Below are 57,671 nucleotides of genomic sequence, written 5' to 3' on the forward strand. Positions count from 1 at the left end.
GTCCGGCCCGGTGCTGCGCCCGTTGAGGAGGATGTCCCGGTACGTGCCGTCCGCGCGGTAGAACATGGTGGCGATGTCGCCCACCACGCGGTCCCGCTCGAGCTGCTCGAGGTCACGGGCGTCGAGGTAGCCGCCGCTGTACACGTGGCTGGGGACGCCGGCGCCCATTGAGCCGACGCCGAAGATGGCCATGGTCATGCGGTGCTGCAGGTCGAGGATGCGCCGGACGCTGCGCTCGTTCCACATGGCCGTCTTGGTCTCAGCGTGGTCGAAGAAAGCGGGAACAGGGAACTGCTCGACGCGCGCACCGTACGCCTGACCGAACCGGCGCAGGATCTCACTGGCGTAGCTGATACCGGTGGTCTGCGTGTTTCCCGCGCCGTTCAGCTGCACGATTGCACTGTCGTGCGTGAGTTTCCGGGTCAGGTGGTGGCTCACGGCGCTCAGTGTGGAGCCCCAGGCCACACCGATGATGGCGTTGGAGTCGACGAGGGGCCCGATGGTGCGTGCCGCCTGGATGGCCACGCGCTCGAGGGCCTCGGAATCGCTCACGGTGTCCGCGACCGGCACAACGTGCGCCTCGACACCGAAGCGGCGCCGGATGTGCTGCTCAAGGGCTGGTGCCCGTTCGGACGGGTTATTGACCTGAATCTGCACCAGGCCCGTCTCCCTCGCCATCGACAGCAGCCTGGACACGGTGGAGCGCGAAGTCCCCAGCTCCCGCGCGATGGCGTTCATCGTCAGGTCCTGCAGGTAGTACATCTGCGCGGCACGGAGGGCATCCCGGGAGCGGTATCCGGAAGCACCGGGTACCGGGGGTCTGGCGTCGTCGTCGATGACCGTCATCCTGCCAGTCTCCGCGCCTCTGCACGTTTGTGCAATTCGGTTGACTATTATTCCCACCGGTCAGAAGAATGGGCAACAGCCACCTGAACCGATCAGTTACGGAGAAGTACCTTGAGGAATACCGCCGACCGCACCAACGGGTATGGCACTCGAACTCAGCCCCGCGCCGGGGTCCAGCGGCTGAAGAACAACCCCCGTGCCTCGGTGCTCATCATCGGAGGCGGGATCAACGGAGTCGGCACCTTCCGGGACCTCGCGCTGCAGGGCATCGACGTCGCTCTCGTGGAGCGCGGCGACTACTGCCAGGGCGCATCCGGGGCATCGTCCCATATGATCCACGGCGGTATCCGCTACCTCGAGAACGGCGAATTCCGCCTCGTCCGTGAGTCCGTCGTCGAGCGCAACGCCCTGATGAAGATCGCACCGCATTACGTGAAGCCGCTCCAGACCACCATCCCCATCTACACCACGTTCTCGGGAATCCTCTCCGCCCCTCTGCGCTTCCTGACGCATCGGCAAGGCAAGCAGGTGGAGCGCGGTGCGGTCCTCATCAAGGCCGGCCTCACAATGTATGACTTCTTCTCGCGCGATGGCGGCAACGTGCCCCGGCACTCGTTCGTCGGGAGGAAAAAGGCCCTTGCAGCGATGCCCCGACTGCGCAAGGACGTCAAGTACGCGGCCACCTACTACGACGCATCGGTCCATAATCCCGAGCGGCTCACCCTGGACGTGCTGAGGGACGGCCAGCTCGCGAACCCCGCTGCCCGCGCCGCCAACTACGTGAGCGCCATCGGCAGCGGCGAGGAGGGGGTCCTCCTCCGCGACGAACTGAGCGGCGAGACCTTCCCGTTCTCGGCCGACGTCGTCGTCAACGCCACGGGTGCCTGGACCGACGGCACGAATGCCGCGCTGGGCGCCAACACCCTCTTCATGGGCGGCACGAAGGGCTCGCACATCGTGCTGGACCATCCCGAACTGCTCGAGGCATGCAACGGAACCGAGATCTTCTTCGAGCACCTCGACGGGCGCATCGTGCTCATCTATCCGATGGGTGACCGCGTCCTCGTGGGGACCACGGACATCGACGTCGACGTCGACGAGCAGGCCGTCTGTACCGACGAGGAGATCGCGTACTTCTTCGAACTGATCGGGCATGTTTTCCCGGACATCAAGGTCGCCCAGGAGAACATCGTCTACAGCTTCTCCGGTGTCCGTCCGCTTCCCCGTCACGACGACACCCAGCCCGGCTTCGTCTCGCGGGACTACCGCATCGAGAAGCGCGAGGAGACGCGGGGGAGCCGGAAGGTCACCACACTCAGCCTCGTCGGTGGCAAATGGACCACGTTCCGTGCACTGTCGGAGCATCTCGCCGATGATGCACTCGCCGCACTCGGGGAACAGCGGTCCACCTCGACAGCAGGGGTGGCGATCGGCGGAGGAAAGGACTTCCCGAGGAGCGGGGCCGAGGAGCGCGACTGGATCCGGAAGGCCGTCCGTCCCGGAATCGACGAGGCAAGGGTCCAAGTCCTCCTGACCCGTTACGGTACCCGGGCGGAGGAAGTTCTCGACTTCCTCGCCGAAGAGCCCGAAACGCTGTTTAATTCCACCAGGGAACTCAGCGGGCGTGAAGTGGCCTACATGGTGGAGCGCGAGCAGATCGGCCACCTCGTCGACATTCTGATCCGGCGCACCTCGCTCGCTTTCCGTGGGCTGGTAACGGCTGAGCTACTCACCGAACTCGCGCAGGCCCTCGCGCCGTTACTCGGGTGGAACGAAGCGGAGACGGCCGAGGAGATCCACCGGGCCGCAAGGGTCCTCGCCCAGTCGCACCGGGTGAAGGTGGAAAGTTTGATCGCGTAGGGCCTTCCCTTCGTGATCGGGCCGTTGATGCAAACAGCGGTCGCAGGGCCATCGGCAGTGGTTGCCGGGGGGAACCAACGGTGCCGTCGAGGCGGCGGTGCCGTCAATAAATGAATAGACAGAGGAGTCAAAGATGTCTCTTGAAGTATTTATCGCTGAAACGTTCGGTACGTTCCTGCTGTTGTTGCTGGGTACCGGCGTCGTCGCCAACGTTGCCCTGGCTCGAACCAAAGGCAACAACGGGGGCTTTCTGATGGTCAACTTCGGCTGGGGCCTCGCGGTCTTCGCCGGTGTCTATGTAGCAGCCCTGTCCGGTGCCCACCTGAACTTCGCGGTGACGGTAGGCCTCTGGGTGAACGGCGACACCGCCGAGTTCGCGGGCGGTGTCGACAAGTCGTTCATGAACGCCATGGGCTACCTCGCAGCGCAGATGCTGGGCTCCATCCTCGGAGCCGTTGCGTGCTGGCTTGCCTACAAACAGCACTTCGATGAGGAGCCGGATCCCGCGAACAAGCTGGGTGTCTTCGCCACGGGCCCGGCTATCCGCTCCGCAGGCTGGAACGTCGTCACGGAAGTCATCGGAACGTTCGTGCTGGTGTTCGTCATCCTGTCCTTCGGCAACACCCCCTCGGGCCTCGGTCCGCTCGCGGTTGCGCTGCTCGTCGTCGGAATCGGCGCATCGCTCGGCGGGCCCACCGGGTACGCGATCAACCCCAACCGCGACCTCGGCCCGCGTATCGCCCACGCCTTCCTGCCCATCAAAGGCAAGGGCGGCAGCGATTGGGGCTATGCCTGGGTGCCAATCGTGGGACCGATCATCGGCGGCATCCTGGCCGGACTGGCCATCCAGTTCGTCGACTTCCCGCTTCCCGCCTAGCACCAGCCAGCCACCGAAACGGCGCCGCAGGGCGCCGGCAGGACCACCGACATTCAACAAAGGAGTAAGACATGTCGCAGTACGTTATCGCCATCGACCAGGGGACCACGTCGAGCCGCGCCATCATCTTCGACCACCACGGGGACATCGTTTCCTCGGGCCAGAAGGAGCACGAGCAGATCTTCCCGAAGGCCGGCTGGGTGGAGCACGATCCCGCCGAGATCTGGAACAACACCCGCGAGGTGATCGGCAACGCGCTGTCGAAGGCCAACCTGACGCGCCACGACATCGCCGCCGTGGGCATCACCAACCAGCGCGAGACCGCCGTCGTCTGGGACAGGACCACCGGCAAGGCCGTCTACAACGCCATCGTCTGGCAGGACACGCGGACGCAGAACATCGTCGACGACCTCGCGAAGGACGGCGGCGTCGAGCGCTACAAGGAGAAGGTCGGCCTGCCGCTGGCCACCTACTTCTCGGGAACGAAGATCAAGTGGATCCTCGACAACGTCGACGGCGCCCGGCAGAAAGCCGAAGCCGGTGACCTGCTCTTCGGCAATACCGATTCCTGGGTCACCTGGAACCTGACGGGAGGCACCGACGGCGGCGTGCACATCACGGACGTCACCAACGCGTCCCGCACGCTGTTCATGGACCTCGAGACGCTGTCGTGGGACGAGTCCATCCTCGCCGACTTCGGCGTCCCGCTGTCCATGATGCCGGAGATCAGGTCATCCTCCGAGGTCTACGGCACCGTCCATACCTCGCAGCTCCTGCGCGAGGTGCCGGTTGCCGGCATCCTCGGTGACCAGCAGGCGGCGACCTTCGGCCAGGCGGCGTTCGATCAGGGCGGTGCCAAGAACACGTACGGCACCGGCAATTTCATGATCGTGAACACCGGCGAGGAGATCGTCCACTCGAAGAACGGCCTGCTCACGACGGTCTGCTACAAGCTCGGGGACGCGAAGCCGGTCTATGCACTGGAGGGTTCGATCGCCGTCACCGGTTCACTCGTGCAGTGGCTCCGGGACAACCTGGGCATCATCAAGAGCGCGCCCGAGGTCGAGCAGCTCGCGACGACGGTGGACGACAACGGCGGCGTCTACATCGTTCCTGCGTTCTCGGGACTCTTCGCACCGTACTGGCGCGCGGATGCTCGCGGGGCGATCGTCGGCCTGACCCGATTCGTGAACAAGGGGCACATCGCCCGCGCGGCACTGGAAGCGACGGCTTTCCAGACCCGCGAGGTGCTGGACGCGGCCAACGCCGATTCCGGCGTCAACATGGAGGACCTCAGGGTCGACGGCGGCATGGTCGCCAACGACGCCCTGATGCAGTTCCAGGCGGACATCCTGGGTATCCCGGTCATCCGGCCGAAGGTCACCGAGACCACCGCGCTCGGTGCCGCGTATGCGGCGGGACTCGCCGTCGGTTTCTGGAAGGATACCGCCGAGCTCGCGACCAACTGGGCGGAGGACAAGCGCTGGAACCCGTCCATGGAGGAAGCCGAGCGCGAGCGCCAGCTGCGCAACTGGAAGAAGGCCGTCACGAAGACCTTCGACTGGGTCGACGAGGACGTCCAGTAGCGCATACTGCCGCCGCGTTCCCTCACCTGCCGGCTGCCCGGTCCGTCCCCTTCGGGGAACGGGCCGGGCAGCCGGGCGTAAGGTGCCCGGCGTAGGTGGCCTGCTCAGCGGCTGTTGTCAGCGGCTCAGCGACTCAGGGGGTCCGGTCCGGGACACTGCTAAGGTGTTTCCATGCTTGTTTCTCTGCCGCACGAGCTCCTTCTTACCTAGCCGCCCGGTTCCAACCGTGCGGCGGCCCCTCCATGTGTGAGGGGCTTTTGTGTGTCCGGCCGGACCGTAATCCCGGGCGCGCACGCCGCCGCAGCAGCGGCGGCAAGCCGCACCACGCACGCACGATGAACGTTTCTTCGAACAGGACAGGGCGATACCCAGTGAGTACCCACCCCGAGGCCGCGCAGCCGAACGAGAACACCTATGACGCCGCTGCCATCGAAGCGCGATGGCCCGCAGTGTGGGAGGAACTCCAGCCCTTCCGGCCGGCCGATGACGGTGTCCGGAAACGCCGCTACGTGCTCGACATGTTTCCCTACCCCTCGGGGGATCTCCACATGGGCCACGCCGAGGCTTTCGCGATGGGGGACGTCGCCGCGCGTTACTACCGCCAGCAGGGCTTCGATGTCCTGCACCCCATCGGGTGGGACTCCTTCGGCCTGCCGGCCGAGAACGCGGCCATCAAGCGGAACACCCATCCCGCCGAGTGGACCTACGCGAACATCGAGACACAGGCCAACTCGTTCAAGCGCTATGCCATCAGCGTCGACTGGTCCCGGAGGATCCACACTTCCGACCCCGAGTACTACCGGTGGACGCAGTGGCTCTTCGTCCGGTTCTTCCAGAAGGGCCTCGCGTACCGCCGCAATTCACCGGTGAACTGGTGCCCGAAGGACCAGACCGTCCTGGCGAACGAGCAGGTCATCAACGGAGCCTGCGACCGCTGCGGGACCCTCGTGACCAAGAAGGACCTGAACCAGTGGTACTTCAAGATCACGGATTACGCGGACCGCCTGCTGGATGACATGGAGCAGCTCAAGGGCCACTGGCCCGAGCGCGTCCTGGCGATGCAGCGCAACTGGATCGGACGTTCCGAGGGTGCGCACGTCAGCTTCGCCATCGAGCCCGTCGACGGTCAGGCCGGCCATCAGGTGGAAGTCTTCACGACCCGCCCGGATACCCTGTACGGCGCAACTTTCTTCGTGGTGGCAGCCGATGCGCCGCTGGCACTTGACCTGGTCATCCCGGACAAGCGCGGTGAGCTGGAGGCCTACCGCGAGGAGGTCAAGGCGCTGTCCGAGATCGAGCGCCAGGCCACCGAGCGGGAAAAGACCGGCGTCTTCACCGGACGGTACGCCGTCAATCCATTGAATGGTGAGAAACTGCCCGTCTGGGCCGCGGACTACGTCCTGGCCGACTACGGCACGGGCGCGATCATGGCTGTTCCGGCGCATGACCAGCGCGACCTCGACTTCGCCCGTCGCTTCGACCTTCCTGTCCGCACCGTCGTCGACACCGGCGCAGAGGACGCGGCCGTGACCGGCATTGCGACCACCGGCGAGGGAACTCTCGTGAACTCCGGCGAGCTGAGCGGCCTGGTCAAGGACGCAGCGATCGCCAGGGCCATCGAGCTGGTGACTGCGCAGGGTACGGGTGAGCGCACCATCAACTACCGCCTGCGCGACTGGCTGTTATCCCGGCAGCGGTTCTGGGGCACGCCCATCCCGATCATCCACTGCCCATCCTGCGGCGAGGTCCCGGTCCCTGATGACCAGCTGCCCGTCCGGTTGCCTGAGAACCTGCGCGGTGAGGACCTCTCCCCGAAGGGCACGTCCCCCCTGGCGGCAGTGGAGGATTGGGTCAACGTTCCGTGCCCCTCCTGCGGCGGGGCGGCCAAGCGGGACACCGACACGATGGACACCTTCGTCGACTCGTCCTGGTACTACCTGCGCTTCCTGTCACCCGACCTCGAGACGGCACCCTTCGACACCGACGCCGTCAACAAGTGGCTGCCCGTCGGCCAGTACGTCGGCGGCGTGGAACACGCGATCCTGCACCTGCTGTACAGCAGGTTCTTCACCAAGGTCCTGTACGACCTGGGAATGGTCGGCTTCACCGAGCCCTTCGCCGCGCTCCTGAACCAGGGCCAGGTGCTCAACGGTGGAAAGGCGATGAGCAAATCGCTGGGCAACGGTGTCGACCTGAGCGAGCAGCTCGACCGGTACGGAGTCGACGCCATCCGGCTCACCATGGTGTTCGCTTCCCCTCCCGAGGACGACGTCGACTGGGCGGATGTTTCGCCGTCGGGCTCGGCGAAGTTCCTCGCCCGCGCCTGGCGCCTCGGAGCCGACGTGACGAGTGAGCTGGGAGCCGATCCCGCGTCCGGCGACCAGGAGCTCCGCTCCATCACCCACCGAACGGTGGCCGACGCCGCCGAACTCATGAACGCCAACAAGTTCAACGTGGTGGTCGCGAAGCTGATGGAACTGGTCAACGCCACGCGCAAGGCCATCGACTCCGGTCCCGGCGGCGCGGACCCTGCGGTCCGGGAAGCCGCTGAAGCCGTGGCGATCCTGCTCAGCCTCTTCGCGCCGTACACGGCCGAGGACCTGTGGAGCCGGCTGGGCCGCAGCGCGACGGTCGCCACCGCCGGTTGGCCCGCCGTCGACGGGAACCTGCTGACCCAGAACACCGTGGTGGCAGTGGTCCAGGTGCAGGGCAAGGTCCGGGACAGGCTGGAGGTGTCCCCGGACATCTCCGAGGACGAGCTGCGGACACTGGCTCTCGGGAGCGAACAGGTCACCAGGATCCTCGACGGACGGAGCATCCGCACGGTGATCGTGCGGGCACCCAAACTGGTCAACATCGTTCCGAACTGACCGTGTCTGCGATTCCGCCCCGCATCGCCGTGGTGACAGATTCCGCCGCGGGCTTTCCGCCCGGCTGGCTCGAGGGACCCGGATCCGCCCGGGGAATCACCGTGGTGCCGGTTCCCGTGTCGATCGGCGGGGAGACCCTCGACCAGGACGATGCCGCGCTGTTCCGGCCGCTCAGCGTTGCGCTCGCCCAGGGGACGGACGTCAGGACGTCCCGACCGTCCCCGGGCCGGTTCGAGCAGGTCTACCGGGCACTGGAGACAGCAGGATTCGACGGCATCATCTCGGTGCACCTGTCGGGCCTGCTGTCGGGGACCGTTGACGCGGCACGCCTTGCAGCGGCAGCGGTGGACATCCCCGTCGAGGTCATCGACACCGGCACCACAGGGATGGCGCAGGGCTATGCCGCGCTGGAAGCGGCCGCCGCCCTCCGTGCCGGCCTCAACCTCGAGCGCAGCGCGGCGGCCGCCGCAATGGCCGGACGGGGGTCGGCCCTCTACGTCTACGTGCCGAGCCTGGACCGGCTGCGTCGCGGGGGCAGGATCAGTGCCGCGGCGGGATGGCTCGGCTCGGTGCTGTCCGTCAAGGTCCTGCTCAGGGTGCAGGAGGGGCGCCTGGTGCCGCTCGAGAAGGTCCGGACACCCAGGCGCGCCCTGGAACGCGTCGAGGAACTGGTGCGCGCGGACCTCGCAACCCGCGACCCTGCGGTTGAACTGACCGTCCACCACTACGGCAACGAGGACCAGGCTGCAGGTGTCGCCGGGCGTCTCGGTGCCGCGGCACCGGTGGCACGGATCTCGGTGGCACCCTGTCCCGCCGTGCTCGCAGCGCATGTCGGCCTCGGGGTCGTCGCCGTGGCAATCAGCGGAAGGGCGGCCCCCGGGTAGGTCGATGCAGGTAGGGCGTTGTCCACATAGCCTCCGCAGCGAGCCTCCGGAAGCGGGTGTGCTGCCTACCGTGGAACATGCCAAGACACCGGTGGGCTACCACAGACCCTCGCGGGCGAGTTCAACAAATTCCAGGCTATCGGGCCGACGCCGTCGAGGGTTGTCCGGAACCCGACGTGCCGCCGGGGCAGGGCCCGGCCCGACGGCGCTGGGCAGCGACCAGGGCAGCCGCCCTGGTCTTCCTGGGGGTTGCGCTGACTGTGGGTACTGCCCTGTTCTTCGTGCGCAGCAGCGATCCGTCGTCGGCCGCCACCTCGGTTGAACTCGGCCAGGATCCCGCGGTCGAAGCGGAGGATACCCGTTCTTCCGGCTCCGGCCCGGTCGGGATTGACCGGGGTAGCGGGCAGGGGGAGGGTGCTTCTCCGGGAGACCTCCCGGAAAAGGTACCGGAGGGCGTACCGTCGGCCGCCGGCGCGGAGACGCTCTACGTGCACGTCACGGGAGCGGTTGTGCAGCCCGGCGTCGTCGAAGTGGCGCCCGGGTCGAGGATCTTCACCGTGCTGGAGAAGGCAGGAGGCGCGCTGGGGGAGGCCGACCTCGCCGGGGTGAACCTCGCTGCGGTGGCGCAGGACGGTGCGCAACTGCATGTTCCAGTCCGTGGCGAGCCGCTGCGGCCGGCAGAACCAGGCCATCCGGCACCTGCCGGCCCGGTGGAGGGCCCACCGGCACCGGTCATCGATCTCAACACCGCAACGCTTGCCGAGCTCGACAGCCTGCCCCGTGTAGGGCCCGTCCTCGCGCAACGAATCCTCGAGTGGCGCACGCTGAATGGCAGCTTCGCCCAGCCGGGCGACCTCGACGCCGTGCCCGGCATCGGGCCGGCCCTGCTCGAGGCGATCCTGCCTCTCGTCGCGGCAACGTGACCTCGGCCGAGGCAAGAGCAAGCGCTGCCCGTCGCCGGCGATTCCGGGATGCCGGTTTGCGCCCCGGGCCGGCAGTTCCTCCGCGGAGCAGGTCGGACGCGGAAAAAGCGCCGACTCGGCTCGGCGGGCTGCGGCCCGGCGGGTGGTCCGGTGAACCGCGTAGGACGCGGGGGCCGACGCCGCGCCCGGCGCAGGGCGGACCGCGCCGCGCCGGGACCGGGATCATCGCGTGGGTCGGGATCCGTGCGGCCCTGGATGCATTGGTTCCCGACGCCGAGCGGGCCCCAAGGCAGTCAGTCCGGCTGGAACCATCAGCTCCCCTCGACCTTCGGCTCGGACTGCCGGCCGTTGCGGCGTGGGCCGCGGCAGCGATATCAACGGATTTGGAACCAGGCACGGCCCTGTTCGCCGGGCTGCTCCTCGCAGCTGTGGCGCTGATCACCGCCTGCGCCCACGCGATGTTCAGCAACGCCCGGACGAACAGCGAACGGCCGGTTCGGCTGATCCTGGCGTCGGTCCTCAGGGCATCGGTGGTACCCGCCGCGGCCGCGTGCCTCATCTGCCTGGCCACTGCAGGCAGCCTGGTCCGCTTCACGGCAGGACCGGTAGCGGAAGCAGCCGTGCAGGGTGGCAGCCTTGCAGTGATCCTGAGCATCGACGGAGAACCCGCCACTGTCACGCCGGACAGATTCAGCGGCCAGGAGCGTGTGATGATCGACGCCACCGTGACCGGCGGTCAGTATCGGGGTGAGCCTTTCAGCTCAGCCACTCCCGTGACCGTGCTCGCGGGTCGCGAGTGGCTCGATATGACTCCCGGTGACACCGTGCGGGTTCTGGGAACGCTGGCACCACCCCTCGGGCCGGGCAAGCAGATAGCCCTGTTCATTCCCACCGCCGGGCCCCGTATCGCACCGGCGCGAGGGTGGCAGGCGTATACCGCGGGCCTACGGGACGGTTTCACCGACGCTGCGCTGGCCCGCGGAGCAAATGACGGCGGACTTCTGCCGGGGATGGCAATCGGCGACCGCTCGGGGCTCGACGACGCCCTCGCCGGGGCGATGAGAACCACCGGCCTGACCCACCTGACGGCGGTCAGCGGAGCCAACTGTTCCTACGTGCTGGCCTTCGTTTTCCTGGGAGCCCGATGTGCCAGGCTGCCACGGCTCTGGGCCGCTGGAGCGGCACTCGCCGCTCTGGTGTGTTTCGTCCTCCTTGTCCGGCCTGAACCGAGCGTTCTCCGCGCGGCTGTCATGGGATCGATCGGCGTTCTTGCTGTCCTGACGGGCCGCGGACGCCTCTCGCTGTCGCTGCTGTTCCTTTCCATCATCGCCCTGCTCGCCGCGGATCCGTGGCTCCATTCGTCCTATGCGTTCATCCTGTCGGTGTGCGCTACGGGAGGGCTGGTGGTGGCCGGTCCCTATTTGGCAGCACGGCTCGGCTGCATCATGCCCACCTTCGCGGCGCAGCTGCTCGCCGTGCCGGTCACGGCACAGCTCTTCTGCACGCCCGTTCTGGTAATGCTGCAGCCCTCCCTGCCGCTCTATTCGGTGCCCGCGAACGTCGCGGCGGCGCCGCTGGTACCGTTCATCACCATTGCGGGGATGCTGTCGATCGGCGCCCTGGCCCTGTTCCCTCCCGCGGTGGTCCCTTTCCTTGTTTCCGGTCAGTTCGGTACGTCCTGGGTAGCAGCGGTGGCCCGAACCCTCGAGAATGCCCCCTACGCCTCGGTGCCCTGGCTGGGCGGTCCGGCGGGTGCCGCGTTGACAGGCGGTCTGTGCCTCGCCGTGGTCCTCTGTTTCGTCTTCGCGCCGGCGCTCAGCCGCACCGGAAGGAGGGTGCGGCAGTCCATCCGGCCGCCTCCCTGGCTGGTCCTGGTCAGCGCCGGGTGCGGGCTCGGCGTCCTGCTCGTGGTGGTCCTGCCGCTGGACGAGGAGAACGAGGCGGGCGGATGGGTACTGGCCGCATGCGACGTAGGGCAGGGTGATTCGTTCGTCCTACGGACAGGGGCCGGACGGGCGGTGGTGATCGACGCGGGTCCAGACGCCGCGGCGGTCGACCGTTGCCTGTCCGACCTCTCCATCGACGTAGTGGAGGTCCTGCTCCTCACACACCTCCACCTCGACCACTACGGAGGAATTGCGGGCGTCGTCGAGGGCCGCCGGCTCGATGCCGTCTTCTATTCCTCGGCGGAGTCCGAATTGCCGCGTGAGGTGGTTGATGCCGCCAGGGAGGCTGGAACTGAACCCGTCCGGATCGGTACGGGGGACTCCTTTCGCGCCGGCGAGGCAGAATTCGCCGTGCTCTGGCCGCCACCGGGCGCATTACCGGGCGAGGAGAACGATGCCAGCGCAGTGGTGCAGGCCGAGGTGGGCACAGCAGGGCGTGCGCTCAGCATCCTTTTCACCGGCGACATCGAGGAGGCTGCTGCTGCGCGGATGGTCGCCGCGAATCCCGCACTCACCCGACAGGGCATCGACGTCCTGAAAGTGGCTCATCATGGTGCACGTAACGGAGGTTCCGCCATCATCGAGGAACTTCGGCCGAAAGTAGCACTGATCTCCGTCGGGGAGGGCAACGACTACGGCCACCCCCATCCCGCCATCGTCGCTACCCTGGACGCGGAGGGCATCGTCACTGCCCGGACAGACCAGCTCGGCTCGTTCACCCTGACCCTCAACGGTTCGGTCCTCGATATCCGCAGCGCGCAGTGACCCTTACTTGGCGGAAGATCCACCGCATGGCAGAGTGAAGTGTCGCATCAATCAGCCGGAATGAAGGACTCGTGGCCACCAAGGGGAACACCAACCGCAACACGGTGAACAGCGCACCGGCATCCTGGCGGGACGTCCAGCCGGCACCGGTGGTCCTGCTCAGCGGACCCGAGGACTTCCTTGCGGCGAAGGCCTCCGAGTCCATCCGGCACCAGGTGCGCCGCGCCCAGCCATCAGCGGAACTGGTAACCCTGGATGCCGCCACCTATGAACCGGGAAGCCTGACCAACCACGCCAGTCCATCCCTCTTCGGCGACTGGAAAGTCATCGAGGCCGGGGGACTCGCCCAAATGAATGACAGCTTCCTCGAGGATGCCCTGGCGTATCTCCGCGACCCTGCCCCGGATGTCGTTCTGGTGTTACGGCACAGCGGAGGGAACAGGGGCAAGAAGCTTCTCGATGCCCTTCGAGCCGGAGGGGTGGTGCTGGTGGATTGCCAACCTCTCAAGAAGGATTCGGAAAAGGTCGATTTCGTGACCGCTGAATTCCGGCTGGCGCACCGCAGGATCGACGGAGACGCCGTACGGGCGCTGGTTGCCGCCGTCGGAACCCAGCTGGCGGAGCTCGCCGCAGCATGCCAGCAGTTGATCTCCGACTCGGTGGGCGATGTCACCGCCGAAACAGTCGAGAAATACCATGGCGGGCGGGTCGAGGCCACTGGATTCAAGGTTGCCGATGCGGCGCTCGCCGGCAGGACGGCCCAGGCGTTGTCCATGCTGCGGCACGCGCTGGCGACCGGCGCCGATCCGGTTCCGCTCGTCGCGGCCCTCGCCATGAAGGTGAGGGCAGTGGCCCGGGTGCACGGAGCCCGCGGCTCCTCGGCGCAGCTTGCCCGCGAACTCGGTATGGCACCCTGGCAGGTCGACCAGGCGCGCCGTGAAGCGCAGCGGTTCTCCTCATCGTCCCTGGCACGGTGCGTCCAGGTACTTGCAGAGGCCGACGCACAGGTCAAAGGAGGCTCCCGTGACCCTGTCTACGCGGTGGAGCGGGCGGTTACGGTCATCGCCGTCGGCGAGGGGTAGCCTCGCGCATCCGAAGATCGCCCTACCGGCCCGGCCAGCGGCGGCCGGGAGCGGCTGCCGATCGGCCGGTGGGATGACTGGCCGGTGAAAAGTGTGATCAATTGGAATGACTGGCCGACTGGAACGACTGGCCAACTGAAACGACTGGTCGATTGAAGGGCCGGCCGGTTGAGTGGCTTGTCCATTGAAGAACGAGCCGGCCGGTTGAAGGATCGGCGGGTTGAACAACTGGCCGGTTTAACGACAGTTCGGTTAAAGGACTGTGGCCGGCCCATCGGGCCGGCCACGCAAAACAGAAAGCGGTAGTCGCTTAGAGGGCGTTGACCCTCTTGGAGATTGCGGACTTGCGGTTAGCTGCGTTGTTCCTATGAAGAACACCCTTGCTGACTGCCTTGTCCAGCTTGCGGCCGGCGTTCTGCAGGGCTGCCGTTGCAGCATCCTTGTCCGACGAATCAACAGCAGTGGTTACTGCCCGAATTGCGGTCTTGAGCTCGGATTTGACCGAGTTGTTGCGCTGCCTCGCCTTTTCGTTGGTGAGGATGCGCTTTTTCTGGGACTTGATATTTGCCACGTATGAGAACTTTCTTTGTATTGCGGACTGGTCGTGAGGGTATTTCGGCCAACCATCGACTGAGCGGCGTGGGGATACCGTGGCGATTGGTCCAAAGTGCCCGTCGACCTGCTCGGACACACAGCTATACAGATTAGCAGAATTCAGGCCGGTGTGCGGTCACCCGTTCCGCAGGGCCGGTGGCCGTCCGGCTCCCCGGGGGGAAAGCGCACCGCAGTCACGCGTGCGTCGCCCGCAGTGCCGCCACCACCCGGTCGAACCGGGCCCGCGGGAGCAGCGCACCGATCCGCCGCACACCTGCCGGATCGACGGGAACGATGCGGTCGATCTTCACCTCGCTGGGACGCCCCTGCGGATCCCACGGACCGGTGCCGATATCGACGTACCGGTCATCGGAGGCGGAGGTGTTGTTGCGGTCGCGCGTCGTCAGCATCAGGCCGAGCAGGTTGCCGCCGTTCCGGCCGATCAGGAGGACAGGACGGTCCTTGCCCCGGGAGGCGTCCTCCTCATAGGGCACCCAGGTCCAGACGATCTCGCCCGGGTCGGGTTTGCCGTCGAGGTTGGGCGAATACGAGATGCGGGGGATCGGCGTCGTCCGGGATTTCGGCGCCGAGCGCCGGAGCAGCTTTCCAGCGGAGGTTGCCAGGCGGAACAGGGTACGGGCGTCAAGGCGCATGGCCCCACGGTACGCGCCTTCGCCTGGGCCTGCGCGACACCGGATTCAACCGGCATTCACCGTCCATGGGACACTGTTAATCGAGCAGCCAGGGAACAGGTTCACCGTCCTGGTGCCCATCCGTCCCGTAGTAGTGAGGAACCAACGTGTCACCCATGGCCCGCACCGCACCGGTGCCAGCCTCCACTGATCCGGCGATCATCAGGAATTTCTGCATCATCGCCCATATCGATCATGGAAAGTCGACCCTCGCGGACCGGATGCTCCAGCTGACCGGTGCGGTGGAGCAGCGCGACATGAAGGCCCAGTACCTGGACCGGATGGACATCGAACGTGAGCGCGGCATCACCATCAAGTCGCAGGCCGTCCGCCTTCCCTGGGAGGTCGACGGTACTGCCTACGCCCTGAACATGATCGACACGCCCGGGCACGTCGACTTCACCTACGAGGTTTCGCGGTCGCTCGCCGCCTGCGAAGGGGCAATCCTCCTGGTGGACGCAGCGCAGGGCATCGAAGCCCAGACGCTCGCGAACCTGTACCTCGCGATGGAGAACAACCTCACGATCATTCCTGTCCTCAACAAGATCGATCTGCCCGCCGCGCAGCCGGAGAAGTATGCAGCCGAACTGGCGAGCCTCATCGGCGGTGAGCCCGAGGACGTGATGATGGTCTCCGGTAAGACCGGCGTCGGCGTCGAGGCCCTGATGGACAAGATCGTACGTGACCTGCCGGCCCCGACCGGTGACCCCAATGCTCCTGCACGCGCCATGATTTTCGACTCCGTGTATGACACCTACCGAGGCGTGGTCACCTACGTCCGGGTGGTGGACGGCAAATTGAGCCCGCGGGAGCGGATCCAGATGATGTCCACGCGGGCGAGCCATGAACTGCTCGAGATCGGCGTCAGCTCACCTGAACCCAAACCGTCGAAGGGCCTGGGCGTCGGTGAGGTCGGCTACCTGATCACCGGTGTGAAGGACGTGCGGCAGTCGAAGGTCGGCGACACCGTCACCAACCTCGCCAAGCCCGCCGCGACGTCGCTGGGCGGATACCAGGACCCGAAACCCATGGTGTTCTCCGGGCTGTACCCGCTGGACGGCACCGACTACCCGGTGCTCCGCGACGCCCTGGCCAAGTTCACCCTGAACGACGCCGCCCTCCTGTACGAGCCCGAAACCTCGGCGGCCCTCGGCTTCGGCTTCCGCGTCGGATTCCTAGGGCTGCTGCACCTGGAGATCACGCGGGAGCGCCTTGAGCGTGAGTACAACCTCGACCTGATTTCGACTGCCCCGAACGTCGAATACGAGGTCACTCTCGAGGACAAGAGCGTCCTGAAGGTGACCAACCCCAGCGAGTACCCCACCGGCAAGATCGCCGAGGTCCGCGAACCGATGGTGTCGGCGACGATCCTTGCGCCCTCGGAGTTCGTTGGAGCCATCATGGAGCTCTGCCAGCAGCGTCGCGGCGTACTGGGCGGGATGGACTACCTGTCCGAGGAGCGGGTCGAGATCCGCTACCGGCTGCCCCTGGCCGAGATCGTCTTCGACTTCTTCGACCTGCTGAAGTCGAAAACCCGCGGATATGGCTCGCTCGACTGGAAGGCGGACGGCGAGCAGGTCGCCGACCTTGTGAAGGTGGACATCCTGCTTCAGGGTGAGCAGGTCGATGCCTTCAGTGCGATCACCCACCGCGACAAGGCTTACGCGTACGGGGTGATGATGACCGGCAAGCTGCGCGAGCTCATCCCGCGGCAGCAGTTCGAGGTGCCGATCCAGGCCGCGATCGGCGCGCGCATCATCGCCCGTGAGAGCATCCGCGCCATCCGCAAGGACGTTCTGGCCAAGTGTTACGGCGGTGACATCACCCGAAAGCGCAAGCTGCTGGAGAAGCAGAAAGAGGGAAAGAAACGCATGAAGATGGTGGGCCGCGTCGAAGTGCCGCAGGAAGCCTTCATCGCAGCGCTTTCCTCGGATGAGTCGAAGGACAAAGCCAAGAAGTGACGCTCCAACCCGCCTGTCCCGTCCGTGCCTAGCGCCCTCCCGCTCGGGCTCCCTGCTCCGGCCGACGGCGTGCTGCCGGAGCACGCCGCCATAGGCGCCAATGCCCGGAACTTCGGACTGTACGTCCATATCCCCTTCTGCGCCGTGCGCTGCGGCTACTGCGACTTCAACACCTACACGGCAACGGAACTGGGTGGGGGAGCCTCCCAGGACGAGTACGCAGGTACTGCCCGGCAGGAGCTGACGTTTGCGGCAGGGGCCCTTTCGACGTCCGGCGTGCCCCGCAGGCCGATGTCGACGGTCTTCTTCGGCGGTGGTACGCCGACGCTCCTTCCCGCCCGGGACCTTGGGGGCATCCTCACATCTGCCGTCGAGCTCTGGGGGCTTGTTCCCGGGGCGGAGGTCACCACTGAGGCGAACCCGGACTCCGTGACCGAGGAATCGTTGCAGGTACTTGCAGAAGCCGGCTTCACCCGGGTCTCCTTCGGTATGCAGTCGGCTGTGCCGCACGTCCTGCAGGTCCTCGACCGGACCCACTCTCCGGAGCGGGTCCCGCAAGCCGTGGAGTGGGCCAGGCATGCCGGCTTGAAAGTCAGCATCGACCTGATCTACGGAACGCCGGGCGAGTCCATGGCCGACTGGCGGACGTCTCTTGAAACCGCACTATCGTACGGCCCCGACCATGTGTCGGCGTACGCTCTCATCATCGAGGAGGGTACCAAGCTCGCCGGCCGGATCCGTCGCGGCGAAGTCCCAGCCATCGACGACGACGACCACGCGGACAAATACGCCGTCGCAGACGAGATGCTCGGCGTAGGCGGCCTGCACTGGTACGAGGTGAGCAACTGGGCGCGGACTGCCGATGACCAGTGCCGTCACAACCTCGCGTACTGGAAGGGCGACGACTGGTGGGGGATAGGCCCCGGCGCCCATTCCCATGTGGGCGGCGTGCGCTGGTGGAACGCCAAGCACCCCCGCGCGTACGCTGCGGCACTTGACGCCGGGAGCTCCCCGGCTGCCGGCCGGGAGGTGCTCTCGGCCCGGGACCGGTACGTCGAGGATGTGATGCTACGGGTCAGGTTGCTGGAAGGACTGCCCACCGTCGCGCTGGAACCCGAGGGCAGGCGGGCAGTGGCCGGGCTCATTGCCGACCGCCTGGTCGAACCCGCGGACGCGTTCCGGGGTCTGGTCCGCCTGACGGACGGCGGACGACTCCTTGCCGACGCCGTCGTACGTCGGCTGCTGCCGGACTGAGGACGGGCCTTCTGCGGCCGACCCGCGCTCGGCATTTCGCCGACGGCCGGGCGTTTCGCGATCCTACGAAAGAAGGCGCAGGTTGAGGGCGTAGCGGTACGGCCTGCCCCGGTTGACCTGGATTCCCGCCGTGACCGAGCAGATGGCGATGGCCACCCAGATCAGGGCGTTGAGAACCGCGAAGACTCCGCCGACAGCCGGGAGGAGGGACAGGAGCCACGTGGCAAGCGCGAGTATCGTGGGCGGAAGAGTGAAGTTCAACGCCTCTTTGGACTCCTGCGCCGTGAACGGGCCACGATCCTTGAAGATGAGGTAGATCAGCAGCGATGGCAGGAACCCGAGGATGCCGCCGAAGTGGGCGAGTGTGGCGAACTGCCGGTCCTCGGAAGCCGTGAGGGGAAGCGCGTTTGCCGGAGAGCCCTCGAACGCGGACCGGCCCTCGTCAGGGCCGGTGTGCTGATGCCTGTCGGCGGTGTTGGACAACGTTCTTCCTTTGCTGCGCGGCGGGACTTCCCGTTCAAACCGTTTCCCCTAGGATACTTTGGATCCGGTCGGGAGTATGTCAGGTTCCGGCCTGAGGCGCCGTCAGGAAGTCGATGACTTCCTCCACCCGCCCCAGGAGTGACGGCTCCACGTCGGCATAGGTCGTGACACTCCCAAGGATTCTCTTCCACCCTCTGGCAACGTCAGCGGGGTCGGCGTGCGGCCAGCCGAGCCCGGCGAGGATGCCGGTCTTCCAGTCCTGGTGGCGTGGCACCACAGGCCAGGCGGCGAGGCCCAGCGCGCCGGGCTTCACTGCCTGCCACACATCCACGTAGGGGTGTCCCACGATGAGCACGGAGCCGGCGGCGCCGCGCTGTGCCATCGCCTGCTCGGCGATCCGGAACTCCTTGGTACCCGGGAGGAGGTGGTCCACCAGGATTCCGAGGCGTCGGCCGGGGCCCGGCGAGAAAGCACGGATCGCTCCCTCGAGGTCGTCGATGCCGTGGAGGGGTTCCACGACGATCCCCTCGTGCCGGAGATCGTCTCCCCAGACCTTCTCCACCAGTTCGGCGTCATGCTTGCCCTCCACCCAGATGCGGCTCGCTTTGGCCGTTTTTGCACGACCGGCCTCGACCCGCACGGACCCCGACGCCGTGCGCTGAGGTCCGGCAGGCGCTGCCTTCGTAGGTGCAGTAACACGGACAGGGCTGCCGTCGAGGAGGAATCCGTGCCCCAGCCGGAAGGTCCGGTGCCGCAGCTTCCGGTCCTCGAGGACCATCACATGGAGGCCCCCGGACTTCTCCACGCGCACCACCGCGCCGACGAATCCGGTCTGCACATCCTCGAGCACCAGGCCCGCAGCAGCCGCCACTTCCGGCAACTCGGTGCGCGCGGGCGCGGAAATGTCCTGTGCCCCCCAGGCGTAGTCGGCCACTGCTGTATCTCGCTTTCATTTTCCGGCGCTGTTCGTCCGGCGCCATTTCCCCGGGTCCGGGGCCGGGCCGGATTTTCCAATGCTAACAATCCGCGCAGACGTACTAGACTTGGCACTTGGGTGTGTTGAGTGCCAATCGTTTCCGGTGCCGGCGGGAATGCCGGATAAGTGTCCTGGAGGTGATGAAGGATGAGTGAGCCACGGCGTCTGGAAGTGCTGCGGGCCATCGTTGAGGACTATGTCCATTCGCGGGAGCCGGTAGGATCCAAAGCCCTCGTCGACCGCCATGGCCTCGGAGTCTCCTCCGCCACCATCCGCAACGACATGGCCGTCCTCGAGGAGGAGGGGCTGATCACTGCGCCCCACACGAGCTCGGGAAGAATCCCCACCGACAAGGGCTATCGGCTCTTCGTCGACCGCATCTCGGAGGTGAAGCCGCTCTCGGCTCCCGAGAAACGCGCCATCCAGGCACTGCTCGAGGGGGCGGAGGATCTCGACGACGTCGTCGATCGCACCGTCCGCATCCTCGCCCAACTCACCAATCAGGTGGCGGTGGTGCAGTTTCCCCGGCTCGGCGGTGCCGCGGTGAGGCACATCGAGTTCGTGCTGCTCGCGCCGCAGCAGGTCCTGGTGGTGCTGATCGCTACCAATGGAACCGTCCAGCAGCGGGTGGTGCCCGTCCCCGGAACGCTTCAGGAAGCGGAACTCGCGGACCTGAAACAGCGCATCCTCGGCGCGGTGTCCGGGGTCCGGTTGACGGCCCTGCCCGCCGAGCTGGCGCACGCGGCGCAGGTCTTGCCGCAGCACCTGCGCCATGCCGGAGGTGCACTGCTGAAATCACTCGAGCACCTGGCCGGACTCGGGCGGGAGGACCGCATCGTGCTGGCCGGAACAGCGAACCTGGCGCGGTCGACCGTCGACTTTCCCCTCAGTATCGGCCCCGTACTCGAAGCGCTCGAGGAACAGGTGGTCATGCTGCGCCTCCTGTCGGAGATGGAGCAGGACTACCGGGGAGTTTCGGTGCGGATCGGAAGCGAGAACCCCTACGGTGGTCTTTCGGAGGCCTCGGTCATCGCGACGGGGTACGGGCCCGATGCCGGGGCGAAGCTGGGCATCCTCGGCCCGACGCGGATGGATTACCCCACCACCATGGCGGCGGTGCGCGCCGTCGCACGGTATCTTTCGCGGATCCTCGAGGAATAGCGCGGAGGAATATTGTGCCGTGCGACCGGTGTCGGGAAGGAACGCGGCCCGTCGCCGGTTGATAGAGGAAACAGTAGCGACAGAGACCAAGATCCTGCGGGACACGCCGCGGGTTGCAGGATGAAGAGTTCGTCAACAGGAAGTGATGTGCAGGAGTGAGTAATCACTATGAAGTTCTCGGTGTGGCGCAGGGTGCCAGCGGAGAGGAAATCAAGAAGGCCTACCGAAAGCTGGCCCGGAAACTCCACCCCGACGTGAATTCAGGGCCGGACGCCGCCGAGGAGTTCAAGCGCGTCACGCACGCCTACGAGGTACTGGCCGACCCGCAGAAGCGCAGGGTCTATGACACCACCGGCAATGAGAACGGAACCGACACCGGGTTCGGTGGCGGCTACTCCGGTTCCGGATTCGCCTTCCAGGACATTTTCGAGACGTTCTTCGGCGGCCAGAGCGGCCAGGGCGGGCCGCCCTCACGCATGCGCCGCGGTCAGGATGCCCTGATCAACGTCCGTATCGATCTGAAGGACGCCGTCTTCGGCACCAACAAGAAGATCGACGTCGACACCGCGGCCGTGTGCCCCACCTGTGACGGGAGCTGCTGCCAGCCCGGCACGTCGCCGCGCACCTGCGACATCTGCGGAGGTTCCGGTCAGGTCCAGCGCGCAGTCCGGTCCATCCTCGGGCAGGTGATGACGACCGCGCCCTGCGGCTCCTGCCAGGGGTACGGGACGGTCATCCCCAATCCCTGCCATGAGTGCAGCGGCGACGGACGCATCCGTGCGCGCCGCACCCTCACCATCAAGGTGCCCGCGGGCGTCGCCACCGGGACGCGCATCCAGCTGTCGGGCCAGGGTGAGGCGGGAACGGCCGGCGGACCGCAGGGTGACCTGTACGTGGAGATCCGGGTCAATACCGACTCGACGTTCCTTCGCGAGGGCGACGACCTCCATGTCACACTGAGCGTTCCCATGACCGCGGCTTCCCTCGGGACGTCGGTCCGGCTCGATACGTTCGACGGCGACCAGGAGCTCGCCATCAAGGCCGGGACCCAGTCCGGCGAAATCCTGACGCTCCGAGGCCTCGGAGTCACCCACCTGCGGGGCAGCGGCCGCGGCGACCTGCGGGTTCACCTCAACGTCGAGACGCCGAGGAACCTCGATCCCGAGCAGGAAGAGTTGCTGCGCAAGCTTGCAGGCCTGCGCGGCGAGGAATATACGGACGGCCAACTCGCCTCCAGCGGCTCCGGGGTCTTCGCACGCCTGCGCGAGCGCCTGGGCAACCTCTGACCGTGACGAACCCGCTGTTCTTCGGCGATCCTGCCGACGTCCGCTCAACCACTGCGGGCAGCGTCTTCGAGCTGCGGGGCGAGGAGGCGCGGCATGCCGCGACGGTCCGCCGCATGGAACCGGGTGAGGCAGTCGATATTTCGGACGGGGCAGGATTTCGGCTCAGCGGTACGGTGCTTGACGCAGCACCGACGCTCCTGGCGTTGACAGTGAACTCCGCGGCACAGGAGGACCCGCCTCGAAACCGCCTCGTGCTCGTTCAGGCCCTGGCCAAGGGCGACCGCGACGAACAGGCCATCGAGGCCGCGACGGAACTGGGGGTCGACGGCGTCGTGCCCTGGCAGTCTGAACGCAGCATCGTGAGATGGCGCGGCGAGAAGGCCGACAAGGGCCGCCGGAAGTGGGAGGCTGTGGTTCGGGGAGCTGCGAAACAGTCGCGTCGCGCGTTCGTTCCCTCGGTGCACCCGCTGATGTACAGCACGCAGCTCACCACATGGATTCCGTCCGTGGACCGGGTGTTCGTGCTCTCCGAGAATGCTGTCGAGTCGTTGGCTGACCGCATTGCGGCCGCGTCCGGGACCGGTGCCCTGGCCGCAGGAGGTACCACCGCCGTCGTGGTGGGCCCGGAGGGCGGGATCAGCGGGAGCGAGGTCGACGGATTCGTCGGTGCCGGTGCGCTGACAGCGAGGCTCGGACCGCACGTGTTGCGGTCCTCCTCAGCAGGACCTGCTGCACTGGTTCTCCTTAATCAGCTGCTCGGACGCTGGTAGGCTCCCTGGGACGTCAGCATCGGCCTGCTCTCCAGTTGCCCAGTTGCGCGAACCCGGGTCCGGCTGCGCGATCCGCAATGGCACTGACCCGGGTCCGGCTACTCGTGATTCCGGTTACTTGATCTCAATAATCTTGGTGTCGGTGAACCGCTCGTGCTGCTCGCCGGCGTCGTCCGACTCGAGGCGGAAGACGCTGATCTCGTAGCGTCCGGGCGGCAGTGCGACGGTGAAGCTGTACGTCCCCGTGGTGCCCGCGGGGCTCTCCAGGCCGGTGGCGCCTTCCTTGACAGGGTCGCCGCCGGTAGTCTCCCCGTCAGCCGGTTCACCGTTTGCCACCTCAGCATCGGGGGCGCTGTCGATCCGCCATGACAGGGTCGACGAATCGGAGCGCCCGCTCCCGGAAACCACGACCGTCGAAGGATCACGCACTTCGCCGTCCTGGGGATTGATGATCCAGACCGGCGCGACGAGCGAATTGTCCCTCTGGAGTTCACCACTGAGCTCGATGTCACCGAACGCCCTGTACCCCGCTTCGCCGTCCACCAGCACCAACACCGAGCTCACCTCGCCGCCGGTGATCAGCCCGGCATTCGCAGCTGCCGCGGTCGCCGTGAAGACCAGCTGCTGGACGGCATTTTCCGCCATGCCTGGCGACAGTTGTTCCTCGAATGCATCGGAGGAGATGTCGACGGTGATGACGTTCCGGGTGGAGATCGAGGAACTGACGCGGGAGGCAGGCGACCAGGGGCTGAAAAAATCCTCGTCGAGCGGCTTTTCGGCGGTCATATGGCGCACTGCGTCGGCAATCGGGTCACCAGAACTGTTCGGTCCGGCCGCTGGTGTGAACTCCCGGTACAGCAGGACGCTGTCTTCCGGATCCCCGGCGCGGCCCAGCCAGTACACCGGAAGGACGGTGCTGGGCGCTGAGCTCTGTGTGCCCGGTTCCTGCCGCGGCGCGGCTTGCGACCCGAGGTCGGCGGCGACGACGTCGGAGCTCGACGGTGCCGACAGGGTTTCAGGCTCGCCGCTGTAGAACCCGGTGCAGCCTGGTAGGAAAAGGAGGCTGCTGACCAGGAGCACCCCTCCGGTGGAGAAGAGAAGCCCGCGAAAGCCGAGCCGGCTCTCGCGCAGTGGATTCGAGTTGCCCATCTGCCTCCTCCTCTCCGAAAGATTACGGTGCACCGCAGCGCACCGGGGTGCGTCCGAGGCACCTTCGCTATATCCGGATAAAAGCTTGGCATAGCCACCACGGGCGAGTACTGAAAAGGTGCAGTGCTGCCACTACTGAAACGGTATCGATACGAAGCTGATACGAAGTTGGAATCTTTGATCCCTCAACCCCGATTGCCGGTAGAGCCGGATCCGGCTACCTTTCGCTTTCGCTTCAAGGGAAGTTCAGAGGTCCTCGGGTTGCCGTGCCGTACGATTAACCAAGGAAACTTCAGCAGATAAGGGGCGATCAAAGGCCGAACGGCCGTGCTATGAGCGAATTTTCACCGGGCACCACACCGAGCACTTCAGGAATCAACGCAGCAGGACTTGACACCAGGATTCTGAAATTCGAATCCGGCGAACAGATGGTCCAGGCGTTGGGCACGAACGACGAAGCGCTGCAGCTCATCGAAACCTCCTTTCCAGGCGTGGAACTCCAGGCGCGGGGAAATGAACTCACCATCACGGGTCCCGCCGCGGACGTGCTGAGGACGGAGCGGCTCGTCGAGGAGATCCGGAGCATGGCGGACAAGAACGCCCCCATGAGCCCGCAGGTGCTCGATCAGCTGATCTCCATGCTGAAGACCCAGAGCGCCGGCCGCCCCTCGACCGCCCTTTCGGTGAACATCCTGACGTCGCGTGGGCGCACCATCCGTCCGAAGACCCTCAATCAAAGCACCTATGTCGATGCCATCGACAGCAACACGATCGTCTTCGGCATCGGGCCCGCCGGAACTGGCAAGACCTATCTCGCCATGGCCAAGGCAGTCCAGGCCCTGCAGCAGAAGGAAGTGAACCGTATCATCCTGACCCGCCCGGCCGTCGAGGCGGGGGAACGGCTCGGATTCCTGCCGGGGACGCTCAGCGACAAGATCGATCCCTACCTGCGCCCGCTGTATGACGCGCTGCACGACATGATGGATCCCGACTCCATCCCCCGCCTGATGGCTGCTGGCACCATCGAGGTCGCACCCCTCGCCTACATGCGCGGACGAACCCTCAACGACGCGTTCATCATCCTCGACGAGGCGCAGAACACCACACCGGAGCAGATGAAGATGTTCCTGACGCGCCTGGGCTTCGGTGCGAAGATGGTGGTCACCGGCGACGTCACCCAGGTGGACCTTCCCGGAGGAACGAGCTCGGGGTTACGCGTGGTCAGTGAGATCCTTCGGGGAGTTCCCGATGTCCACTTCGCAGAGCTCGACGCCTCCGACGTCGTGCGTCACCGGCTCGTCGGGGATATCGTGAGCGCCTACAGCAGGTGGGATGAAGCCCAGGCCGCGGGGCATTCCCGCAACGGGTCGAAGTCGGGTTCCGCATGAGCGTCGAGGTCAACAACGAGTCCGGCTTCGAGGCGGACGAGACGACTCTGGTGCGCCTTGCCAACTTCATCTTCGAGGCGATGTTCGTCCACCCCGAAGCGGAGCTCTCCATCATCCTCGTCGACATCGCGGCCATGGAGAAGCTCCACGTGGAGTGGATGGACGAGCCGGGGCCCACCGATGTCCTTTCCTTCCCCATGGATGAACTGAGGCCGGGCACCACCGGCCGCGTAACGCCTGCGGGCATGCTGGGCGATGTCGTGCTGTGCCCCGAGGTGGCCACGAGCCAGGCTGCGGCCGCCGGCCACAGCACCGGAGAGGAACTGCTGCTCCTGACCACTCACGGGATCCTCCACCTTCTCGGATTCGACCATGCCGAGCCCGAGGAAGAGAAAGAGATGTTCGGGTTGCAGCGCCAACTGCTCACCGAGTTCCTTGGCGGACAGGCACCCCAGGAGACGACCGCTTGATCATCTGGCTCCTCGCGCTCATGGGCCTGGCCTTCATCCTCATCGCGGCCCTCGTCACCGCAGCGGAGGCGGCGTTCAGTTACCTCCCACGGCAGGACGGCGAAGCCCTGCTGCAGTCCGCAAAAGGGGCGTCGCTCCGCCGGATCCTCGAATCGCCGGTCGCCCACATGCATGCGCTCCGTTTCTGGCGGGTGTGGTTCGAGATGGCCGGAGCGGTTGCGGTCGCCATCCTGTTCCACGACGTGCTCGACAACGTATGGCTCGCCGGGCTCCTGGCGACCGCAGTGATGGCAGGCATCGGTTTTGTTCTCGTCGGGGTCTCACCCCGCCAGCTGGGCCGCGCCCACGCGTCCGCCGTCGTGCAGTTCACAGCGGGTTTCGTCTCTCTGCTGTGCACGCTGCTCGGTCCCGTTCCACAGTGGCTCGTGCGCATCGGCAGCACGGTGACCCCGGGAGCGTCGCTCGATGAAGCCGCGTTCTTCACGCAGGAGGAGTTCCGGGAGTTGCTGTCCCGCGCCAGCGACGCGGAGATGATCGAGGACAACGAGGCCGAACTGATCCACTCCGTCTTCGAACTCGGCGACACGAAGGTGCGCGCCGTGATGGTTCCGCGAACCGACATGGTCACTCTCGAATCCGGTTCGACCCTGCATCAGGCGCTGTCGCTGTTCCTGCGTTCCGGCTACTCGCGCGTTCCGGTCATTGGAGAGAGCTCCGACGACATCCTGGGTATTTTGTACCTCAAGGATGTGGTCGCGGAGCTGCATGGGCGTCCGCCGCAGAGCCAGAGCCGATCGGTGGATCCGGTATGCCGCGAGGTGCGCTACGTTCCGGAGTCGAAGCCGGTCGGGGACTTCCTCCAGGAGCTCCAGCGCGAATCGACGCACGTGGCGATCGTCATCGACGAGTACGGCGGAACCGCCGGTCTGGTGACGCTGGAGGATCTCATCGAGGAGATTGTCGGCGAGATCGTCGACGAGTACGATTCCGAGGTTCCGGAGCAGGAACGGCTCGACGACGGCACCTACCGGGTGAGCGCCCGCATGGCGATCGACGATCTGGGTGAGCTGTTCGGCATCGACCTCGAGGACGAGGAAGTCGACACCGTGGGTGGCCTGCTGGCGAAGACCCTCGGGAGGGTGCCGATCGTCGGCAGTGAGGTGACAATTGATGGAATAGGCCTGCGCGCCGAACGGCTCGAGGGCCGCCGGAACCGGGTGTCACACATCATCGTCTTCCTGCGGGAGCAGGATTTCCCGGACCAGCACACCAACGAGAAGGAAATGGCGGCAGAACATGAGCGGCGATAATCACAGGGCCGGGTTCGTGTCCCTGGTGGGCAGGCCGAACGCAGGCAAGTCCACCCTGACCAATGCCCTGGTGGGGCAGAAGGTCGCCATCACCTCGGCCAAGCCTCAGACGACCCGCCACACGATCCGTGGCATCGTCAACCGGGAGGACTCCCAGGTTGTCCTGGTGGATACGCCGGGCCTCCACCGTCCGCGCACGCTCCTGGGCCAGAGGCTCAACGACCTGGTGGCGGACACGCTCTCCGAGGTCGACGCCGTGGGCTTCTGCCTGCCGGCGAATGAGAAGATCGGTCCGGGTGACCGGTTCATCTCGGAGCAGCTGGGGAGGCTCAGGCGCAAGCCGCTCATCGCCGTCGTCACCAAGACCGACCTCGTGGACCGGCAGGCCCTGACGGAACAGCTCCTGGCCGTGGCCAAACTGGGAACAGATGTCCTCGGAGCGGACGGCTGGACGGATATCGTGCCGGTGTCGGCAGCGGATGGATTCCAGGTGGAGACCGTGGGAGAGGTGTTCAGCAGGCAGATGCCGCTTTCGCCTGTGCTGTACCCGGGCGGCGAGCTGACCGACGAACCCGAAGCGGTCATGGTCGCCGAGCTGGTGCGTGAAGCCGCCCTCGAAGGCGTCCGTGACGAGCTTCCGCACTCCCTGGCGGTGGTGGTCGAGGAGATGGTGCCACGTGAGGGCCGCCCGGACGACGACCCGATGCTCACTGTCTATGTGAACCTCTATGTGGAGCGGTCCTCCCAGAAGGCGATCATCATCGGCAAGGGTGGTGCACGGCTCCGCGAGGTGGGGACCAACGCCCGCCGCGGAATCGAAGCACTGCTCGGTACCCGCGTTTACCTCGACCTTCATGTGAAGATTGCCAAGGACTGGCAGCGCGACCCGAAGCAGCTCGTCCGCCTGGGGTTCTGACGCTGGCAGAGCCCTACCCACCTGGAAGAGGCCGTTCATGAGCAACCGACGTCAGTTCCGGCCTGCCGGTGCTTCCGTTTCCGCCTCTGGCGACCGGGATTCCGCGGGAGTGCCGGGCGGCCGCCATCTGGGACGAACGCGTGCCGGGCGCGGCCTGCTGATGGTTGCGTTCACGCTCGCCGCCGTGCTGGTTGCGCTCGTCGGATTCGTCGCCATCCAGTTGTTCCGTCTCCAGGCGAACGTCGACACGCAGCCCCTCAACCTGGGGTCGGGCCAGGAATCGGCGCTGCCGGTGGATCTGAACACCGACCCGGTGCAGATCCTGATCCTCGGCACCGATACGCGCACCGGCCCCGACGGGGAGACCGCGGGGGGAGCGGACCTCCCCCCGGGAGGAGGGAACTCCGATGTGATGATGCTGATGAACCTCTCGGCGGACCGCGAGGACGTGACGGTCCTCAGTTTCCCGCGGGACCTTCTGGTTCCTCTTCCCAGTTGCCTTCCGCCGGCCGGCGGAGAACCCTCGACGGCCATGGACCTCGGCCAGCTCAACGGTGCCCTTGCGTCCGGCGGACCGGGCTGCACTGTTGCAGCAATCAACAGCATCACAGGCCTGAGCATCGACCACTTCATGATGGCCGACTTCGACGCCGTGAAGGAACTTTCGGAAACCCTCGGCGGCGTCGAGGTCTGTGTCACCGAACCGGTGGAGGACGAGTACTCGGGGTTGAGCCTGCCCGCGGGAACCAGCGAGGTGGAGGGCGAGCAGGCCCTGGCCTTCCTGAGGACGCGCCATGCCTTCGGCGATGGCGGCGATGCCGGAAGGATCAAGGCACAGCAGGCCTTTCTCGCCTCGATGGCGCGGAAGGTCCAGGCCGAGGAAACCCTGAGCAATCTTCCCCGGCTCTACTCCATCGCCGAGACGATCACGCGCAACCTGACGGTCGACGACGGCCTGTCCCAGGTGACGGCCCTCCTGAAACTGGCGGACCGGGTCAAGGACGTGGACCTTGGCAACATGGCCTTCGTGACCGTACCAACCATGCCCTGGGAACTGGATCCCAACCGCCTGGTCCTGGATGAGGAAGCGGCCGAGCCGTTGTTCGCCGCGATGCGCGAGGATCGCAGCCTCACCGAGCCGTCCCCGTCACCGTCGCCGGCGCCCTCCGGGGACTCCGGTCCGGATGAGACCGATGCGCCGGCTCCCGCGCCCCCCGCCATCGACGCCGCCGCCGTTCCGGTCATCGTGGTGAACGGTACGGGGTCCGAAGCACGCGGAACCCGGGTGCAGGCGATGCTGGTGGCGGAGGGCTATGAATCAGCCCAGACACTGGAATCGATCGGAGCGCCGGTCACCCAGGTGTACTTCGGCGCCGGCTATGACGCCGCAGCCGCGGAGATCGCGGCCCTGTTCGGGGTCGATGCCGTCCAGCTGATTCCCAGTCCCTCGGCCGTCGGCGTCGAAGTGCTGGTGGGAGCCGACTTCCTGACAGGTGTCACCGTCAAACCCGATCCGCTGGGCGGCCAGCTGCAGGGGCAGACCGCCGAGGAAGAGGTGTGCCAGCAGGCATCGGGGTTCTAGCGCAGCCGAGAGTACCGAACCGTCACCAGATACGGACGCGCTGGTCCGGTTCGAGCCAGAGGCCGTCCCCGGGGGTGGTTGCGAATGCCTCGTGGAACTCGTCGAGATTCCGCACCACCTGATTGCACCGGAACTCGTTGGGTGAGTGCGGATCGACCGTGATGCGGCGTGCCGCCTCTTCAGGGCGAATCTTCTGGCGCCAGCAGCTAGCCCACGAGGAGAAGAACCTCTGTGCGCCCGTTCGTCCGTCAATGACCGGTGCTTCGGCGCCGTCCAGGCTGATGAGATAGGCCAGGTAGCTGATGCTGAGCCCACCGAGGTCGCCGATATTCTCCCCCAGGGTCAGTTCGCCGTTCACATACTGGGTGGGTGCCTCCACGGGCGCCAGGACGGCGTACTGGTCGACGAGCTGTGACGTGAGGGCGTCGAAGGCCGACCGGTCCTTGTCCGACCACCAGTTGGCCAGCGCGCCGCGGCCGTCGAACTGGGACCCCTTGTCGTCGAAGCCGTGTCCGATCTCGTGCCCGATGACGGCGCCGATGGCGCCGTAGTTCACCGCCGGATCAGCACCGGCATCGAAGAACGGCGGCTGGAGGATGGCTGCCGGGAAAACGATCTCATTCATGGTGGGCATGTAATACGCATTGACCGTCTGGGGGGTCATCAGCCAGGCCCCGCGGTCGATCGGTCCGCCGAGCTTGCCCAGTTGGCGCCGGTGTTCGAACTCGCTCGCGCGGCAGACGTTGCCGAACAGGTCGCCCGCCCTGATTTCCAGCCGTGCATAGTCGATCCACTCGTCCGGGTAGCCGATCTTCGTGGTGAACTGGGAAAGTTTCAGCAGCGCCTTGTCGCGGGTCCCGTCACTCATCCAGGCCAGGGACGAGATGCTCCTTGAGTAGGCTTCGATGAGGTTCGCCACCAGCTCGAGCATCTGCTGCTTGTGGCTCTCCGGAAAGTGCCGTGCCACGTACTCCCTGCCGACCGCTTCGCCGAGCGACCCTTCCACCAGTGCGACGCCCCGCTTCCAGCGCTCCTTGAGCCGGGGGGTGCCGGCGAGGTGCGTTCCGTAGAAGGCGAAAACGGCATCGACGAACGGCTCGTCGAGGTAGTCCGCCGCGGAGAGAAGGACGCGGCTCGCAAGCCAGTTCTTCCAGGCGGGCAACGGCACCGTCGACAGCGCGTCCTCGACGCCGACCAGGTAGGCCGGCTGGGACACCACCAGCTCCGCTGCCTGGGAGGCATCGTCGGTGATCACCGACAGCCACGCGTCGGTGAAGGGCGCCAGCCCGACAGCACCCTGCAGGGTGCTGAGGTTGTAGGTTTTCTGCGGGTCCCGGCGGTCTACCGTGCTCATGTGGAACGCTGCAAGGACCGTCTCCAACTCGAGGACGCGTGCCGCGGCCTCGCGGGCCCCGGCGTATCCGGCCAGTTCGAAGAGCCTCTCGAGCAGGGAGCTGTACTTCTCGCGGGTCCCGGCGAACTGCGGCTCCCGGTAATAGGACTCGTCGGGCATGCCGAGCCCCGACTGGTACACGTGCAGCAGGTACCGGTCGGGATTGCCGGCGTCGTTGCTGACATACGGCGCGCAGACTCCCTGGATGCCGGACCGCGTGAGCTCGGCACTCAGGCGGATCAGTTCCTCCGGATCCGACACGCTGTCGATGCGGGTGAGCATGCCCTCGAGGGGAGCAAGGCCCTGCTCGGCGATGCGCGCGATATCCAGGAAATCCGCGTACAGCGTCCCGATCTTCGTGCTGTCGCCTGCATTTTCGCCTGCACTGTCACTAGGAGCGACGGACTCGATGATGCTGCGCACGGCGAGCTCCGAGGCGTCACGCAGGGCCGTGAAGGAGCCCTCCTGTGCCCGGTCCTCCGGTATCCCGGTGACTTCCAGCCATTCGTGGTTCACGGAGCGGAAAAGGTCGTCCTGCGGGCGGACGCCCGTTTTCACGGCGTTCGCCTGGTTCCTGGTCTCTACCATTGGTGCTCCTTCGTCGATTCCCGATCGGTTCTGCCGGCACTGCGCCAAAAGCCCATTCTAGGTGCCGTGCTATCGTGGAAAAATGCGTGCAGAGCTGACCCTTCTTATCTGCCGCGGCGAGGTTTCCTAAGCCCCCGAGCTTGTTTCAGCTGCTGGCCACACCTCGCTGCGGAGTCCGTGTTGCCCGGCCGCCAGCGCTTAGTAGGTTCGAGAGATAAGGCCAGCCCCCATGCGAAACGCACAAAAGACCTCCGGAATGCCGTTCTCCAAATACACGCCGTTCCAGGATCAGATCACCGTTGAACTCCCGGACCGCACCTGGCCGGACAAGCTGATCACCAAGGCGCCGCGCTGGTGCGCGGTGGACCTCCGGGACGGTAACCAGGCGCTGATCGACCCCATGAGCCCCGAGCGCAAGCATCGGATGTTCGACCTCCTGGTGGGTATGGGCTACAAGGAGATCGAGGTGGGCTTCCCGTCGGCATCGCAGACGGATTTCGATTTCGTCCGGCAGCTCATCGAGGGCGACCGCATTCCCGACGACGTGACCATCCAGGTCCTCACGCAGGCCCGCGAGCACCTGATCGAGCGCACCTACGAATCCCTCGAGGGCGCGGACCGTGCGATCGTCCACCTCTACAATTCCACCTCCGTGCTCCAGCGCAGGGTCGTCTTCAACCAGGACCGCGACGGCATCATCGACATCGCGCTGCAGGGTGCCAGGCTCTGCCGCAAGTTCGAGGAAAGCCTCGGCAACACCCATGTCACGTACGAGTACTCACCGGAGTCCTTCACCGGCACCGAACTCGATTTCGCAGCACGCATCAGCAACGAGGTGGCGGCGGTCTTCGAAGCGTCAGCGGACCGCCAGATGATCCTGAACCTGCCGGCCACCGTGGAGATGGCCACCCCCAACGTCTACGCCGATTCCATCGAATGGATGTGCAGGAACCTGGAGAACCGCGACAGCATCATCGTGTCCCTCCACCCGCACAATGACCGCGGAACGGGCGTTGCCGCGGCCGAACTGGGCTATCTGGCGGGAGCGGACCGCATCGAGGGATGCCTCTTCGGGAACGGCGAGCGGACCGGCAACGTCGATCTCGTGACCCTCGGGATGAATCTCTACAGCCAGGGCATCGACCCGCAGATCGACTTCTCCGACATGGATGCCATCCGCCGCACCGCGGAGTACTGCAACCAGCTGGCGGTTCCCGAACGCTCCCCGTACGGCGGTGACCTCGTGTTCACTGCCTTTTCCGGCTCCCACCAGGACGCCATCAAAAAGGGCTTCGACAGCATGGAGCGCGACGCCGCAGCCGCCGGTGCCACTGTCAATGACATCCCCTGGGGCGTCCCCTACCTGCCGATCGACCCCAAGGACATCGGCCGCAGCTACGAGGCGGTCATCCGGGTCAACTCGCAGTCGGGCAAGGGCGGCGTGGCCTACCTCCTCAAGAGCGAGCACAGCCTGGACCTGCCGCGGCGCGCACAGATCGAATTCTCCGGCGTCATCCAGCGCCGCACGGAGACCGTGGGTGGCGAGATCAGCGGACCCCAGCTGTGGGCCGCTTTCCAGGACGAGTACCTGCCGACGCGCGCAGCCGGGGATCCGGGCGCAGGCAGCGCCGGGCAGTGGGGCCACTACGCCCTCACCTCGGTCAACACCGACACAGCCGAGGACGGCCAGTTCAAGCTCACCGCGACCCTTGTGGTGGACGGCGTGCAGCAGCGGCGGTCGTCGCAGGGGAGCGGTCCGATCGCGGCCCTGCTGGAGATCCTCGGCCAGGACGGGGTGGACGTGCGTGTGCTCGACTACACGGAGCATGCGTTGTCCTCCGGAGGGAACGCGAGGGCCGCCGCCTACGTGGAGTGCGCCGTCGGCGAACGGGTCCTGTGGGGTATCGGAATCGATGCCAACACCACCATGGCAGCGCTCAAGGCCGTCGTCTCCGCCGTCAACCGCGCCATCCGCGACAGCGACTGACCCTGCCGGAGTGCCAGATCCTGCCGCCGGGCTTTCGGTGGGCTTTCGGTGGGAACGAGGTGCGAACGAGGTGGGAGACTGGGGGAGTGTCAAGAGCATCAGCATCCCGGACCTACCGCTCCGAGGGAGTGGTCCTGCGGACCTACAAGCTCGGTGAGGCGGACCGGATCATCGTCCTGCTGACCCGCGAGCACGGGCAGGTGCGGGCTGTGGCCAAGGGCGTCCGCAGGACGAGCAGCAAATTCGGCTCGCGCCTCGAGCCGTTCATGGCCGTTGACCTGCAGCTCGCATCAGGGCGCAACCTCGACGTCGTCACCCAGGCACAGACCAAGGGAGCCTACGGGCACGGTATAGCGGCCGACTACGGCCGCTATACCGCCGCCACGGCCATCGCCGAGACAGCCGAACGGCTCACGGACATCGGCAGTGAAGGATCAGGTGCGCACTATGCCCTGGTGGCCGGCGCTTTCTCGGCGCTGAGCAGGGGGCTCCACCCGGCAGAACTCATCCTCGACTCGTACCTGCTGCGGGCGCTCTCCATCGCCGGGTGGGCGCCGAGCTTCACCGACTGCGCCCGGTGCGGTGCGCCGGGGCCGCACGATGCCTTCTCGGCGGCTCTCGGCGGCGCGGTGTGCGCAACCTGCCGCCCGCCGGGCGCGGCGTCGCCGTCGGGCCCCACCATGGCACTGCTCGCAGCGCTGCTGACGGGGGACTGGGACGCCGCGGATGCTTCGGACAACCAGGCACGGCGGGAGGCCGCGGGGCTCGTGGCGGGTTACCTGCAGTGGCACCTCGAACGCGTCGTCAAATCCCTCAAGCATGTGGAGCGTGTATGAAGAACCCGGTACTGCCGCCTCGACCACCGGAACCGCACCCCAGTGGTGAGAAAGCCCCATCGATCCCCCCGCAGTTCGTTCCGCAGCACGTGGCGATCGTCATGGACGGCAATGGGCGCTGGGCCAACGAGCGCGGGCTTCCACGGACGGAGGGTCACCGGGCGGGCGAAGCGGCCCTGCTCGACGTCATGGCGGGAGCGATCGAGATCGGCGTCCGCCATGTGTCGGTGTATGCCTTCTCGACGGAGAATTGGAAGCGCTCGCCCGACGAGGTGCGGTTCCTCATGGGCTTCAGCAGGGACGTGCTGCGACGGCAGCGGAACCAGCTCAATGAGTGGGGCGTGGAGATCCGCTGGTCGGGACGGAGGCCCCGGCTGTGGCAGTCGGTCATCAACGAGCTCGAGGAAGCCGAGCGATACACCCGGGGAAACGCCACGTGCACACTGAACATGTGCGTGAACTACGGCGGACGTGCCGAGATCGCCGACGCGGCGAAGGCGATAGCCGAACAGGTGGCGGCAGGGAAGCTGCGGGCGTCGACGGTGAGCGAGAAGACCATCCAGCGTTTCCTCGACGAGCCCGACCTGCCGGACGTGGACCTGTTCCTGCGGACCTCCGGGGAACAGCGACTGTCGAACTTCCTCCTGTGGCAGTCCGCCTATGCCGAGATGGTCTTCATGAACACCCTGTGGCCTGACGTGGACCGCCGGACCCTGTGGCGCGCCATCGAGGAATACGCGGCGCGCGACCGGCGGTACGGCGGGGCCGTGGACCGCGCCGCGTCAGGAACCGGCCCGGCATAGGAAGCAGCTGTCAGGAGCCGTGTTCCTCCGTGTCCTGGAAGCCATAGGCGTCGAGCCAGCGGCCCAGTTGCAGGTACGCCCGGGACCGGACCGGCGGGCGGGAGAGCAGGACGTCGTGCAGTGCGCCGTCGAAACGGCACACGGTCACGCAGGACCCCAGTTCGACGGCGCGACGCACCATGACCGAGACGTCCAGGACACTGTCCGACTCGAGCATCGCCTCGTTCCAGGTGGTGCCGATGGTCGAGGAAGAAGAGGCCAGCACGAGTACCGGCATGGGCAGCGAGAGGCCGCGGGCCACCTCGGCCTGACCGGCGAGGATCGCGGCCAGCCAGCCGGCCCGCAGCGGGAATCCTGTCTCGGGCCGCCAGAAGGGCTCCAGGTCCCATTCGCCCTCGGCGCTCCGGCTGATGCTCCGCCAGTAGAAGCCGAGCTCGGGAACGCGGAGCCGGGCTTTCGGGCGGAACCGGCTGACCGTTTCCAGCAGGCCCTGCGTCGCGGAACGCAACAGTGCACTGCCCTGGGTGTCCAGCCAGGGGCCGTTGAGGACGAGGGACTGGGCGGTGCCGGGGTTCCGCGCCGCCCAGAGAGCTGCGGTGAGGGCACCGGCCGAGTGCGCCATCACGCTGAGGAGGACGACGGCGTCCGCTCCATGGCGGTGCCGGAGCGCGTCGGTGAGGGCGTCGATCGCGGCGCTGATGTCGGCGTCGTACTCAGAAAGGTCCGTGATGAAGCCGGGGGTCTGCCAGGGTCGAAGGCTCCTGCCGAACTTCCGGAGGTCCAGCGCGAAGAATGCCACACCGCGGGCTGTGAAGAACTCCGCCGTCGCTCTCTGGAAGAAATAGTCGCTCCAGCCGTGCACGTACAGGACGGCGCGAACGGTGCGGGATCCGTCGGCAGGAACGTGTGCCGGCGGGAGTGCCTCCTGCGGCTCATGGGCTACGAGGGTTGCAGTGCAGGGTCCCTCGTCGTCGGGCGGAAGCCCGAGCTCGGCCATCCGGTAGTCAGGGCCCAAGTAGTCCGGCTCCCACAGCAAGCTCATTCTCCCGAGGATAACGCCCGTCGTGTGCCGAAGTTGTTCGAGCGCCGCCGAACGTGGGACTTTATTAGCATGCGTATCTACCCAGCGTTCTTCCGCCTTGCCTTCGCCGGCATGGACGCGGAGCGCGCACACACCGTCGGCGCAACGCTGATCCGGACTATCGACCGGACTCCTGCGGGGTGGGCGCTGCGCCGCTTCTGCGCGCCGCACCCTCGCCTGAGGACGACCGCGTTCGGTCTGGAGTTCCCGTCCCCGTTCGGTCTGGCGGCGGGCTTCGACAAGGGAGGGCGGGGAATCCTGTCGCTGACGGCGCTCGGGTTCGGCCATGTCGAGATCGGGACGATCACCGGGGCCGCGCAGCCCGGCAACCCGCGCCCGCGCCTCTTCCGGCTCGTCGAGGACCGTGCCGTCCTGAACCGGATGGGCTTCAACAACGACGGCGCCGCCGCCGTGGCGCCCCGCCTGGTGTCGGCGCGGACGCGGCTCGAGCAGCGCTACGGTGCGAACCGGCCCATCGTGGGCGTGAACATCGGCAAGACGAAGAACGTGGATCTCCGCCACGCTACTGCGGATTACCTGACCAGCGCGCGGGAACTGGCACCCGCTGCCGATTACCTCGTGGTGAACGTCAGTTCGCCGAACACCCCGGGCCTCCGCCTGCTCCAGAACGTTGCGTCGCTCGAGCCGCTGCTCACCGCTGTGCGGGAGGCCGCGGACGACGCGGCGGGCCGTTCCGTCCCGCTGCTGGTCAAGATCGCGCCGGACCTGACGGACCAGGATATCGACGACGTCGCGGGGCTGGCGCTGAAGCTCGGCCTCGACGGCATCGTGGCCACCAACACCACCATCACCAGGTCCGGTCTCCGCACGGATCCCGAGGCGGTCATCGCGCTCGGCGTCGGCGGCATGAGCGGCGCACCGCTGAAGGCCCGCTCGATGGAAGTCCTCAAGAGGCTACGGGCAGCAGTGGGCGAGAACCTCGCGATCGTGTCGGTGGGCGGGGTCGAGGACGCCGACGACGTCGCGGCCCGCCTTGCTGCCGGCGCCACCCTGGTGCAGGGGTATACGGCGTTCCTCTACGAGGGTCCCTTCTGGGCCGCCCGCATCAACCGCAGCCTGGCCAAGCGCCTCCGCTGAGAAGGATCGAAGGACAGCGGCGCAACCAGCTCCGTATCAGGAGGGGTAGGCTCCGCGCTTCACCTGCGGCTTGGGCAGGCGCAGGCGGCGCAGCTGCAGTGCACGGGTGATGCCGTACCAGAGATCGCCGGACAGCGGACCACCGAACTTGGCGGTGAGCTTGGCCTTGAGCTTGCGCCGAAGGAGGAAGCAGTCAAGGATCACGGCCATGATCAGCACCCAGAAAGCGAAAAGGACGGCGCTCTGCACCGCTAGTGACTGGAAGAAACTGAGGACCACGAACACCAGCGCCGCGATCATCAGGAATTCTCCGATGTTCCACCGGGCGTCGACGAACTGGCGGATGTAACGCCGGTTGGGGCCTTTGTCCCGCAGCGGGAGGTAACGTTCGTCGTCGGTGTCCAGCGCCTGGCGCATCCGCGCTCGATCATCGCGCGCAGCAGATTTGCCCTGCTCGCGCGCCGCCTTGCGGTCATGGGGAACCAGGGGCCGCTTCCGCGCGGCTTCCTGGACGCTCCGTTTGGGAGTGGGTGCTCCCTTGCCGGAAACGCGTGTGCTCCCTCTCGCCTCGGGGCGGGTACTGTCGATTACTTCCTGAGCCGCTGGGGCGTCTTTCTTTCGTCCAAACACACTCTCAGGATACCCGCCGCCCGGCACCACCACTCCACCGGTACTGTGCGGCTGGTCCGCTGATCCGGGCCTCGGCGTGTGTAGGGTCGATGCCATGGACTCCTTTGATCAGGCCGCTCCGACGGCCGACCGCACCCATCCCAGCGCGCAGGCACTCAGTGCCAGCGTCGACGCCGATTTCCCCCGGATCGTCGAACAGCTGACCGCCCTGGTGAATATCCGGGGCATCGCCTGGGAGGCTTTCGACCCGAACGAGCTGGACCGCAGCGCCGAAGCCGTTGCGCAGCTCATCCGCGATGCCGGCATCGACGAGGTCTCCATCCTCCGCGTGGACAACGACGGCGTTCCCGGCGGTCCTGCCGTCGTCGCCCGCCGACCCGCGGCGGAAGGCCAGCCGACCGTGCTCCTCTACGCACACCATGATGTCCAGCCGCCGGGGGACCCGGATCCTTGGGAGAGCGAACCGTTCACGGCCGTCGAGCGGGACGGCCGCCTGTACGGAAGGGGTGCCGCCGACGACAAAGCGGGAATCATGGCGCATGTCGGAGCGCTGCGGTCGCTCACCGAGGTCCTCGGACCTGATTTCGGGGTGGGCGTCACCCTCTTCATAGAGGGCGAGGAGGAGGCCGGGTCGCCCACGTTCCGGAAGTTCCTCGAGACGCACCGCGACCTCCTCACCGCGGACGTCATCGTGGTGGCCGACTCGAGCAACTGGAAGGTGGGCGTACCTGCCCTCACCACCAGCCTGCGCGGACTGGTGGACGGCACCGTCGAGGTGCAGGTACTCGACCACGCGGTGCACTCGGGCATGTTCGGGGGCCCGGTGCTTGACGCGCCGACCCTGTTGGCGCGCCTGATCTCCACGTTCCACGACGACGCCGGGGATGTCTGCATCCCGGGACTCGTCGGCGGCGACTCCGCGTCGGTCGACTACGACGAACAGGATTACCGGGCTGATGCTTCAGTGCTGGACGGCGTTCGGCTCGCAGGCACGGGATCGGTCGCGTCCCGGCTATGGAACAAGCCGGCGCTGTCCATCATCGGGATGGACATCCCCAGTGTGGCGCTCTCCTCGAACACCCTCCTTCCCCGGGCGAAGGCGAAGTTCAGTCTCCGTCTCGCCCCCGGCCAGGGCCCAGAGGAGGCCATGCACGCGGTGCAGGCCCATGTAGAGGCCAACGCACCCTTCGGCGCCCGCGTCCTGTTCGCTGCGGGGGAGACAGGCAGCCCGTTCTCGACCGATACATCGGAACCTGCTTCGCAGCTTGCCCTCGCATCGCTCGAAGAGGCATGGGGCGTGCCCGCCGTCGAGGCCGGCATGGGAGGCTCAATCCCGTTCATCGCCGACCTCACCGAACTGTTCCCTGCGGCCCAGATCCTGATCACCGGCGTCGAGGACCCGGACTCCCGGGCACACAGTGCCAACGAGTCGCTGCACCTCGACGAGTTCCGCAAGGCGGTCCTCGCCGAGGCGCTCCTGCTGGCCCGCATCAACGACGGCGGTCTGCGCCGCGCGTGACGCTCCGCCCGTGATGCGCCGCGCGTGACGCTCCGCCCGTGATGCGCCGCGCGTGACGCTCCGCCCGTGATGCGCCCGAGGAAATGAAATGGGAGCCCCGTGCGTTGTAATGGTTGCCGTGTTGCTTGGCAGGACCGGCGTACCATTGGACCAACCCGCGCACTTCGACACCGTGGACGGAACCGACGCGGTCGTTTCAGCAACGGATCCGAGCTAGGAGAGACACAATGAGCACTTCCATCACCGAGACCGGTACTGAGCAGGCAGGGGCAAACCTTGCCGAGCACGAGGTCAAGCTTTCCGACGTCGCCGCAGGGAAGGTCCGCAGCCTTCTCGAGCAGGAGGGCCGCACCGACCTACGCCTCCGCGTCGCCGTCCAGCCCGGCGGCTGCTCGGGCCTGATCTACCAGCTGTACTTCGATGAGCGCGTGCTCGACGGCGATGCCGTCAAGGATTTCGACGGCGTCGAGGTCATCGTCGACAAGATGAGCGTCCCCTACCTGTCGGGCGCCTCGATCGATTTCGAGGACACCATTTCCAAGCAGGGCTTCACCATCGACAACCCCAACGCCGGCGGATCCTGCGCCTGCGGAGACTCCTTCCACTAGCACTCCATTAGCACGTCCCGAGGGCCGTTCCAAAGCACCGTTCCCGGTGCGGGACGGCCCTTTTGCTTGTCACAGGATGGCCTCGACTGAGGGTAAGCTCTACAGTGAGTAGTAAAACTGGATGTGCACCCCGGACTGCAGCAGACTGCGGGTGGCAACACGCGTAGAAAAGGAAGGTCCGTCTGTGAGTTCGCAGGACCGAACCGGCAGCAGGAAAGCCAGGATCGCGAAGATCTCCAGCATCTCGCTGGGCGGCGCACTGCTATTGTCCGGTTGTTCAGTTGAAGCCCAAAAGGGCTGGTTGCCCGCCGAGCGCGACAACACCAACCACACGGGAATCATCATGGACCTGTGGGTCAACTCGTGGATTGCGGCCCTTGTGGTCGGCATCATCACGTGGGGCCTGATCATCTGGTGCATGGTGGCATACCGCCGCCGCCGCAACGACACGGGCTTTCCCCGGCAGTTGAGCTACAACCTGCCCCTCGAGATCTTCTACCTGACCATTCCGCTCTTCATGGTCCTCGTGTTCTTCTACTTCACCGAGCGTGAGCAGAGCGCTATCGACGCGAGGGTCGCAGAACCGGACGTCATCGTCGATGTGCGTGGCAAGCAGTGGTCCTGGGACTTCAACTACGTCAACGAGGACAAGTACTCCGTAGGGGTCCAGGCGAATCTCACCGGGGAGCCGGGGGTTCCGGAAACCCTTCCCACGCTCTACCTGCCGGTCAACCGGTCGGTCGAGCTCCAGCTGAATGCCCGCGACGTGCAGCACTCCTTCTGGGTTCCGGCCTTCCTCCAGAAGCGGGACCTCTATCCCGGGCGCACGAACTACATCAACCTCACTCCCACCCGGGAGGGAACGTTCGACGGCAAATGTGCCGAGCTCTGCGGCCAGTACCACTCCGAGATGCTCTTCAATGTGGCAGTCGTCTCCCAGGAGGAGTTCGATCGCCAGATGGCACAACTGGAAGACGGCCAGCTCGGAGACGAGTACGACCGCGATTCCTACCCGGAAGCGGATCCAGACTTCGACCCCGCCAGGAGTAGCTGATGTCAACCTACGAATACACCCTTGAGGAAGCAGGCACGATAGCCGCTCCTCGCGTGGTCCCAAGGTCAAAAGGCAGGATCGTGGTCAACTGGATCACGTCCACCGACCACAAGACCATCGGGTACATGTACCTCATTGCCTCGTTCGTCTTCTTCTGCTTCGCGGGAGTCATGGCACTGGTCATCCGCGCCGAACTCTTCGAGCCCGGCATGCAGATCCTTCAGACGAAGGAGCAGTACAACCAGCTGTTCACCATGCACGGCACTATCATGCTCCTGATGTTCGCGACACCCCTGTTCGCCGGATTCGCGAACGTCATCATGCCCCTGCAGATCGGTGCGCCTGACGTCGCCTTCCCTCGGCTCAACGCGCTGGCCTTCTGGTTCTTCCTCTTCGGCAGCACCATCGCCGTCTCGGGCTTCATCACCCCGCAGGGAGCGGCCTCCTTCGGCTGGTTCGCCTACGCGCCTCTCTCGAGCACTACATTCTCACCCGGCGTCGGCGGAGATCTCTGGGTGTTCGGCCTGGCGTTGTCCGGGTTCGGCACCATCCTCGGCTCGGTCAACTTCATCACGACCATCATCTGCATGAGGGCTCCGGGAATGACGATGTGGCGGATGCCCATCTTCACCTGGAACACCCTCGTCACGGCGATCCTCGTGCTGATGGCGTTCCCGCCACTCGCCGCCGCGCTCTTCGCACTCGGCGCCGACCGCCGCTTCGGCGCCCACATCTTCGATCCGGAGAACGGTGGGGCGATCCTCTGGCAGCACCTGTTCTGGTTCTTCGGGCACCCCGAGGTGTACATCATCGCGCTGCCCTTCTTCGGCATCGTCTCGGAGATCTTCCCGGTGTTCAGCAGGAAACCGATCTTCGGCTACAAAGGCATCGTTTATGCGACGATCGCCATCGCAGCCCTGTCGGTAACCGTCTGGGCGCACCACATGTACGTCACCGGTGCGGTGCTGCTGCCGTTCTTCGCCTTCATGACCATGCTGATCGCGGTACCCACCGGGGTGAAGTTCTTCAACTGGATCGGCACCATGTGGCGGGGGTCCCTGACCTTCGAGACCCCGATGCTCTGGAGCCTCGGCTTCCTCGTCACCTTCCTCTTCGGCGGGCTGACCGGGATCATCCTGGCGTCACCGCCGCTTGACTTCCATGTTTCGGACACCTACTTCGTGGTTGCCCACTTCCACTACGTGGTCTTCGGCACCGTGGTCTTCGCGATGTTCGCCGGGTTCTACTTCTGGTGGCCGAAGTTCACCGGCAAGATGCTCAACGAGCGCCTCGGCAAGATCCATTTCTGGCTCCTGTTCCTCGGCTTCCACGGAACGTTCCTCATCCAGCACTGGCTCGGCGTCATCGGCATGCCGCGCCGCTATGCGGACTACCTGCCGGAAGACGGGTTCACTGCGATGAACCAGTTCTCCACAATTGCCTCCTTCGTCCTGGGCGCATCGCTCATCCCGTTCTTCTGGAACGTGTACATCACCTGGCGAAGCGGCAAGAAGGTAGAGGTCGATGATCCGTGGGGCTTCGGAGCGTCACTCGAATGGGCCACCTCCTGCCCACCGCCACGGCACAACTTCACTTCGCTGCCCCGGATCCGCTCCGAGCGGCCAGCTCTTGACCTCCACCACCCGGAGCTGCAGCAGACGCACACCCCTGAGGGTGCGGTTGGGCAGGCGCTGGGCGCTGCGGACCGGAAGGACGCCTAAGGCATGCGCGTAGAAACCAAGCTCTTCGTCTATCTGGCGCCCTTTTTCGCCCTGGTGGGAACCGTCTACGGTGTCCTCGTCGAATGGCAGGAACCGGTCGGTTTCCTGGGGCTCTTCCTTACCGCCGGCCTGGCCGGCATGATCGGCTTCTACCTCGGTTTCACCGGCAAACGGGTAGGCCTTCGTCCCGAAGACCGCCTCGACGCCGAGATCCACGAAGGCTCGGGGGAGCAGGGCCACTTCAGCCCCTGGAGCTGGTGGCCGCTCGTTCTGGGTCTCGCCTCGGCGACAGGCTTCCTCGGCCTGGCAATCGGCTGGTGGATTCTCTATATCGGGGCAGGACTTGCAGTGGTCGCTCTGGTCGGCTGGGTGTACGAATACAGTCGCGGAGACCACGCCCACTAGTCGCATACCGTGCGGCGGCTCGCACGGCGGGTCAGGACGAAGTAGCCGTGCAGTAGAAACAAGAATGGGGTGACGAAGGTGCCGGCGGTCAGGCTGATCGATGTCGCAGCCTTGGATGATTCGTCTCCAGTGGCCAAGCACGTCCAGCTCCGCGAGATCCTGCGGAACTATGTGCTCGACCACGGAGAACCCGGTGCCGCCATTCCCTCCGAACGTCAGCTCACCCTCCATTTCGGAGTAGCGCGAATGACGGTCCGCCACGCCATCGACGCACTAGTGGCCGAAGAGGTGCTCGAGCGCATTGTCGGACTGGGGACCTTCGTCGCCCATACCAAGCTCGACCTTCAGATGAAGCTGACCTCCTACAGCGAGGAGATGCTTCGCCGGGGGATGGTGCCTGATGCCCACGTGCTCAGCTTCGAACAGATCGCAGCCAGTCCGCACGTGGCCCGGGAACTCCAGGTGGAACTCGGACTGCCCGTGGTGCGGTTTCGGCGCCAGCTCCTCGCCGACGGGGAGCCGATGAGCGTGGACGAGAATTTCATCCCGGCCCACCGTGTCCCGGGTATCCTCGATCAACCTCCACCGACGTCGCTCTACAACGTCCTCAGCGAGAAGTACGGGCTCGTGATGGAGTGGGGAGAAGACACCATCGAGGCGACAGCAGCATCTCCGTCCATCGCAAGGCTGCTCAACGTCGAGATGGGTGCACCACTGCTCAAGATCCAGCGCCACGCATACGTCTCGCGGACCATGGTGGACTTCTCGGTGTCCTATTATCGGGCTGACCGGTACAAGCTTTGGGTGCCGCTCCAGCGCCCCGGCGTCCGGACGCCGCGAGGGTACAGCTCCAAGCGCCTGGGCTGAACCCACCCAGAACCTCCTGAACCTCTCCCGCCGGTGGTCGTCGTCCGTGGCCGCGCGTCAGGGGACCAGCGTCAGGTACAACAGTGCAATGCCTCCGCCGACAAGCCAACCCGCCAGGACCTGGGCTACAGTATGCGCCTCCAGTACGACTCGGGACCAGCCCACTGCGACCGGAATTGCCAGTGCCGCCATGCCGGGTAATCCGATAAGGAACAGGACGACCAGCGAGAAGAAAACCGCGACGGCCGAGTGGGCGGAGAGCTTCCAAAACAGGTTGACGACGAGAACCGCGACGATCCCAGCCACTGAACTGAGGACGGCCCGGATCAGATCCGCCGGCGCATCGATCAGCTGAAGGATCCACACGCCGAGGGCGATGGAAACCAGAGATCCGCCGAGGATCGGAGCGCGCTGCCGGCGGTTGCCGATGTGGTGGTCGGTGACCTTACCTGCTCGGACCAGCAGGACCACCGCGACGAGTGGAAGCCCGGTGACGAACAGGACGGCCAACAGGCCGGAACCGATGCCACGGGCGAGGCCCGCGGTGTGGACGCTCACGATCAACAGCAGTGCTGAGAGGAGCACAGCGGGAGCGAAAACCTCGGTCACCACCTTCGCTACGAGGCGGGCATGGGAACGCGGAATTGCGGGATGCATGGGGAGAGCCGAATCTATGGTCGCCGGGCGAACGGGAGAGGGTCCGGACAGCCGAGCTGTTCGGACCCTCTCCACGCGGAACTTCGTAGCTAGTGGCTCGCGATCGACTCCCGGTCCTGGGATTCGGCGATCTCGCCATGGTGACCGGAGTGAGCGGCGCTCAGTTCGGATGGCGTCACCGGGGCAACGCGGTCCTCGAAGAAGAACCGTGAAGCCCTGCTCCTGGCCTTCTCCGACAGGCCGACCTTGCCGTGCGCGTCCGCCGCCGGAAGTGCAACCTGGGGAGAATCGAAGCTGACGAGCCGATACCGCTTGTATTCGTCCACCGGCTCATGCACTTCGATGAACTCTCCGTGGGGGAGCCTGACGATCCGTCCCGTCTCCCTGCCGTGCAGCGCGATCTCGCGGTCCTTGCGCTGCAAGGCGAGCGCGATGCGCCGTGCGACCATGAAGCCGAGGACCGGCCCGAAGATCGCGAGGAAACGGAGCCAGTAGGTCACGTCATTCAGGGAGACCAGGAAGTGGGTGGCGATGAGGTCGGAGCTCGCAGCAGCCCATAGGACGCAGTAGAAAACGATTCCTGCCACGCCGATCCCGGTGCGGGTCGGTGCATTGCGGGGCCGGTCGAGCAGGTGCTTCTCGCGCCGGTCCCTGGTGACCCAGGCTTCGATCCAGGGCCAGGCGAACATCAGCGTGAAGACGATGCCCGCCGGGACGAGAGCCGGAATCAGGACGTTCAGCGAGAGCGTGTTCACGCCCCAGGGGAACGGAATGTTCCATTCGAAGTCGAACGCTCCGAGTGTTCCGGGCATCAACCGCAGTGCGCCGTCCACCCACCCGATGTACCAGTCCGGCTGGGTTCCAGCCGAGACGGGGGAGGGATCATAGGGACCGTAGTTCCAGATCGGGTTGATGGTGAAGGCGGCGGAGATCGCGGCGACGATTCCGAAGACGATGAAGAAGAAGCCGCCGGCTTTCGCTGCGTAGACGGGGCCGACCGGGTAGCCGACGACGTTCGTGTTGGTGCGGCCCGGGCCGGGGAACTGGGTGTGCTTGTGCAGGACCACCATGAACAGGTGGATGCCGATGAGCAGCAGGATCAGCGCGGGAATCAGGAGGATGTGCAGGACGTACAGCCTGCCGATGATCGCGGTACCGGGGAATTCTCCTCCGAAGAGGAAGAAGCTGAGGTAAGTTCCGACGACCGGGATGGCTTTCATGACGCCGTCGATGATGCGCAGGCCGTTTCCGGAGAGCAGGTCGTCGGGGAGCGAGTAACCGGTGAAGCCCGCTGCCAGGCTCATGATCAGGAGGACGCAGCCGACGACCCAGTTGAATTCCCGAGGCTTCCGGAAGGCGCCGGTGAAGAAGACGCGCAGCATATGGACGGCCACTGCTGCAACGAAGAGGAGAGCAGACCAGTGGTGAACCTGCCGCATGAACAGCCCGCCACGGATGTCGAAGGAGATATCGAGCGACGACGCGTAGGCGACCGACATCTCGACCCCGCGCAGTGGCAGGTAGCTTCCCTCATAGTGCGTCTCGGCCATGGACGGATCGTAGAAGAAGGTCAGGAACGTTCCGGAGATCAGGAGGATGACGAAGGTGTAGAGCGCTACTTCGCCGAACATGAAGGTCCAGTGGTCCGGGAAGATCTTCCGCCCGAACTCCTTGACCATTGCTGATCCACCTACGCGGGAGTCGACATAGTTGGTGACTTTGCCGACGCGCGTCTTCGGCTCATATGCCGGTGTCGCAGTTGAGCTGCTCATGGTCAGCCTCGCTCCCAGAAACTAGGTCCTACGGGTTCTTGGAAATCGCTCGTCGCCACGAGGTAGCCCTCGTCGTCGACATCGATCGGAAGCTGTGGAAGCGGGCGGGCCGCCGGGCCGAAGATGACCTTGGCCTCCTGTGTCACGTCGAAGGTCGACTGGTGACACGGGCACAGCAAGTGGTGGGTTTGCTGTTCGTACAGCGCTACCGGACAGCCGACGTGCGTGCAGATCTTCGAGTACGCGACAATTCCCTCGTAGGCCCAATCCTCACGCCCGGGGGAAGGATTGAGTTCCTCGGGGTCAAGACGCATGAGCAGGACGACTGCCTTCGCCTTTTCCTCGAGCTTGTGCTCTGCTTCGTTCAGTCCCTCGGGGATGACGTGGAACGCCGAACCCACCGTCACATCGGCGGCGCGAATAGGGGTGCCGCTCGGGTCGCGGGTGAGACGGGTGCCTGCCTCCCACATGGTCTCCCGGAGGACGTTTCCGGGAAGGGGACCCAGATCGCGGAAGATGGCGATGGCGGGGAGGGGAGCGAGCACCATCGCACCGAGCAGGGTGTTCCGGATGAGGGGGCGACGCTTGATTCCCGTCTCCTCGAAGATGTCGCCGATGATCTTCTCTGCGTCAGCGCGATCCTTCTCGGGACGGATCTCGTGGCGGCTCTCGGTCACCTCGTGATCCGGCATGAGCGTCCTTGCCCAGTGCACGATTCCCACGCCGATTCCCAGCATCGCGAATGCCGTCCCGAAGCCGAGCATCAGGTTCTGCAGACGAAGCCGGGCGATGGAGTCGTTCAGCGGGACGAAGAAGTAGCCGACGAAGAAGAGGAGGGTGCCGATGATCGAGATCACGAAGAGGAGTGCGACCTGACGTTCAGCCCTCTTCTCGGCGCGCCGATCCCGGTCAGCGAGGCGTGGGCGGTGTGGCGGGAGGCCAGGGTTCTCGAACGTATCAACGCCGCCCTGGCCCGGCTTAGCTACGGTGGCCGAGGTGTTCGGACTGCCGTGACTACTGTCGGCCATGATCCCTCTCAACTTTCTTTAGGTTCTTCGCAATTCGTCGGTAAACCGCCAACCCCGGGAGGGCTGGGAAAACTAGGAGGACCTGGACGTCAGCCAGATGGTGAAGGCAATGATGACACCGAGGCCGGCGATCCAGATGAACAAACCCTCGGACACCGGTCCCAGCGCACCGAGTTCGGCTCCACCGGGGGAGCCCTGCTCATTGATCGTGTCGAGGAAAGCGATGATGTCCTGCTTGTCCTCGGGAGTGATGTTGGCATCACTGAATACGGGCATGTTCTGCGGTCCGGTGACCATGGCTTCGTACACGTGCTTCGGACTGGTGCCGTCGATCGACGGTGCGAACTTCCCGCGGGTCAATGCTCCGCCGGCGGCCGCGGCGTTGTGGCACATTGCGCAGTTGACGCGGAACAACTCGCCGCCGTTCGAGGAGTCTCCCTCGGAAGGATCGAGGATGTCTTCACCGGGGATGGCGGGACCCGCTCCGAGGGAGGCCACGTATGCGGCCATCTGCCGGATCTGCTCGTCCGTGAACTGAACCGGCTTCACCTGGGCCTGGGGCCCGTCCATCTGCATGGGCATGCGTCCGGTGCCCACCTGGAAGTCGACAGAGGCTGCGCCGACGCCGATCAGCGAAGGAGCGGCATCGGATCCTGAAGCGCCGAGCCCATGGCAGGAAGCGCAGTTCGCGACGAAGAGCTTGCTGCCCTCTTCCACATCGGTGGCTGAGAAGGACGTCGTCTGGGCCTTGGCTTCGTTGGCAGTACTGGCGAAAGCGTAGATTCCGCCGGTGACGAGCAGGGCCAGCAACAGCAGCGCTACTGCCGCCAGTGGGTGACGCCGGCTCTGTGATAATGCCTTCACGCGATGGTTCCTGTCTGCCGTATTGCCATAGCTTTGAACTTCTTCCTTGAATTCTACCGCTAGTAGAAAAGTCTACAGGAGGATCACTTCAAGAAGTAGATAATGATGAAGAGGCCGATCCAGACCACGTCGACGAAGTGCCAGTAGTAGGACGTCACGATGGCCGAGGTCGCCTCGAAGTGGCCGAACCGCTTCGCCGCGTAGGCTCGGCCGATGATGAAGAGGAAGGCGATCAGGCCACCGAGGACGTGGAGTCCGTGGAAGCCCGTAGTGATGTAGAACGCCGATCCGTAGGCGTTGGAGGAGAGTGCAACACCTTCCGACACCAGCATCGCGTACTCATAGGCCTGCACGGCAACGAAGACCGCCCCTAGGAGGAAGGTGAGGAAGAACCACTCGACCATGCCCCAGCGCAGCGGGGAGAAGAGCCCTCCGGTGCGGCGTGCCTGGAGCCGCTCGGCAGCGAAGACGCCGAACTGGCAACTGAAGGAGCTCGACACGAGGATGATCGTGTTCACAAGCGCGAACGGGACGTTGAGCTTGTCCGATTCGAGTGCCCACAGCTCGCCCGAGGTGGAGCGCAGGGTGAAGTACATGGCAAAAAGGCCGGCAAAGAACATCAGTTCACTCGACAGCCACACGACGGTTCCGACGGAGACCATGTTGGGGCGGTTGAGCGCGGGATGAGCGGCGGCGCTGGGAGCTTGAGTCGCAGATGTCACAGGTTCATTATGTCTCTAAGTTCGGCAGGATCACCAATGCAAAAAGGGGCGGGTCGGGCGCTATGCCCGTCGGTGAGGAGGAGTTCCCTTTACTGGCGCGGAAGAACAGGCGGGATGACTTTCTACAATTCGTAGATAACCTAGGGGGGTGACTGCAATATCCAGCGTTCGAAGCCCTCAGACCACGTGGCCTCTGCTCTTCGGCGCCCTGATTGCCCGGCAGGATCTGACGGTTGTGCAGACCCGCTGGGCGATGGACAGCATCATGTCGGGGGAGGCGACGCACTCCCAGATTGCGGGGTTCCTGCTCGCGCTTCGCGCCAAGGGCGAATCGGTGGATGAGCTGGTCGGCCTCGTCGAGGCGATGCTCGGACGCGCCAACCGCATTGCCGTCTCCGGAGAAACGCTCGACATCGTGGGCACCGGGGGGGACGGGCTGGACACGCTCAATATTTCGACGATGGCTTCGCTTGTCGCTGTGGGCGCCGGCGCGAAAGTGGTCAAGCACGGCAACCGGGGTGCGTCGTCGTCCTCGGGTGCGGCAGACGTCATCGAAGCGCTCGGGGTGCGGCTCGATCTGGCTCCGGCGGAGGTCGCGGTCACCGCCGAGCGGGCGGGGATCACCTTCTGCTTCGCCCAGGTGTTCCACCCGTCGATGAGGCATGTGGCTGTACCGCGGAGGGAGTTGGGCGTTCCGACGGCGTTCAACTTCCTCGGGCCGCTCAGCAATCCGGCGGGGGTTGCCGCGCAAGCGGTGGGTTGTGCCGATGCCCGGATGGCACCGCTGATGGCAGGAGTTCTCGCGGCGCGTGGAATCCGGGCCCTGGTGTTCCGGGGGAGCGACGGACGCGACAAGCTGACCACGAGCGGCTCGTCGGCTGTCTGGGAGGTACGGAACGGGAAGGTGCAGGAGTATCTGGTTCACCCCTCCGATTTCGGGGTCCCCGTCGTGGACGTGGACGCTCTCCGTGGTACGGACGCACAGGGCAACGCCGGCGTGGTGCGGCGGCTGTTGACGGGCGACCGCGGACCGGTGCGCGACGCCGTCGTCCTCAATGCCGCGGCCGGGCTCGTAGCGCTTGACGACAGCTCCGACGGCGCGCTCATCACCCGTATCTCGACTGCGATGGAGCGAGCGCGCGAGTCGATCGACTCCGGGGCGGCGGCGAAGGTGCTCGACCGTTGGGTAGCGGTGAGCGGATCCTTCTAGCGACGGTGAGCCGCCGCTCCTTCGGGAAGTGCTACTAGCTGTCGAAGCCGAGGGAGAAAGCGGCGTCGATGTCGTGCCGCGAGTACGAGCGGAACGCGATCTGCGTCGTCGTTGATTCGACGCCCTCGACCTTCGACAGGCGGTCTGCAATGACGTCGGCCAGATCCTCATGCTTGGTGACCCGTGCAACCGCAATCAGATCCCATTCGCCCGTCACCGAGTACACCTCGCTGATGCCCTCGATTTCGGAGATTTCCTGGGCGCATTCCGGGATCCGTGAGGCATCGGTCTGGATGAGGACGAAAGCGGTGATCATCGGTGCCCTTTCATGGGGATGGGGTTCTCCAACACCGTACCTCCCTGAGAGCGTCCCGGTGCACCCGCGCCCCTCGATCGGCCGCCGAACCGGCGGACGAGTATTGCCGCCAGCCGGGGCAGGGCGAGCAGTACACCGAGGGCAGCAAGGGCTACCAGCTGGAAGCTCACGGCCATCCCGCCACCCGTGGCGAATCGCAGCAGGAGTCCCAACAGCACGGTGATGAGCCAGATCCCGACGCCGGTGGGCCACACGCGGGTGGGCATCCGCCAGGCCCGCAGGACCAGCCACGCGGCGGTGCACGCGATCAGGAAAGGGGCAGCGGTGGCGAGGATTCCCGCGGGGGAGAGGCCGTGGTCATGGGTGCTTCGGCCTGAGGCTGCAAAGACGACGATCAATCCCAGGTCAGCAGCGAACCAGCCAAGCCGCGGGAAGCGGGACCGGGTGGAAGGGTGTTTCGGCATACCTCCAGCCTAGGTCTTGATGGCGGGGGGCAGGTGGACTAGCGTCTGCGCTGAAGCCCCGACGGGCGACGACAGGCAACGACGAACAGCGATTATGGCGGCGGAGACCTGCCGCACGGAAAGGAAAGGCCATGAGTGTCATCACACCTTGCCTCTGGTTCGAAAGTGAGGCAGAGGACGCGGCCGCACTTTATACGGGGGTGGTGCGCAACTCGCGGATCCTTGCTGTTGCGAGATCGGGGGTTGAGGAGGATGCCCCGGCGGTAAGTGTGTCCTTCGAACTCGACGGACAGCCCTTCCTCGCTCTCAACGGTGCGCGAGCGGTGCCCTTCACCGACGCGGTATCCTTCCAGATCGGCTGCTCCGGCCAGGACGAGGTTGACCACTATTGGGACTCACTGACCGCGGGCGGGGGGCAGGCCGGCCGATGCGGCTGGCTCAAGGATCGGTACGGAGTGAGTTGGCAGGTCGTGCCGACCGCCCTGCCGTCGCTGATCGGCGGTGAGGATACCGCCGGAGCCCAGCGTGCGCTGTCCGCGATGCTGACTATGGGCAAGCTCGACATCGGGGTGCTGGAGCGCGCGTACTCAGGTGAATGAGGTGCGCGACGCCAGTGAACCAAGTAGCAGGTAGTTCGCAACGGCGGATTCGAGTGGCGAGTACTCGTGTGCAGGATGGAACGTCCTCCATAAAGTCATGGAAGTGAGTTCGGCGCCGTCGAACGCCGGCTCACCTCACTGCTTCCCGACCCGCCATCCGGCCCCGACTGGCCTGGTGGATCGCTTCGGTGCGGCAGTCCCCTATTCGAGAGCCGGCGGCGTTGTGCCTCCTGAGACCAGGCACCCCCCAGCCGCCGCCGGCTCTCTTCTGCTGCGATCAAGGCGAACCAGGACCCGACCCACGCCCGCGTTCGGCGGCGACGCTGATCCTTTCCCTTGTCCTGGTAGAAAGTGCTGCTACCCCGTCTCCACAACGCCTGGACAATCGCCCTCCCGCGCACCGGTTCCTCCGGCATAACGCGCTGACCGGGTGGGATAGGCATTTCCTATACGTGTAAGAGGATTTCTGTCTGCGACACGAAGTTCCGGCGCGATTAGTCTTCACTGCATGGCCGCGTCTGGCGCGACCTCTACGGTGGTACAGGACTGACACTCCTGTCCGGTGCCAGCCGTACGAACCAGCACTGCACGACATGATCAGCGCTAACGCTTACCAATGGAGGTAAAGATGAAAAGCCGTCGTATATTCACTTCTGTCGTCGGGATGGCCGCCCTGGCTCTGACAGCAACAGGATGTGGTGCTGGTGGTGGCGCTGCCGCTGAATTTCCCCAGAAGCGCATCGACTACGTTCTTCCCTTCGACGCGGGAGGGGAATCCGACATCACCGCACGGCTGCAGCAGGAAAAGCTGGGTGAGATTCTCGGGCAGACCGTCAACGTTTCCTACAAGCCCGGTGGCGGTGGAGCGCTTGGGTGGTCAGAGCTGACCCGTACCGCGCCTGACGGCTACACGGTCATGGGAAGCAACCTTCCGCACATCATCCTGCAGCCCATGCTGCGCGGCGACGCGGGTTACACCACCGAAGACCTCAAGCAGGTGTACATTTTCCAGAGCACGCCGAATGTTCTGCTGGTGCCTGCGGACAGCGATATCCAGACCCTCGATGACTTCATCGCGGAGGCCGAGGAGAACCCCGGAGCCATCTCCGTGGGCGGTAGCGGTGACTTCACGGCCAACCATATCGGCACGCTCATGTTGTCGGACATGGCCGGTATCGACCTCACCTACACACCGTTCTCCGGCACAGGTACCGCAGTGCCTGCCCTCCTGGGAGGGCATGTGGATGCGCTGATGTCCTACACCCCACAGATTTCGCAGCTGGGGGATCAGGTGCGTGCGATCGCTGTGGCGACCGAGGAGCGCATGCCAAGTTTCCCTGACGTGCCGACCTTCGCCGAACAGGGCTATGAACTCGCCGACGGCGCATACCGCGGGGTGTCAGTGCCCAAGGAAACGCCTGACGAGATCGTCCAGACCCTCGCGGACGCCTTCCAGGAGGTGAACGAGGACCCCGAACTCATCAAGGCCTTCGAAGAGCAGGGTTTCGTACTGGAAAACTACGGGCCCGACGAGGCAGCCACACTGACCGAGGAGCGGACGGCCGTCTACGAGGACCTGCTGACCAGGCTCGGAATGGTTCCCTGACATGTTCGAAGCACTAGGGCAAGGCCTGTTGGCCAACCTTGCCCCCTCCATGCTGCTCCTGGTGCTGATCGGCACCTTGAGCGGCATGGCCCTCGGGGCAATGCCGGGACTCAGCGCGACGATGGGCGTCGCGCTGCTCGTACCCTTCACCTTCGCGATGGACCCGACGCCGGGACTGGTTCTGCTCGGTGCCTTCTATATGGGCGCAATCTACGGCGGCGCGTTTACTGCGATTCTTGTCAATGCGCCCGGAACTCCATCCTCGATCGCCACCGCCTTCGACGGTTACCCTCTGACCCGGCAGGGCCGCAGCGAGTACGCAATCGTCGGAGCAACGATGGGCTCATTCGTGGGCGGAATCATCGGGGTCGTCGCCTTGATCTTCCTTGCACCTCCGCTCGCATCCTTCTCCCTGCGATTCGGTCCCCAGGAGTACTTCTGGGTGGCGATGTTCGGACTCACGATCATCGCGAGCCTTGCCTCAGGGTCCCTTCTCAAGGGCCTTATCGGAGGCCTGATCGGTCTACTCATCGCGACAATAGGAATTGCCCCCGTCGGAGGTGACGTCCGATTCACCTTTGGCGACCCGATGCTTCAGGGCGGAGTTCCGCTGGTGCCGGCGCTCATCGGCCTCTTCACGGTTCCGGAGGTCATCCGACTCATTGCCTTGCGGACCCGCGACGCGCAGATGGCCGACGACAGCGGGCAGAAGGCCGGCCTGTTCGGCATGGTGAAGGACGTCCTCGGACGGCCGGTGAACCTGCTGCGGTCGTCACTGATCGGCACGGCGGTGGGAATCCTTCCCGGAGCCGGCGGTAGTGTGGCGAACCTCGTGGCATACAACGAGGCGAAACGGGCCTCGAAGCATCCCGAGACGTTCGGGAAGGGCGAGATCGATGGTGTCATCGCTTCGGAGTCGGCGAACAACGGGACAGTCGGCGGCGGGTTCATTCCCACGCTCACGCTTGGAGTACCGGGAACCCCGCCCGATGCGATCATCCTGGGGGTGCTGCTCCTGCACGGCCTGCGTCCGGGCGCTGAACTTTTCGAAACCTCGGGGACACTGGTGTACACCTTCATCCTTGCCCTGGCGGTATCGGCCGTGATGATGGTTCCGGTGGGTCTCATAGCAGGACGGGGCCTTCAGCGCGGCGTCATGGCCCTGCCTGTCCGTTATCTCGCCCCCTCCATCACCGTCCTATCGATCATCGGCGCCTATGCGATTCGGAGTTCGGTCTTCGATGTGTTCATCATGCTCGCACTCGGTATCGTGGCGTACCTGCTGCAGCGCGTCGGCATCGGCGGAGCAGCCATCGTCCTCGGTCTGGTTCTTGGATCGATCGCGGAGACCGGCCTCGTGCAGGGCATCCTGACATCGTCGGGCGCCGACATGCCGTGGACCACGTTCTTCACCCGGCCGATCAGTCTTGTCCTCATAGCCATGTGCCTGATCTCCGCGGTCTGGCCTTTGCTCCAGAAAAGACGAGCCCGACGGAACCCCCCGGAGGCAGCGCCGGCTGTCGCTGCCGACCGAGCAGAGAACGGTTGATATGGGAAATATAATCGGAGGCTTCATTGTCCTTCTCTTCTGCTTCATTTTCTGGATCCAGCGGAACTACACCAGCGATTACGGAGGGCTTTTCCCCGACGTGGTGATGGCCGTGCTCGCGTTACTCAGCGTGATGCTGATTGCCCGCGGCGTGTTCTGGCGGCACGAAAGCGGCTGGGACACCACCGGTCGTCTGGGTTATCGGGACCTCGGCCGCGCCCTCTTGCTGCTGATTGCCTGGGTCATCTCGTTGCCAGTGCTCGGTTACCTCATCGGTGGAATCTTGTTCTTCACCCTGGTCGCCGTGATGATGCGCACGGAACGGCCCAGTGTGAAAAACCTTGCCCTGGATCTCGGCGTGGCCATTGCGGTGGTAGGTGCTTTCTATCTTGCCTTCACCCAGGTCCTGTACGTCAGTTTGCCCGAACTTTCCCTGTAACCCCGGAGCTAACCCATGACAACACCTAGTTATCACATTGCCGTCATCCCTGGTGACGGAATCGGCACGGAAGTGATGCCGCCGGCGCAGAAGCTCCTCGACCTCGCGGGCCAACGATACGGCTTTTCCTTCGAATGGGAGGAATTCGACTGGGGATGCGAGTACTACTCCCGTACGGGTCGGATGATGTCCGAGAACGGAATCGAGCAGCTTGCGGAGTGCGATCAGATCTTCCTCGGAGCAGTGGGTTTTCCGGGAGTTCCGGACCACGTGTCGCTCTGGGGCCTGCTCATTCCCATCCGGCGTGCCTTCCAGCAGTACATCAATCTGCGACCGGTGAAACTTCTTGCCGGAATAGAAAGCCCTCTGAGGAAGATCCCCGCAGGGGGTATCGATTTCCTCGTGGTGCGCGAGAACAACGAGGGGGAGTACTCCGAAAGCGGAGGACGCCTGTACCGGGGTACTCCCCAGGAACTCGCCATCCAGGAGTCGGTTTTCACCAGGTTCGGGGTCGAGCGCGCGATGCGTTACGCCATCAACCTCGCTGAGCAGCGAAAGGGGATCCTCGCCTCGGCAACGAAGTCGAACGGCATCATCCACACCATGCCGTTCTGGGACGAGATCCTCCGGGAACTCGGAACGGAACACCCCGACCTGAAAATTTCCGAGTATCACATCGACGCCCTCGCAGCACTGTTCGTGCTGGATCCCGCCCGCTTCGACGTCGTCGTTGCATCCAATCTCTTCGGTGACATCCTGACCGACCTCGGCGCCGCCATCATCGGAAGTATAGGCATCGCGCCGTCGGCGAACCTGAACCCCGAGGGCAGGTTTCCGTCGATGTTCGAGCCCGTCCACGGTTCAGCGCCCGATATCGCGGGTCAGGGGAAGGCGAACCCGATGGGCCAGATCTGGGCTGCCTCCATGATGTTGGACCATCTGGGACAGGAGGAAGCAGGCAAGGCGCTGCTTGACACCATGGAGCATGTGCTGGAGAAGACGAGCGTGCGGACGGCCGACATTGGTGGATCCTCAACCACTGACGAAGTATCCGACGCGCTTGTAGCTGCGTTTGATCAAGTGTCGAATGCAGGTGCAACCGCGTGAGGATCGTCGAGATCCGCGAGGAAACCCTGCCCATCAGCTCGTCAATCCGCAATGCCTTCATCGACTTCAGCAAGATGACGCTGAGCCTGGTGGCCGTGATCACCGACGTGCAGCGCGACGGACGCCCGGTGGTCGGGTACGGGTTCAACTCCAACGGTAGGTACGGGCAAGGCTCGATGATGCGGGAGCGCTTCATTCCCCGGGTGATGGTCGCTGATGACGCAGACCTGCTCGACGACACGGGGGAGAACCTTGACCCCGGCCGGATTTGGGACGTCATGATGGCAAATGAGAAGCCGGGCGGACACGGTGAACGATCGGTCGCCGTCGGAGCGATGGACATGGCCGTGTGGGACGCTGTGGCGAAGATCGAGAACAAGCCCCTCTTCCAGCTACTGGCCGAGCGCCACGGCAACGGGCTGGCGGACAACAAAGTGTTCGTCTATGCCGCCGGTGGGTATTACCAGCCGGGTCGCGGGATCCAGGGACTCCGTGACGAGATGCAGAGCTACCTCGACCGGGGCTACACGACGGTCAAGGCGAAAATCGGCGGAGCTTCCCTGGTTGAGGACATGCGGCGAATCGAAGCAGTGCTGGGGATGCTTCGCCCGGGGCAGCGGCTGGCGGTCGACGCCAACGGGCGATTCGATGCACGGACAGCTGTGGAGTACGCGAAAGCGCTGTCGGCGTATGACCTGTTCTGGTATGAGGAGCCGGTGGATCCCCTCGACTTCGAGGCCCAGGCCGAGGTGGCAGGTGTCTACGCGAAGCCGCTCGCGACGGGGGAGAACCTGTTCTCGATGCAGGACGCCCGCAACCTTATCCGTTACGGCGGCCTCCGTGCCGACAGGGACTGGCTGCAATTCGACTGCGCGCTGAGCTATGGCTTGGTGGAATATTTGCGGACCCTCTCGATGCTCGACGAGCACGGCTGGTCCCGGACGCGCTGCATTCCCCACGGGGGACACCAGATGTCCCTGAACATCGCGGCGGGACTGGGACTGGGCGGAAACGAGTCCTACCCCGACCTGTTCCAGCCGTTCGGGGGATTCCCCGACGGCGTGGAAGTCGAGGACGGCTATATCACCATGCCTGACCTTCCAGGAATAGGTTTCGA

General features: G+C 65.4%; 51 protein-coding genes (2 of these 51 cut by a window edge). 35 read left to right on the forward strand and 16 right to left on the reverse strand.

The features are described 5' to 3' along the window. Positions 1 to 846, reverse strand: partial view of a sugar-binding domain-containing protein gene (locus tag IWX75_RS10545; protein ID WP_196822200.1) — the 5' portion only. 147 nt of this gene lie to the left of the window's left edge; the window shows 846 of its 993 coding nt (coding positions 1-846); the start codon lies at positions 844 to 846; its stop codon lies off the left edge, out of view. Between the two features lie 111 nt (positions 847 to 957). Between IWX75_RS10545 and IWX75_RS10550 the strand changes: the two genes are divergently transcribed. The 8 genes from IWX75_RS10550 to holA all read left to right on the forward strand — a co-directional run bounded on the left by IWX75_RS10550 (position 958) and on the right by holA (position 13,639). Next, complete coding sequence (locus IWX75_RS10550) at positions 958 to 2,706, forward strand: glycerol-3-phosphate dehydrogenase/oxidase (RefSeq protein ID WP_196822201.1); 1,749 nt, start codon at positions 958 to 960, stop codon at positions 2,704 to 2,706. Positions 2,707 to 2,839: 133 nt separating this feature from the next. Next, entirely contained in the window at positions 2,840 to 3,583 is a 744-nt protein-coding gene (locus IWX75_RS10555) for an MIP/aquaporin family protein (RefSeq protein WP_196822202.1), read from the forward strand. A gap of 71 nt (positions 3,584 to 3,654) precedes the next feature. Beyond that, on the forward strand, positions 3,655 to 5,169 hold the full coding sequence (gene glpK, locus IWX75_RS10560) for a glycerol kinase GlpK (protein ID WP_196822203.1): 1,515 nt from the start codon (positions 3,655 to 3,657) through the stop codon (positions 5,167 to 5,169). Between the two features lie 371 nt (positions 5,170 to 5,540). Then, positions 5,541 to 8,039, forward strand: coding sequence for a leucine--tRNA ligase (gene leuS / locus IWX75_RS10565; protein ID WP_334684252.1), 2,499 nt, complete (start codon positions 5,541 to 5,543; stop codon positions 8,037 to 8,039). Positions 8,040 to 8,041: 2 nt separating this feature from the next. After that, entirely contained in the window at positions 8,042 to 8,923 is an 882-nt protein-coding gene (locus IWX75_RS10570; RefSeq protein ID WP_334684253.1) for a DegV family protein, read from the forward strand. Positions 8,924 to 9,099: 176 nt separating this feature from the next. Beyond that, positions 9,100 to 9,846: a helix-hairpin-helix domain-containing protein gene (locus IWX75_RS10575; protein ID WP_196822205.1), complete on the forward strand. Its 747-nt coding sequence runs from the start codon at positions 9,100 to 9,102 to the stop codon at positions 9,844 to 9,846. 56 nt (positions 9,847 to 9,902) lie between these two features. Continuing rightward, entirely contained in the window at positions 9,903 to 12,557 is a 2,655-nt protein-coding gene (locus IWX75_RS10580; RefSeq protein ID WP_196822206.1) for a ComEC/Rec2 family competence protein, read from the forward strand. A 71-nt stretch (positions 12,558 to 12,628) separates the two neighbouring features. Then, entirely contained in the window at positions 12,629 to 13,639 is a 1,011-nt protein-coding gene (gene holA / locus IWX75_RS10585) for a DNA polymerase III subunit delta (protein WP_196822207.1), read from the forward strand. A 310-nt stretch (positions 13,640 to 13,949) separates the two neighbouring features. On the opposite strand, the gene rpsT is transcribed toward holA, so the two are convergent. Together rpsT and IWX75_RS10595 are read right to left on the reverse strand one after the other, a co-directional pair. Beyond that, on the reverse strand, positions 13,950 to 14,210 hold the full coding sequence (rpsT, locus tag IWX75_RS10590; protein WP_196822208.1) for a 30S ribosomal protein S20: 261 nt from the start codon (positions 14,208 to 14,210) through the stop codon (positions 13,950 to 13,952). Between the two features lie 217 nt (positions 14,211 to 14,427). Further along, positions 14,428 to 14,886, reverse strand: coding sequence for a type II toxin-antitoxin system PemK/MazF family toxin (locus IWX75_RS10595; RefSeq protein ID WP_196822209.1), 459 nt, complete (start codon positions 14,884 to 14,886; stop codon positions 14,428 to 14,430). A 146-nt stretch (positions 14,887 to 15,032) separates the two neighbouring features. Here IWX75_RS10595 and lepA point away from each other — a divergent pair, with 146 nt between their 5' ends. After that, a complete protein-coding gene (lepA, locus tag IWX75_RS10600) occupies positions 15,033 to 16,886 on the forward strand; it encodes a translation elongation factor 4 (RefSeq protein WP_196822210.1) in 1,854 nt (617 codons plus the stop codon). A gap of 24 nt (positions 16,887 to 16,910) precedes the next feature. Then, positions 16,911 to 18,140 carry a radical SAM family heme chaperone HemW gene (gene hemW / locus IWX75_RS10605; protein ID WP_196822211.1) on the forward strand — a complete coding sequence of 410 codons (1,230 nt, stop codon included), beginning with the start codon at positions 16,911 to 16,913 and terminating at the stop codon, positions 18,138 to 18,140. 63 nt (positions 18,141 to 18,203) lie between these two features. Here the strand turns inward: hemW and IWX75_RS10610 are convergent, their stop codons facing one another. Continuing rightward, the gene (locus IWX75_RS10610; protein WP_196822212.1) at positions 18,204 to 18,623 is read right to left on the reverse strand and encodes a DUF4870 domain-containing protein; all 420 of its coding nucleotides are present in this window, start codon (positions 18,621 to 18,623) and stop codon (positions 18,204 to 18,206) included. A gap of 79 nt (positions 18,624 to 18,702) precedes the next feature. Continuing rightward, positions 18,703 to 19,557 carry a DUF3097 domain-containing protein gene (locus IWX75_RS10615; protein WP_196822213.1) on the reverse strand — a complete coding sequence of 285 codons (855 nt, stop codon included), beginning with the start codon at positions 19,555 to 19,557 and terminating at the stop codon, positions 18,703 to 18,705. Positions 19,558 to 19,746: 189 nt separating this feature from the next. Between IWX75_RS10615 and hrcA the strand changes: the two genes are divergently transcribed. The 3 genes from hrcA to IWX75_RS10630 all read left to right on the forward strand — a co-directional run bounded on the left by hrcA (position 19,747) and on the right by IWX75_RS10630 (position 22,816). Then, the gene (gene hrcA / locus IWX75_RS10620) at positions 19,747 to 20,760 is read left to right on the forward strand and encodes a heat-inducible transcriptional repressor HrcA (protein ID WP_196822214.1); all 1,014 of its coding nucleotides are present in this window, start codon (positions 19,747 to 19,749) and stop codon (positions 20,758 to 20,760) included. Between the two features lie 155 nt (positions 20,761 to 20,915). Then, positions 20,916 to 22,046, forward strand: coding sequence for a molecular chaperone DnaJ (dnaJ, locus tag IWX75_RS10625; protein WP_196822215.1), 1,131 nt, complete (start codon positions 20,916 to 20,918; stop codon positions 22,044 to 22,046). A gap of 2 nt (positions 22,047 to 22,048) precedes the next feature. Then, positions 22,049 to 22,816, forward strand: coding sequence for a 16S rRNA (uracil(1498)-N(3))-methyltransferase (locus tag IWX75_RS10630; protein WP_196822216.1), 768 nt, complete (start codon positions 22,049 to 22,051; stop codon positions 22,814 to 22,816). Positions 22,817 to 22,930: 114 nt separating this feature from the next. On the opposite strand, the gene IWX75_RS10635 is transcribed toward IWX75_RS10630, so the two are convergent. Then, positions 22,931 to 23,965 carry a GerMN domain-containing protein gene (locus tag IWX75_RS10635; RefSeq protein ID WP_196822217.1) on the reverse strand — a complete coding sequence of 345 codons (1,035 nt, stop codon included), beginning with the start codon at positions 23,963 to 23,965 and terminating at the stop codon, positions 22,931 to 22,933. 332 nt (positions 23,966 to 24,297) lie between these two features. On the opposite strand from IWX75_RS10635, the gene IWX75_RS10640 reads away from it, so the two are divergent. From IWX75_RS10640 to IWX75_RS10660, 5 genes are read left to right on the forward strand one after another with little or no spacing between them, the layout of a single operon-like run. Further along, positions 24,298 to 25,353 (forward strand): PhoH family protein, encoded by a 1,056-nt coding sequence (locus tag IWX75_RS10640; protein WP_196822218.1) that lies wholly within the window; start codon positions 24,298 to 24,300, stop codon positions 25,351 to 25,353. Further along, positions 25,350 to 25,823 carry an rRNA maturation RNase YbeY gene (gene ybeY, locus IWX75_RS10645; protein ID WP_196822219.1) on the forward strand — a complete coding sequence of 158 codons (474 nt, stop codon included), beginning with the start codon at positions 25,350 to 25,352 and terminating at the stop codon, positions 25,821 to 25,823. Before IWX75_RS10640 ends, ybeY begins: the two co-directional genes overlap by 4 nt. Before the next feature lie 20 nt (positions 25,824 to 25,843). Further along, positions 25,844 to 27,133, forward strand: coding sequence for a hemolysin family protein (locus IWX75_RS10650; RefSeq protein ID WP_442858969.1), 1,290 nt, complete (start codon positions 25,844 to 25,846; stop codon positions 27,131 to 27,133). After that, positions 27,120 to 28,049: a GTPase Era gene (era, locus tag IWX75_RS10655; protein WP_196822221.1), complete on the forward strand. Its 930-nt coding sequence runs from the start codon at positions 27,120 to 27,122 to the stop codon at positions 28,047 to 28,049. Before IWX75_RS10650 ends, era begins: the two co-directional genes overlap by 14 nt. A gap of 37 nt (positions 28,050 to 28,086) precedes the next feature. Next, positions 28,087 to 29,631 carry an LCP family protein gene (locus tag IWX75_RS10660; RefSeq protein ID WP_196822222.1) on the forward strand — a complete coding sequence of 515 codons (1,545 nt, stop codon included), beginning with the start codon at positions 28,087 to 28,089 and terminating at the stop codon, positions 29,629 to 29,631. Positions 29,632 to 29,653: 22 nt separating this feature from the next. On the opposite strand, the gene IWX75_RS10665 is transcribed toward IWX75_RS10660, so the two are convergent. Beyond that, positions 29,654 to 31,612 carry a M13 family metallopeptidase gene (locus tag IWX75_RS10665; protein WP_196822223.1) on the reverse strand — a complete coding sequence of 653 codons (1,959 nt, stop codon included), beginning with the start codon at positions 31,610 to 31,612 and terminating at the stop codon, positions 29,654 to 29,656. A gap of 229 nt (positions 31,613 to 31,841) precedes the next feature. Between IWX75_RS10665 and leuA the strand changes: the two genes are divergently transcribed. The 3 genes from leuA (at position 31,842) to IWX75_RS10680 (ending at position 35,238) form a co-directional block, all read left to right on the forward strand. Next, positions 31,842 to 33,599, forward strand: a complete 1,758-nt coding sequence (leuA, locus tag IWX75_RS10670) for a 2-isopropylmalate synthase (protein WP_196822224.1) — start codon at positions 31,842 to 31,844, stop codon at positions 33,597 to 33,599. A gap of 86 nt (positions 33,600 to 33,685) precedes the next feature. After that, positions 33,686 to 34,435, forward strand: coding sequence for a DNA repair protein RecO (gene recO / locus IWX75_RS10675; protein WP_196822225.1), 750 nt, complete (start codon positions 33,686 to 33,688; stop codon positions 34,433 to 34,435). Beyond that, on the forward strand, positions 34,432 to 35,238 hold the full coding sequence (locus IWX75_RS10680) for an isoprenyl transferase (RefSeq protein ID WP_196822226.1): 807 nt from the start codon (positions 34,432 to 34,434) through the stop codon (positions 35,236 to 35,238). The genes recO and IWX75_RS10680 overlap by 4 nt, the downstream gene beginning before the upstream one ends. A 10-nt stretch (positions 35,239 to 35,248) precedes the next feature. On the opposite strand, the gene IWX75_RS10685 is transcribed toward IWX75_RS10680, so the two are convergent. Further along, positions 35,249 to 36,274 (reverse strand): alpha/beta hydrolase, encoded by a 1,026-nt coding sequence (locus IWX75_RS10685; protein WP_334684254.1) that lies wholly within the window; start codon positions 36,272 to 36,274, stop codon positions 35,249 to 35,251. 75 nt (positions 36,275 to 36,349) lie between these two features. Here IWX75_RS10685 and IWX75_RS10690 point away from each other — a divergent pair, with 75 nt between their 5' ends. Continuing rightward, positions 36,350 to 37,417 carry a quinone-dependent dihydroorotate dehydrogenase gene (locus IWX75_RS10690; protein ID WP_196822228.1) on the forward strand — a complete coding sequence of 356 codons (1,068 nt, stop codon included), beginning with the start codon at positions 36,350 to 36,352 and terminating at the stop codon, positions 37,415 to 37,417. Positions 37,418 to 37,453: 36 nt separating this feature from the next. Here the strand turns inward: IWX75_RS10690 and IWX75_RS10695 are convergent, their stop codons facing one another. Then, a complete protein-coding gene (locus IWX75_RS10695) occupies positions 37,454 to 38,143 on the reverse strand; it encodes a DUF3043 domain-containing protein (RefSeq protein ID WP_334684255.1) in 690 nt (229 codons plus the stop codon). Between IWX75_RS10695 and IWX75_RS10700 the strand changes: the two genes are divergently transcribed. From IWX75_RS10700 to IWX75_RS10725, 6 genes are all read left to right on the forward strand, one after another. Next, the gene (locus tag IWX75_RS10700; RefSeq protein WP_196822229.1) at positions 38,142 to 39,566 is read left to right on the forward strand and encodes a dipeptidase; all 1,425 of its coding nucleotides are present in this window, start codon (positions 38,142 to 38,144) and stop codon (positions 39,564 to 39,566) included. The genes IWX75_RS10695 and IWX75_RS10700 overlap by 2 nt on opposite strands. A 227-nt stretch (positions 39,567 to 39,793) precedes the next feature. Continuing rightward, entirely contained in the window at positions 39,794 to 40,174 is a 381-nt protein-coding gene (locus tag IWX75_RS10705) for a HesB/IscA family protein (protein WP_196822230.1), read from the forward strand. A gap of 184 nt (positions 40,175 to 40,358) precedes the next feature. Further along, a complete protein-coding gene (gene ctaC / locus IWX75_RS10710; protein WP_196822231.1) occupies positions 40,359 to 41,228 on the forward strand; it encodes an aa3-type cytochrome oxidase subunit II in 870 nt (289 codons plus the stop codon). After that, the gene (gene ctaD / locus IWX75_RS10715) at positions 41,228 to 42,949 is read left to right on the forward strand and encodes an aa3-type cytochrome oxidase subunit I (RefSeq protein WP_196822232.1); all 1,722 of its coding nucleotides are present in this window, start codon (positions 41,228 to 41,230) and stop codon (positions 42,947 to 42,949) included. Before ctaC ends, ctaD begins: the two co-directional genes overlap by 1 nt. 3 nt (positions 42,950 to 42,952) lie before the next feature. Then, positions 42,953 to 43,354 (forward strand): cytochrome c oxidase subunit 4, encoded by a 402-nt coding sequence (locus IWX75_RS10720; RefSeq protein ID WP_196822233.1) that lies wholly within the window; start codon positions 42,953 to 42,955, stop codon positions 43,352 to 43,354. 93 nt (positions 43,355 to 43,447) lie between these two features. After that, positions 43,448 to 44,221, forward strand: coding sequence for a GntR family transcriptional regulator (locus IWX75_RS10725; protein ID WP_196822294.1), 774 nt, complete (start codon positions 43,448 to 43,450; stop codon positions 44,219 to 44,221). A 57-nt stretch (positions 44,222 to 44,278) separates the two neighbouring features. Here IWX75_RS10725 and IWX75_RS10730 read toward each other — a convergent pair whose 3' ends face one another. The 5 genes from IWX75_RS10730 to ctaE all read right to left on the reverse strand — a co-directional run bounded on the left by IWX75_RS10730 (position 44,279) and on the right by ctaE (position 49,264). After that, positions 44,279 to 44,878: a phosphatase PAP2 family protein gene (locus IWX75_RS10730; protein ID WP_196822234.1), complete on the reverse strand. Its 600-nt coding sequence runs from the start codon at positions 44,876 to 44,878 to the stop codon at positions 44,279 to 44,281. Positions 44,879 to 44,967: 89 nt separating this feature from the next. Next, positions 44,968 to 46,650 carry a cytochrome bc1 complex cytochrome b subunit gene (gene qcrB / locus IWX75_RS10735; protein WP_196822235.1) on the reverse strand — a complete coding sequence of 561 codons (1,683 nt, stop codon included), beginning with the start codon at positions 46,648 to 46,650 and terminating at the stop codon, positions 44,968 to 44,970. A 2-nt stretch (positions 46,651 to 46,652) separates the two neighbouring features. After that, the gene (gene qcrA, locus IWX75_RS10740; RefSeq protein ID WP_196822236.1) at positions 46,653 to 47,678 is read right to left on the reverse strand and encodes a cytochrome bc1 complex Rieske iron-sulfur subunit; all 1,026 of its coding nucleotides are present in this window, start codon (positions 47,676 to 47,678) and stop codon (positions 46,653 to 46,655) included. A gap of 72 nt (positions 47,679 to 47,750) precedes the next feature. After that, on the reverse strand, positions 47,751 to 48,542 hold the full coding sequence (gene qcrC / locus IWX75_RS10745; protein ID WP_196822237.1) for a cytochrome bc1 complex diheme cytochrome c subunit: 792 nt from the start codon (positions 48,540 to 48,542) through the stop codon (positions 47,751 to 47,753). Positions 48,543 to 48,625: 83 nt separating this feature from the next. Continuing rightward, on the reverse strand, positions 48,626 to 49,264 hold the full coding sequence (gene ctaE / locus IWX75_RS10750; protein ID WP_196822238.1) for an aa3-type cytochrome oxidase subunit III: 639 nt from the start codon (positions 49,262 to 49,264) through the stop codon (positions 48,626 to 48,628). A 148-nt stretch (positions 49,265 to 49,412) separates the two neighbouring features. Between ctaE and trpD the strand changes: the two genes are divergently transcribed. Continuing rightward, positions 49,413 to 50,474, forward strand: a complete 1,062-nt coding sequence (trpD, locus tag IWX75_RS10755) for an anthranilate phosphoribosyltransferase (RefSeq protein ID WP_196822239.1) — start codon at positions 49,413 to 49,415, stop codon at positions 50,472 to 50,474. Positions 50,475 to 50,508: 34 nt separating this feature from the next. Here trpD and IWX75_RS10760 read toward each other — a convergent pair whose 3' ends face one another. Further along, positions 50,509 to 50,790, reverse strand: a complete 282-nt coding sequence (locus IWX75_RS10760; RefSeq protein WP_196822240.1) for an Lrp/AsnC family transcriptional regulator — start codon at positions 50,788 to 50,790, stop codon at positions 50,509 to 50,511. Beyond that, positions 50,787 to 51,254 (reverse strand): DUF3054 domain-containing protein, encoded by a 468-nt coding sequence (locus tag IWX75_RS10765; protein ID WP_196822241.1) that lies wholly within the window; start codon positions 51,252 to 51,254, stop codon positions 50,787 to 50,789. The genes IWX75_RS10760 and IWX75_RS10765 overlap by 4 nt, the downstream gene beginning before the upstream one ends. Positions 51,255 to 51,385: 131 nt before the next feature. On the opposite strand from IWX75_RS10765, the gene IWX75_RS10770 reads away from it, so the two are divergent. The 6 genes from IWX75_RS10770 to IWX75_RS10795 form a co-directional block, all read left to right on the forward strand. Next, the gene (locus IWX75_RS10770; RefSeq protein WP_196822242.1) at positions 51,386 to 51,853 is read left to right on the forward strand and encodes a VOC family protein; all 468 of its coding nucleotides are present in this window, start codon (positions 51,386 to 51,388) and stop codon (positions 51,851 to 51,853) included. A gap of 628 nt (positions 51,854 to 52,481) precedes the next feature. After that, positions 52,482 to 53,459, forward strand: a complete 978-nt coding sequence (locus tag IWX75_RS10775) for a tripartite tricarboxylate transporter substrate binding protein (protein WP_196822243.1) — start codon at positions 52,482 to 52,484, stop codon at positions 53,457 to 53,459. A gap of 1 nt (position 53,460) precedes the next feature. Next, positions 53,461 to 55,008, forward strand: coding sequence for a tripartite tricarboxylate transporter permease (locus tag IWX75_RS10780; protein WP_196822244.1), 1,548 nt, complete (start codon positions 53,461 to 53,463; stop codon positions 55,006 to 55,008). 1 nt (position 55,009) lies between these two features. Next, entirely contained in the window at positions 55,010 to 55,447 is a 438-nt protein-coding gene (locus tag IWX75_RS10785) for a tripartite tricarboxylate transporter TctB family protein (RefSeq protein WP_196822245.1), read from the forward strand. Between the two features lie 15 nt (positions 55,448 to 55,462). Further along, on the forward strand, positions 55,463 to 56,554 hold the full coding sequence (locus IWX75_RS10790) for a tartrate dehydrogenase (RefSeq protein ID WP_196822246.1): 1,092 nt from the start codon (positions 55,463 to 55,465) through the stop codon (positions 56,552 to 56,554). After that, a protein-coding gene (locus IWX75_RS10795; RefSeq protein WP_334684256.1) for a mandelate racemase/muconate lactonizing enzyme family protein crosses the window boundary here: on the forward strand, positions 56,551 to 57,671 show its 5' portion. Its footprint extends 46 nt past the window's final position; 1,121 of the gene's 1,167 nt are visible here — the first part of the coding sequence; it begins with the start codon at positions 56,551 to 56,553; the stop codon falls past the right edge of the window. The genes IWX75_RS10790 and IWX75_RS10795 overlap by 4 nt, the downstream gene beginning before the upstream one ends.

It is taken from the genome of Arthrobacter sp. CAN_A6 (assembly GCF_015751715.1).
GTDB lineage: Bacteria > Actinomycetota > Actinomycetes > Actinomycetales > Micrococcaceae > Arthrobacter_D.

What these genes read in the sequence shown, in the direction of transcription:
- IWX75_RS10555 (WP_196822202.1), top strand. Translation starts at nt 2,840, where the DNA reads ATGTCTCTTGAAGTATTTATCGCTGAAACGTTCGGTACGTTCCTGCTG.
- glpK (WP_196822203.1), top strand. Translation starts at nt 3,655, where the DNA reads ATGTCGCAGTACGTTATCGCCATCGACCAGGGGACCACGTCGAGCCGC.
- IWX75_RS10595 (WP_196822209.1), bottom strand. Translation starts at nt 14,886, where the DNA reads ATGCGCCTTGACGCCCGTACCCTGTTCCGCCTGGCAACCTCCGCTGGA.
- hrcA (WP_196822214.1), top strand. Translation starts at nt 19,747, where the DNA reads ATGAGTGAGCCACGGCGTCTGGAAGTGCTGCGGGCCATCGTTGAGGAC.
- IWX75_RS10635 (WP_196822217.1), bottom strand. Translation starts at nt 23,965, where the DNA reads ATGGGCAACTCGAATCCACTGCGCGAGAGCCGGCTCGGCTTTCGCGGG.
- IWX75_RS10640 (WP_196822218.1), top strand. Translation starts at nt 24,298, where the DNA reads ATGAGCGAATTTTCACCGGGCACCACACCGAGCACTTCAGGAATCAAC.
- ybeY (WP_196822219.1), top strand. Translation starts at nt 25,350, where the DNA reads ATGAGCGTCGAGGTCAACAACGAGTCCGGCTTCGAGGCGGACGAGACG.
- IWX75_RS10650 (WP_442858969.1), top strand. Translation starts at nt 25,844, where the DNA reads ATGGGCCTGGCCTTCATCCTCATCGCGGCCCTCGTCACCGCAGCGGAG.
- era (WP_196822221.1), top strand. Translation starts at nt 27,120, where the DNA reads ATGAGCGGCGATAATCACAGGGCCGGGTTCGTGTCCCTGGTGGGCAGG.
- IWX75_RS10660 (WP_196822222.1), top strand. Translation starts at nt 28,087, where the DNA reads ATGAGCAACCGACGTCAGTTCCGGCCTGCCGGTGCTTCCGTTTCCGCC.
- IWX75_RS10665 (WP_196822223.1), bottom strand. Translation starts at nt 31,612, where the DNA reads ATGGTAGAGACCAGGAACCAGGCGAACGCCGTGAAAACGGGCGTCCGC.
- leuA (WP_196822224.1), top strand. Translation starts at nt 31,842, where the DNA reads ATGCGAAACGCACAAAAGACCTCCGGAATGCCGTTCTCCAAATACACG.
- IWX75_RS10680 (WP_196822226.1), top strand. Translation starts at nt 34,432, where the DNA reads ATGAAGAACCCGGTACTGCCGCCTCGACCACCGGAACCGCACCCCAGT.
- IWX75_RS10690 (WP_196822228.1), top strand. Translation starts at nt 36,350, where the DNA reads ATGCGTATCTACCCAGCGTTCTTCCGCCTTGCCTTCGCCGGCATGGAC.
- IWX75_RS10700 (WP_196822229.1), top strand. Translation starts at nt 38,142, where the DNA reads ATGGACTCCTTTGATCAGGCCGCTCCGACGGCCGACCGCACCCATCCC.
- IWX75_RS10695 (WP_334684255.1), bottom strand. Translation starts at nt 38,143, where the DNA reads ATGGCATCGACCCTACACACGCCGAGGCCCGGATCAGCGGACCAGCCG.
- IWX75_RS10705 (WP_196822230.1), top strand. Translation starts at nt 39,794, where the DNA reads ATGAGCACTTCCATCACCGAGACCGGTACTGAGCAGGCAGGGGCAAAC.
- ctaD (WP_196822232.1), top strand. Translation starts at nt 41,228, where the DNA reads ATGTCAACCTACGAATACACCCTTGAGGAAGCAGGCACGATAGCCGCT.
- IWX75_RS10720 (WP_196822233.1), top strand. Translation starts at nt 42,953, where the DNA reads ATGCGCGTAGAAACCAAGCTCTTCGTCTATCTGGCGCCCTTTTTCGCC.
- IWX75_RS10730 (WP_196822234.1), bottom strand. Translation starts at nt 44,878, where the DNA reads ATGCATCCCGCAATTCCGCGTTCCCATGCCCGCCTCGTAGCGAAGGTG.
- qcrB (WP_196822235.1), bottom strand. Translation starts at nt 46,650, where the DNA reads ATGAGCAGCTCAACTGCGACACCGGCATATGAGCCGAAGACGCGCGTC.
- qcrA (WP_196822236.1), bottom strand. Translation starts at nt 47,678, where the DNA reads ATGGCCGACAGTAGTCACGGCAGTCCGAACACCTCGGCCACCGTAGCT.
- IWX75_RS10760 (WP_196822240.1), bottom strand. Translation starts at nt 50,790, where the DNA reads ATGATCACCGCTTTCGTCCTCATCCAGACCGATGCCTCACGGATCCCG.
- IWX75_RS10765 (WP_196822241.1), bottom strand. Translation starts at nt 51,254, where the DNA reads ATGCCGAAACACCCTTCCACCCGGTCCCGCTTCCCGCGGCTTGGCTGG.
- IWX75_RS10770 (WP_196822242.1), top strand. Translation starts at nt 51,386, where the DNA reads ATGAGTGTCATCACACCTTGCCTCTGGTTCGAAAGTGAGGCAGAGGAC.
- IWX75_RS10775 (WP_196822243.1), top strand. Translation starts at nt 52,482, where the DNA reads ATGAAAAGCCGTCGTATATTCACTTCTGTCGTCGGGATGGCCGCCCTG.
- IWX75_RS10780 (WP_196822244.1), top strand. Translation starts at nt 53,461, where the DNA reads ATGTTCGAAGCACTAGGGCAAGGCCTGTTGGCCAACCTTGCCCCCTCC.
- IWX75_RS10785 (WP_196822245.1), top strand. Translation starts at nt 55,010, where the DNA reads ATGGGAAATATAATCGGAGGCTTCATTGTCCTTCTCTTCTGCTTCATT.
- IWX75_RS10790 (WP_196822246.1), top strand. Translation starts at nt 55,463, where the DNA reads ATGACAACACCTAGTTATCACATTGCCGTCATCCCTGGTGACGGAATC.